The sequence below is a fragment of the Caldimonas thermodepolymerans genome (genome assembly GCF_015476235.1).
In the GTDB taxonomy this organism is placed as follows: domain Bacteria; phylum Pseudomonadota; class Gammaproteobacteria; order Burkholderiales; family Burkholderiaceae_C; genus Caldimonas; species Caldimonas thermodepolymerans.
In genome coordinates, this window is record NZ_CP064338.1 from 386,250 (window position 1) to 441,917 (window position 55,668).

At 71.3% G+C, this 55,668-nt stretch carries 53 protein-coding genes and 1 tRNA gene (2 of these 54 running past the window's edge); 33 read left to right on the top strand and 21 right to left on the bottom strand.

What is annotated here, in order from left to right; genetic code table 11:
* On the top strand, nt 1-86 hold the end of the coding sequence (locus tag IS481_RS01890; RefSeq protein WP_104357664.1) for a carbon-nitrogen hydrolase family protein. Its footprint begins 763 nt before the window's first position; only the last 86 of its 849 coding nucleotides appear in the window; the start codon falls outside the window, past its left edge; the stop codon is at nt 84-86.
* Nucleotides 87-102: 16 nt separating this feature from the next.
* Here the strand turns inward: IS481_RS01890 and IS481_RS01895 are convergent, their stop codons facing one another.
* The 5 genes from IS481_RS01895 to IS481_RS01915 form a co-directional block, all read right to left on the bottom strand.
* A complete protein-coding gene (locus IS481_RS01895; RefSeq protein ID WP_165908735.1) occupies nt 103-492 on the bottom strand; it encodes an ElaB/YgaM/YqjD family protein in 390 nt (129 codons plus the stop codon).
* Nucleotides 493-576: 84 nt separating this feature from the next.
* Entirely contained in the window at nt 577-1,032 is a 456-nt protein-coding gene (locus tag IS481_RS01900) for a response regulator (RefSeq protein WP_194963330.1), read from the bottom strand.
* A gap of 154 nt (nt 1,033-1,186) precedes the next feature.
* Entirely contained in the window at nt 1,187-1,825 is a 639-nt protein-coding gene (locus tag IS481_RS01905; protein WP_104357662.1) for a response regulator, read from the bottom strand.
* 161 nt (nt 1,826-1,986) lie between these two features.
* A complete protein-coding gene (locus IS481_RS01910; protein ID WP_104357661.1) occupies nt 1,987-2,139 on the bottom strand; it encodes an entericidin A/B family lipoprotein in 153 nt (50 codons plus the stop codon).
* 97 nt (nt 2,140-2,236) lie between these two features.
* Nucleotides 2,237-2,401: a DUF1328 domain-containing protein gene (locus tag IS481_RS01915; RefSeq protein WP_104357660.1), complete on the bottom strand. Its 165-nt coding sequence runs from the start codon at nt 2,399-2,401 to the stop codon at nt 2,237-2,239.
* A 161-nt stretch (nt 2,402-2,562) separates the two neighbouring features.
* Between IS481_RS01915 and IS481_RS01920 the strand changes: the two genes are divergently transcribed.
* Entirely contained in the window at nt 2,563-4,065 is a 1,503-nt protein-coding gene (locus tag IS481_RS01920) for a sensor histidine kinase (protein WP_170067466.1), read from the top strand.
* 7 nt (nt 4,066-4,072) lie between these two features.
* On the opposite strand, the gene IS481_RS01925 is transcribed toward IS481_RS01920, so the two are convergent.
* The 5 genes from IS481_RS01925 to murU form a co-directional block, all read right to left on the bottom strand.
* Nucleotides 4,073-5,272 (bottom strand): FAD-dependent monooxygenase, encoded by a 1,200-nt coding sequence (locus IS481_RS01925; RefSeq protein ID WP_104357658.1) that lies wholly within the window; start codon nt 5,270-5,272, stop codon nt 4,073-4,075.
* Nucleotides 5,273-5,292: 20 nt separating this feature from the next.
* Nucleotides 5,293-6,720: a GGDEF domain-containing protein gene (locus IS481_RS01930; protein ID WP_104357770.1), complete on the bottom strand. Its 1,428-nt coding sequence runs from the start codon at nt 6,718-6,720 to the stop codon at nt 5,293-5,295.
* A 49-nt stretch (nt 6,721-6,769) separates the two neighbouring features.
* Nucleotides 6,770-8,161, bottom strand: coding sequence for an aminopeptidase P N-terminal domain-containing protein (locus IS481_RS01935; protein ID WP_104357657.1), 1,392 nt, complete (start codon nt 8,159-8,161; stop codon nt 6,770-6,772).
* Nucleotides 8,162-8,328: 167 nt separating this feature from the next.
* Nucleotides 8,329-9,024: a PH domain-containing protein gene (locus IS481_RS01940; RefSeq protein ID WP_104357656.1), complete on the bottom strand. Its 696-nt coding sequence runs from the start codon at nt 9,022-9,024 to the stop codon at nt 8,329-8,331.
* The gene (murU, locus tag IS481_RS01945; RefSeq protein ID WP_104357655.1) at nt 9,021-9,770 is read right to left on the bottom strand and encodes an N-acetylmuramate alpha-1-phosphate uridylyltransferase MurU; all 750 of its coding nucleotides are present in this window, start codon (nt 9,768-9,770) and stop codon (nt 9,021-9,023) included. The genes IS481_RS01940 and murU overlap by 4 nt, the downstream gene beginning before the upstream one ends.
* 163 nt (nt 9,771-9,933) lie before the next feature.
* Between murU and tkt the strand changes: the two genes are divergently transcribed.
* The 3 genes from tkt to IS481_RS01960 all read left to right on the top strand — a co-directional run bounded on the left by tkt (nt 9,934) and on the right by IS481_RS01960 (nt 14,997).
* Nucleotides 9,934-11,946 (top strand): transketolase, encoded by a 2,013-nt coding sequence (gene tkt / locus IS481_RS01950; RefSeq protein WP_104357654.1) that lies wholly within the window; start codon nt 9,934-9,936, stop codon nt 11,944-11,946.
* A gap of 44 nt (nt 11,947-11,990) precedes the next feature.
* On the top strand, nt 11,991-12,992 hold the full coding sequence (gap, locus tag IS481_RS01955; protein WP_104357653.1) for a type I glyceraldehyde-3-phosphate dehydrogenase: 1,002 nt from the start codon (nt 11,991-11,993) through the stop codon (nt 12,990-12,992).
* Nucleotides 12,993-13,245: 253 nt separating this feature from the next.
* The gene (locus tag IS481_RS01960; protein WP_170067465.1) at nt 13,246-14,997 is read left to right on the top strand and encodes a S8 family peptidase; all 1,752 of its coding nucleotides are present in this window, start codon (nt 13,246-13,248) and stop codon (nt 14,995-14,997) included.
* 32 nt (nt 14,998-15,029) lie between these two features.
* On the opposite strand, the gene IS481_RS01965 is transcribed toward IS481_RS01960, so the two are convergent.
* From IS481_RS01965 to IS481_RS01975, 3 genes are read right to left on the bottom strand one after another with little or no spacing between them, the layout of a single operon-like run.
* A complete protein-coding gene (locus IS481_RS01965; RefSeq protein ID WP_104357651.1) occupies nt 15,030-15,227 on the bottom strand; it encodes a hypothetical protein in 198 nt (65 codons plus the stop codon).
* Nucleotides 15,221-16,003 carry a biotin--[acetyl-CoA-carboxylase] ligase gene (locus tag IS481_RS01970; RefSeq protein WP_104357650.1) on the bottom strand — a complete coding sequence of 261 codons (783 nt, stop codon included), beginning with the start codon at nt 16,001-16,003 and terminating at the stop codon, nt 15,221-15,223. Before IS481_RS01970 ends, IS481_RS01965 begins: the two co-directional genes overlap by 7 nt.
* A 19-nt stretch (nt 16,004-16,022) precedes the next feature.
* Complete coding sequence (locus IS481_RS01975) at nt 16,023-16,556, bottom strand: SET domain-containing protein (protein ID WP_104357649.1); 534 nt, start codon at nt 16,554-16,556, stop codon at nt 16,023-16,025.
* Nucleotides 16,557-16,847: 291 nt separating this feature from the next.
* Between IS481_RS01975 and IS481_RS01980 the strand changes: the two genes are divergently transcribed.
* The 4 genes from IS481_RS01980 to IS481_RS01995 all read left to right on the top strand — a co-directional run bounded on the left by IS481_RS01980 (nt 16,848) and on the right by IS481_RS01995 (nt 21,954).
* Nucleotides 16,848-19,433, top strand: coding sequence for a DNA topoisomerase III (locus IS481_RS01980; RefSeq protein ID WP_104357648.1), 2,586 nt, complete (start codon nt 16,848-16,850; stop codon nt 19,431-19,433).
* A 9-nt stretch (nt 19,434-19,442) separates the two neighbouring features.
* A complete protein-coding gene (locus IS481_RS01985) occupies nt 19,443-20,291 on the top strand; it encodes a helix-turn-helix transcriptional regulator (protein WP_232529421.1) in 849 nt (282 codons plus the stop codon).
* Between the two features lie 85 nt (nt 20,292-20,376).
* Nucleotides 20,377-20,913, top strand: coding sequence for a YbhB/YbcL family Raf kinase inhibitor-like protein (locus tag IS481_RS01990; protein WP_198425446.1), 537 nt, complete (start codon nt 20,377-20,379; stop codon nt 20,911-20,913).
* 57 nt (nt 20,914-20,970) lie between these two features.
* Nucleotides 20,971-21,954: an AEC family transporter gene (locus tag IS481_RS01995; protein WP_104357646.1), complete on the top strand. Its 984-nt coding sequence runs from the start codon at nt 20,971-20,973 to the stop codon at nt 21,952-21,954.
* Here IS481_RS01995 and IS481_RS02000 read toward each other — a convergent pair.
* The 4 genes from IS481_RS02000 to IS481_RS02015 form a co-directional block, all read right to left on the bottom strand.
* The gene (locus IS481_RS02000; RefSeq protein WP_104357645.1) at nt 21,943-22,410 is read right to left on the bottom strand and encodes a GNAT family N-acetyltransferase; all 468 of its coding nucleotides are present in this window, start codon (nt 22,408-22,410) and stop codon (nt 21,943-21,945) included. The two genes, IS481_RS01995 and IS481_RS02000, sit on opposite strands and share 12 nt — an antisense overlap.
* A gap of 93 nt (nt 22,411-22,503) precedes the next feature.
* Nucleotides 22,504-22,926 carry an ExbD/TolR family protein gene (locus IS481_RS02005; protein ID WP_104357644.1) on the bottom strand — a complete coding sequence of 141 codons (423 nt, stop codon included), beginning with the start codon at nt 22,924-22,926 and terminating at the stop codon, nt 22,504-22,506.
* A gap of 15 nt (nt 22,927-22,941) precedes the next feature.
* A complete protein-coding gene (locus tag IS481_RS02010) occupies nt 22,942-23,688 on the bottom strand; it encodes a MotA/TolQ/ExbB proton channel family protein (RefSeq protein ID WP_104357768.1) in 747 nt (248 codons plus the stop codon).
* Between the two features lie 20 nt (nt 23,689-23,708).
* Complete coding sequence (locus IS481_RS02015) at nt 23,709-24,338, bottom strand: energy transducer TonB (protein WP_104357643.1); 630 nt, start codon at nt 24,336-24,338, stop codon at nt 23,709-23,711.
* 393 nt (nt 24,339-24,731) lie between these two features.
* Here IS481_RS02015 and IS481_RS02020 point away from each other — a divergent pair, with 393 nt between their 5' ends.
* From IS481_RS02020 to IS481_RS02070, 11 genes are all read left to right on the top strand, one after another.
* A complete protein-coding gene (locus IS481_RS02020) occupies nt 24,732-26,012 on the top strand; it encodes a glutamate-5-semialdehyde dehydrogenase (RefSeq protein ID WP_232529423.1) in 1,281 nt (426 codons plus the stop codon).
* Between the two features lie 22 nt (nt 26,013-26,034).
* Complete coding sequence (gene queC, locus IS481_RS02025) at nt 26,035-26,745, top strand: 7-cyano-7-deazaguanine synthase QueC (protein WP_104357641.1); 711 nt, start codon at nt 26,035-26,037, stop codon at nt 26,743-26,745.
* A gap of 96 nt (nt 26,746-26,841) precedes the next feature.
* A complete protein-coding gene (locus IS481_RS02030) occupies nt 26,842-27,435 on the top strand; it encodes a LemA family protein (protein ID WP_104357640.1) in 594 nt (197 codons plus the stop codon).
* A 32-nt stretch (nt 27,436-27,467) separates the two neighbouring features.
* Nucleotides 27,468-29,396, top strand: coding sequence for a M48 family metalloprotease (locus IS481_RS18255; RefSeq protein WP_232529425.1), 1,929 nt, complete (start codon nt 27,468-27,470; stop codon nt 29,394-29,396).
* A gap of 56 nt (nt 29,397-29,452) precedes the next feature.
* On the top strand, nt 29,453-29,764 hold the full coding sequence (locus tag IS481_RS02040; protein ID WP_104358802.1) for a c-type cytochrome: 312 nt from the start codon (nt 29,453-29,455) through the stop codon (nt 29,762-29,764).
* Between the two features lie 11 nt (nt 29,765-29,775).
* Entirely contained in the window at nt 29,776-31,047 is a 1,272-nt protein-coding gene (locus IS481_RS02045; protein ID WP_104358801.1) for an NAD(P)/FAD-dependent oxidoreductase, read from the top strand.
* A 133-nt stretch (nt 31,048-31,180) separates the two neighbouring features.
* Entirely contained in the window at nt 31,181-32,524 is a 1,344-nt protein-coding gene (gene rsmB, locus IS481_RS02050) for a 16S rRNA (cytosine(967)-C(5))-methyltransferase RsmB (protein WP_232529427.1), read from the top strand.
* A 91-nt stretch (nt 32,525-32,615) separates the two neighbouring features.
* Nucleotides 32,616-33,146, top strand: coding sequence for a DUF4390 domain-containing protein (locus tag IS481_RS02055; protein ID WP_165908737.1), 531 nt, complete (start codon nt 32,616-32,618; stop codon nt 33,144-33,146).
* 106 nt (nt 33,147-33,252) lie between these two features.
* Nucleotides 33,253-35,544: a sensor histidine kinase gene (locus IS481_RS02060; protein ID WP_104358799.1), complete on the top strand. Its 2,292-nt coding sequence runs from the start codon at nt 33,253-33,255 to the stop codon at nt 35,542-35,544.
* 6 nt (nt 35,545-35,550) lie between these two features.
* Nucleotides 35,551-36,264, top strand: coding sequence for a response regulator (locus tag IS481_RS02065; RefSeq protein ID WP_104358798.1), 714 nt, complete (start codon nt 35,551-35,553; stop codon nt 36,262-36,264).
* A 21-nt stretch (nt 36,265-36,285) separates the two neighbouring features.
* Nucleotides 36,286-36,361 (top strand) — tRNA-Phe (locus IS481_RS02070).
* Nucleotides 36,362-36,455: 94 nt separating this feature from the next.
* Here IS481_RS02070 and IS481_RS02075 read toward each other — a convergent pair.
* The gene (locus IS481_RS02075; RefSeq protein ID WP_104358797.1) at nt 36,456-37,586 is read right to left on the bottom strand and encodes a helix-turn-helix domain-containing protein; all 1,131 of its coding nucleotides are present in this window, start codon (nt 37,584-37,586) and stop codon (nt 36,456-36,458) included.
* Between the two features lie 176 nt (nt 37,587-37,762).
* Between IS481_RS02075 and IS481_RS02080 the strand changes: the two genes are divergently transcribed.
* The 11 genes from IS481_RS02080 (at nt 37,763) to IS481_RS02130 (ending at nt 51,296) form a co-directional block, all read left to right on the top strand.
* Nucleotides 37,763-38,263, top strand: a complete 501-nt coding sequence (locus tag IS481_RS02080) for a (2Fe-2S)-binding protein (protein ID WP_104358796.1) — start codon at nt 37,763-37,765, stop codon at nt 38,261-38,263.
* 16 nt (nt 38,264-38,279) lie between these two features.
* Entirely contained in the window at nt 38,280-40,655 is a 2,376-nt protein-coding gene (locus tag IS481_RS02085) for a xanthine dehydrogenase family protein molybdopterin-binding subunit (RefSeq protein WP_104358795.1), read from the top strand.
* 12 nt (nt 40,656-40,667) lie between these two features.
* On the top strand, nt 40,668-41,459 hold the full coding sequence (locus IS481_RS02090) for an FAD binding domain-containing protein (protein ID WP_104358794.1): 792 nt from the start codon (nt 40,668-40,670) through the stop codon (nt 41,457-41,459).
* A gap of 176 nt (nt 41,460-41,635) precedes the next feature.
* A complete protein-coding gene (locus IS481_RS02095; protein WP_104358793.1) occupies nt 41,636-42,526 on the top strand; it encodes an AAA family ATPase in 891 nt (296 codons plus the stop codon).
* Complete coding sequence (locus IS481_RS02100; protein ID WP_104358792.1) at nt 42,523-43,719, top strand: vWA domain-containing protein; 1,197 nt, start codon at nt 42,523-42,525, stop codon at nt 43,717-43,719. The genes IS481_RS02095 and IS481_RS02100 overlap by 4 nt, the downstream gene beginning before the upstream one ends.
* 13 nt (nt 43,720-43,732) lie before the next feature.
* Nucleotides 43,733-44,329 carry an SRPBCC family protein gene (locus IS481_RS02105; protein ID WP_104358791.1) on the top strand — a complete coding sequence of 199 codons (597 nt, stop codon included), beginning with the start codon at nt 43,733-43,735 and terminating at the stop codon, nt 44,327-44,329.
* Nucleotides 44,330-44,436: 107 nt separating this feature from the next.
* Complete coding sequence (locus IS481_RS02110; RefSeq protein WP_104358790.1) at nt 44,437-45,498, top strand: XdhC family protein; 1,062 nt, start codon at nt 44,437-44,439, stop codon at nt 45,496-45,498.
* A 106-nt stretch (nt 45,499-45,604) separates the two neighbouring features.
* A complete protein-coding gene (gene yajC / locus IS481_RS02115) occupies nt 45,605-45,928 on the top strand; it encodes a preprotein translocase subunit YajC (RefSeq protein WP_104358789.1) in 324 nt (107 codons plus the stop codon).
* A gap of 82 nt (nt 45,929-46,010) precedes the next feature.
* Nucleotides 46,011-47,891, top strand: a complete 1,881-nt coding sequence (secD, locus tag IS481_RS02120; protein WP_104358788.1) for a protein translocase subunit SecD — start codon at nt 46,011-46,013, stop codon at nt 47,889-47,891.
* Between the two features lie 42 nt (nt 47,892-47,933).
* Entirely contained in the window at nt 47,934-48,965 is a 1,032-nt protein-coding gene (gene secF / locus IS481_RS02125) for a protein translocase subunit SecF (RefSeq protein WP_104358787.1), read from the top strand.
* Nucleotides 48,966-49,007: 42 nt separating this feature from the next.
* Nucleotides 49,008-51,296, top strand: coding sequence for a DUF1631 family protein (locus IS481_RS02130; RefSeq protein ID WP_104358786.1), 2,289 nt, complete (start codon nt 49,008-49,010; stop codon nt 51,294-51,296).
* A gap of 67 nt (nt 51,297-51,363) precedes the next feature.
* Here IS481_RS02130 and IS481_RS02135 read toward each other — a convergent pair whose 3' ends face one another.
* The 3 genes from IS481_RS02135 to IS481_RS02145 form a co-directional block, all read right to left on the bottom strand.
* Complete coding sequence (locus tag IS481_RS02135) at nt 51,364-51,819, bottom strand: Smg family protein (protein ID WP_104358785.1); 456 nt, start codon at nt 51,817-51,819, stop codon at nt 51,364-51,366.
* Nucleotides 51,820-51,886: 67 nt separating this feature from the next.
* Nucleotides 51,887-53,002, bottom strand: coding sequence for a DNA-processing protein DprA (dprA, locus tag IS481_RS02140; RefSeq protein ID WP_104358784.1), 1,116 nt, complete (start codon nt 53,000-53,002; stop codon nt 51,887-51,889).
* A 14-nt stretch (nt 53,003-53,016) separates the two neighbouring features.
* Complete coding sequence (locus IS481_RS02145; RefSeq protein WP_104358783.1) at nt 53,017-54,171, bottom strand: LysM peptidoglycan-binding domain-containing protein; 1,155 nt, start codon at nt 54,169-54,171, stop codon at nt 53,017-53,019.
* Between the two features lie 273 nt (nt 54,172-54,444).
* Between IS481_RS02145 and def the strand changes: the two genes are divergently transcribed.
* The gene (gene def / locus IS481_RS02150) at nt 54,445-54,957 is read left to right on the top strand and encodes a peptide deformylase (protein WP_104358805.1); all 513 of its coding nucleotides are present in this window, start codon (nt 54,445-54,447) and stop codon (nt 54,955-54,957) included.
* 10 nt (nt 54,958-54,967) lie between these two features.
* Nucleotides 54,968-55,668: the 5' portion of a methionyl-tRNA formyltransferase gene (gene fmt / locus IS481_RS02155; RefSeq protein ID WP_104358782.1), read on the top strand. 259 nt of this gene lie beyond the right edge of the window; 701 of the gene's 960 nt are visible here — the first part of the coding sequence; its start codon is at nt 54,968-54,970; its stop codon lies off the right edge, out of view.

A 55,668-nucleotide genomic window follows, 5' to 3' on the forward strand; every position in this document is an offset into this window, starting at 1 on the left:
TGGTCTGCGCAGAGCTGGACGCGCAGCGCCTGGCGACGGTGCGCCGCACGCTGCCGGCGCTGGCGCACCGGCGCCTCGGGGCGTGATCGCGCCCGTGCGCCGTCAGCGGCGGCCCAGCAGGTAGCCGATCGCGAAGCCGGCCAGCGCGGCCAGGCCCGCCACCTTCCACGGCTCCTCGTGCACGTAGTCGTTGGTGGCGCTGGCGGTGTAGCGCACGCGCCGGGTGATGCCATGGCTGGCTTCCGCGACCGCTTCGCCGGCGCGGTGCAGCGAGGCCTGCAGGCGGTCCTTCAGGACGCGCAGCTCCGGCACCTGGGCCACCGCAGGACTGGACACCAGCTCGCTGACGTCGGCTTCCAGGTCGGCCCATTCGCGCTGCAGCAGCGCCGCGGTGTCGTCGGCCGGCGGGCGGGGATAGCGGCGCGGGGGGCGGCGCACCGTGCCTTCGGTCTGCAGCGGCTGGGAGGCTTCTTTCTGGGTGTCGGTGGGCATGGCAGGCTCCTCGTGTCGCAGGGATGGAATGGGACGCAGCAGGGTCAGGATACCGCCGCACCCGGGCATGCACCATGCCCGCCGTCAAGGATGACGGCCGCGGTGCAGCGTGGCACGCAGGGCATCGAGCGCCTGGGCGACCTGGTCGAACTCATTGGACTTGTCGAAGAAATGATGGGCCCCCAGGGCCAGGCAACGCTCGCGCACCGGCCGCGTGCTGGTGTTGGTCAGCACCATGGTCAGCGGCCGCTGCGGCGCGTGCAGCAACGCGCGCAGCACGCCGAAGCCGGTGCCTTCGCGCAGTTGCAGGTCCACCACCACGGCATCGAAACGCTGCTGCGCGAGCGCGGCGAGCGCCTGCGGCTCGCTCTCGACCTCGGCCGTGACCGCGAAGCCCTCGCAGGAGGCGACCAGGTCCAGCAGGCGCTCGCGGATCAGGGCCGAATCCTCGACCAGCAGCACGCGCAGCGGCGCCGCGGGCTGCCCTGGGGCGTCCTGCAGCGGCAGCGGTGCATCGGAGGTGAGGAGGGGCGCAGGCATCGCGGGGCTGACTCGTGAAGCAAGGCAGCCGCCGTCGTGCGGTGTCCCACGCGGGACGGGCGTTCCGGCAAGGCCTTCGCCCGGCTGCTGTGCCCAGACTATGACCGCGACAGGGTCTTGTCTGTCAGCCGAACCCCGACGAGGGCCGGGGGATTCACTGGATCAGGCCGTTCTTCACGGCGTAGTAGGTCAGTTCGGCGTTGCTGCCGAGCTTGAGCTTGTCCAGCAGGCGGCTGCGGTAGGTGCTCACGGTCTTGACGCTGATGAACAGCTCGTCGGCGATCTGCGTCACCGACATGCCGCTGGCCAGCTTGCACAGCACCTGGAACTCGCGCTCGGACAGGTCCTGGTGCGCGGGGCCGGCGCCGGGCTGGTCGAGCCGGCTGGCGACCAGGTCGGCCGCGGTGGCGCTCAGGTAGCGGCGCCCCTGCAGCACCACGCGGATCGCGCGCAGGATCTCGTCGACGTCCGAGTCCTTCTTGAGGTAACCGTTGGCGCCCGCGCGCAGCAGGTTGATCGCGTACTGCTCCTCGGGGAAGGCGCTGACGATCAGCACCGGGATGTCGCCCAGGTGGTTGCGGATCAGGCGCAGCGTGTCCACCCCGGTGCGGTCGGGCAGCGAGATGTCCAGCAGCACCAGGTCCCAGCGGCCTTCGCGCAGCAGCGCGAGGGCTTCGGCGCTGGTGGCGGCCTCGCCGGCCACGCACAGGTCGGGTTCCGCGTCGATCAGTTGCTTGAGTCCGGCGCGCACGATCTGGTGATCGTCGGCCAGCAGGATGCGTTTGCGGTCCATCACGAGGCACTCAGGAAGACACCGGGCCAGTCTGGCACGGCGACCGGCGTGGCGTCAAAGCCCGGCCACTGCCTCGTCGGGCAGGACGCGTGCCCGCAGCCCACGACGAAAAGGAAGGCCGCGCGATGCGGGGCCTTCCTCCGGGTGGCGCTCACGCGCGCTTACATCTTCTTCTTGGTGTCCTGCGAGGCGTCCTGCAGTTTTTCCCCGCCGCGCTCGACATCCTTGCCGACACCTTCGATGGTGTTGCAGGCGCCCAGCGCGAACATCGCGGCCAGGGCCGCCGACAACAGGGGGATCCAACGGTGCTTCATCACGGCGCTGCTCCTTTTATGGGTGGATTGAAAAATTGGCCGGGCCGACCCTCCCGGGGCAAACGTCGTGCCCGGCCGCGAGGGGAACCGGAAGCGGTCAGCGCCGGTTGATCAGTCCCAGCAGGAACGAGATCACCGTCAATGCGACGAAGACGAAGAACAGGATCTTCGCGATGCCGGCGGCGCCGGCGGCGATGCCCCCGAAGCCGAACAGGGCCGCCACCAGGGCGATGACGAAGAACACGGCAGCGTAGTAAAGCATGGTGGGTCTCCTCCGGGGCAGCTGCCGTGGCGGCCGCCCGATCAGTGATGGAACGAGGTGGGTGTGTCCGTATGAACCATGCTAGGCGGGCAAGACCCTGCGCGCTGTAGGCTTGCTCGGTGCCCTGGCGTCAGACGCCGCTTACACCTGAGGGCATGGCCATGGATTCCGCTTCGTCTTCCCCGACGTCCCGCTGGCAGGCCCTGGTCGCGCGCCTGAAGGCCGCGCGTCGCGAGGTCGAGGTCGCCGCTGCCCGCTCGGGCCAGGTGCCGGCGACGCTGCTGCGCCGCTTCGCGGTGCTGCGGCTGGCCGTGCCGATCACCCTGCTGCTGGGCGGTGCGCTGCTGTGGTTCAGCGAGCAGGGCTACCAGCGCCTGGAGCGCGTCTACGCCGACGTCCGGCAGGCGCGCACCTTCACGGAGGAGCTCAACAACCTGTCCTTCGTGGCCGCGCGCGTCGACGCCACCCGGGCCGAATACCTGCTTGGCCACACGCCCGAGAGCCTGCACCGCCATCGCGCCACCTTGCGCGAGGTGGTGGCGGCGCGCAGCCGGCTGGCCGCCGCGATGGCCGACGGCGCCGGCGCGCCCGGCGAGATGGCGGTGGTGTGGCGCTACATCGATGCCGAGGACGCCACGCTGCGGCGGCTCGACGCCCTGCCGGGCGGTGTCCCGACCGAGGAGGTCGATCGCCTGATGCAGCCGAACCCGGTCTCCGACGGGGCGCTGCGCGAGGCGCTGGGCCGGCTGGTCGGACGCGAGCGCGAACGCCTCGAGCGCGCCGAGCTGGCGGCCGCGGTCGAGGTGCAGCGGCAGCGCTGGTGGTCGCTGATCGCGATCGCGGCGGCGGTGCTGCTGCTGATCCTGCTGTTCCAGACCTACCGCACCGAGTTGGACGCGGAGCAGCGCATGGCGCAGCGCCTGCAGCAGGAGCGTGACCGGCTGGAACGCGCGGTGCGGCGGCGCACGCGCGAGCTGTCCGAGCTGGCCACGCACCTGCAGCACCTGGCCGAGGCGGAGAAGAGCCGCCTGGCGCGCGAGCTGCACGACGAGCTGGGCGCGATCCTGACGGCCAGCAAGATGGACGTCGGGATGCTGCTGCGCCGCGGGCTGGAGCCGCGCGAGACGGCGCTCGCGACGCTGCAACGGCTGCAGGAGATGCTCGAGCGCGGCGTGCAGGTCAAGCGCCGCGTGATCGAGGGGCTGGTGCCGACGACGCTGCGCAACCTGGGGCTGGCCGCGGCGCTCGAGGCGCTGGCCGAGGAGGTCGAGGCCAGCAGCGGCCTGGTGATCGAACGCCGCATCCCCGAAGAGCTGCCGCTCGACGACGAGCGCGGCATCGCGGCCTACCGCATCGTGCAGGAGGCGCTGACCAACGTGCAGAAGCATGCGCAGGCCACGCGGGTCGAGCTGGACGTGGCGCTCGGCGGCGAGGTGCTGCGCTTGCGCGTGCGCGACGACGGCGTGGGCATCGGCAGCAGCACGCGCTCCGAGCGCAGCCGGCTCAAAAGCCACGGCCTGCGCGGCATGAAGCACCGCGTCGATGCCTTCCACGGCCGCTTCGACCTGCGCACCGCGCCGCAGGGCGGCACCGAACTGCTCGTGGAGCTGCCACTGCACGACGTGGGCGACGACGAGGGCGAGGCGGTCGACGATCCCGCCTGAGCGCGCCTCAGCGCCGGCCGAACATCATCTGCCGCGCCAGCATCGACTTGGCCGGCCCGAGCGCCTGCAGCGCCGCCAGCCCCAGCCCGCGCGCCGCGGCCAGCCCGGGCAGCTGCCAGGTGAAGCTGCGCGCGAGGAAATCGGTGGTCGCGATGGTGGCCCAGCGGTCCGGCGCGCGCCGGCGTTCCATGCGGCGCAGCGCCGCGTCGATGCCGCTGCCTTGCGCCAGCAGCCGCACCAGCTCGAAGGCATCGCGCAGGCCGAGGTTCAGGCCCTGGCCGGCCACCGGGTGCAGCGTCTGCGCCGCGTTGCCGATGCGCACCGTGCGGCCGCGCACCAGCGTGGCCTCGGCGTTGAGCCCGAGCGCGAAGGCCTTCAGCGGCGAGATGCCGGTGATGCGGCCGATGCTCGGGTGGAACACGTGGTTGAGCACCGCGATGCGCTGGCGGTCGTCGAGCTCGCGCACCGGGTCGTCGTCGCTCGGCACGCACCACACCAGCGCCGCGCGCGGCCCCTGCGGGCCGTCGGGCAGCGGCAGCAGCGCGGCCGGCCCGTGCGAGGTGAAGCGCTCGAAGGCCGTGTCGGCGGGCAGGCCCTCGACATCCACCTGCCCGACCCAGGCGGTCTGGCGGTAGTCATGCGCGAGCGACTTGCGTGCCTGCTCGGCGAACACGCCGCCTTCGGCGACCACCGCCAGGTCGTAGCGCTCGACGATGCCGGCGTCGATCTCCACCCCCTGCTCGAGCGGCTTGAGCGCCGCAACGCGTTGCCCGAAGTGCGTGGCCAGCCGCTGCGGCTCCCGTGCCGCGGTCTCCAGCCAGGCCTGCTGCAGCGGCGCGACCAGGCTGCCGTAGCTGAGCACCGCGCCGAGCAGCGGCACGCCCTCGTCGGCGGCGTCGATCAGCACCTCGGGCTCGCGCGGCAGCAGCAGGGTGGGCTGCTGCTGCGAGACGTGCACGCGGCGGATCGGGCGGGCGCTGGCGGCCGGCCAGCAGCCCAGGCGCTGCAGCAGCTGCACGCTGCCCAGGGACAGCGCGAGCGTGCGCGGGTCCCGGCCGATGTCGGCATCGACCGGGCGGGCGTCGAACACGGCGACATGGGCGTCGGGCAGCTGCCGGCTGGCCAGCAGGGCCAGCGCGAGGCCGGCCGGACCGGCACCGACGACGGCCAGGCGCAGCGCGGAAGGGGTCGGATCGGTTCGGGTCATGACGGAAGCAAGGATAGCGGTCAGCGCTGCTTGCGGCGGTCCCGGCGGGCGGTGGTGTAGTACGCCCGCTTGGCGTCGTACATGCGCGAGTCGGCCTCGATCACGGTGGCCTCCAGCAGGTCGCCGCTGCGGCACACCGCCATGCCGATCGAGAAGCTCAGCGGCGCCCCGGGATAGAACTGGTTGTTGATCTCCACCAGGCGCAGCACGTCCTCGATCACGGCCTGGCCGCCGGCCTCGTCGGTGCCGGGCAGCAGCAGCGCGAACTCGTCGCCGCCGATGCGTGCCGCGCAGGCGTGGCGGTCCACCGCCTTGTTCAGCACCTCGCCGGCACGCCGCAGCAGCGCGTCGCCGGCGGCATGGCCGAGCTGGTCGTTGACCGGCTTGAGCCCGTTGAGGTCCAGCACCACCACGGCCACCGGGAACGGCCCCTTGCGCTGCAGGCGCGTCAGCTCGTCGGTGTAGTACGAGCGGTTGCGCAGCTTGGTCAGCGCGTCGTGCTTGCCGAGGAACTCCAGGTAGGCCTCGGCCTGCTTGCGCGCGGTGATGTCGGTCAGCGAGATCAGCACCAGGTCCCAGGTCGCCTCGTGCCCGGGCAGCACCGAGAACTGCAGCAGCACGTGCACCGGCTGGCCGTCGAGGCGGTAATTGACGGTCTCGCGCTGCTGGAACAGCTTGTGGTTCCACAGCTCGACCAGCTGCTCGGCGAAATGGGCCTGCATCTCCTCGCGCAGCACGTCGTCCAGGCGCCTGAGCAGCGTGTGCTTGTCGGGCGCGCCGAACAGCGTCAGGGTCTGCTGGTTGACGTCGATGACGCGGATCTCCTGCATGCAGCGCAGCACGAACTCCGGATGCACGTCGATGAAGGTGCGGAAGTCCATGATGCCCTGCTGCCGCACTTCCTCGAGCAGCTCGCGCACCGCGCTGAAGTCCTCGACCCACAGCGACACCGGCGAATGCTCGAACAGGCCGCGCGCGTACTGCTCGGCGTGCATGGCCTCGCGCTCGGCCTGCCGGCGCGCGGTGATGTCCTCGATGGACAGCAGCAGCCGGCTCCAGTCCTCTTCATGGCCGGGCAGGATGGTCGCGTTGATCAGCAGGTCGAGCCGGCGGCCGTCCAGCGTGTAGTTGACCGTCTCGCTGCGAAAGCCGGCCCGGCCCTCCCACAGCGCGACCAGCTCCTCGACGTGGCGGTCGAACATGTCGTCGCGGAACACCCGGTCCAGGTTCGCGACCAAGTGCTCCAGGCTGTGGGCGCGGTACAGCTCCAGCGTGCGGCGGTTGACTTTCAGCACGCGCAGGCAGCGCGAGCATTCGGCGACCCGCTCCGGGTGCTCGCGCAGCCATGCGCGCAGGTTGGTGATGCCGTCGGCACGCCAGCGCGCGAACAGGCGCTTGAGCTCGCTGTAGTCCTCGAGCCAGAGCGACACCGGCGCGAGGTCGAACATGTCGGCGTACTCCTGCGCCGTGCCGACGAGGGCGGTGGAATCCGTCAATTCACGCCTCCCGCATCAGCGCTTCGATTTCTTCGGCGCGCACCGGCACGCCGCGCGTGATCAGCTCGCAGCCGCCGGGCGTGACCACCGCATCGTCCTCGATGCGGATGCCGATGTTCCAGTAGCGCTCGGGCACGTCCTCGGCCGCTCGCACGTAGATGCCCGGCTCGATGGTCACCACCATGCCCGGCTGCAGGATGCGCGAGGGCTTCTTCACGACGCGCCCGCCCAGGCCGTCGGGCTGCTCGACGGGAGGCTCGTCGTCCTGCTGGTAGCTGCCGACGTCGTGCACGTCCATGCCCAGCCAGTGGCCGGTACCGTGCATGTAGAAGCGCCGGTAGGCGGCCGTCTCGATCACGTCGTCGACGCTGCCGTGGCGGTCGCGGTCGAGCAGGCCGGTGTCCAGCATGCCCTGCGCCAGCACGCGCACCGCCGCGTGGTGGGCGTCGCGCTGGCGCGCCCCGGGCCGGGTGGCGGCGACCGCGGCATCCTGCGCGGCCAGCACCAGGTCGTACAGCTCGCGCTGCGGGCCGGTGTAGCGCCCGTCGAGCGGGAAGGTGCGCGTGATGTCGCTCGCGTAGCCGTCCAGCTCGCAGCCGGCATCGATCAGGCACAGCTGGCCGGGGCGCAGTTCGGCGTTGCCGGCCGGGTAATGCAGGATGCAGGCGTTGGCGCCCGCGGCGACGATGCTCGGGTAGGCCGGCGCCTGTGCGCCGTGGCGGCGGAACTCGTGCAGCAGTTCGGCCTCGAGGTGGTACTCGTACCAGGGACCCGCGTCCATGCCGCGCAGCCATCGCGCGCTGGCACGCATCGCGCGCACGTGGGCGGCGGCCGAGATCTCGGCGGCGCGCCGCATCGTCGCCAGCTCGTGTTCGTCCTTGACCACGCGCATCTCGTCGAGCACGGCGCACAGGTCGCGCATCGCGCGCGGCGCCTCCTGCCCCTGGCGCTCGCGTGCCCGCACCGCGGCCAGCCAGCCTTCGACGCGCTGCTCCAGTCCCTCGTGCACGCCGAAGGGGAACCACACCGCGCGCCGGTTGGCCATGAGCTGCGGCAGGTACTCGTCGAGCAGCTCCACCGGAAAGGCTTCGTCGACGCCCAGCGCGCCGGGGGCGGCCTCGGGCCCGAGGCGCAGGCCGTCCCAGGTCTCGCGCTCCAGGTCCTTGGGCCGGCAGAACAGGGTGCTGCGCCCGCCCTCGTCGATCACCAGCCAGCTCTCGGGCTCGCCGAAACCGCTCAGGTAGAAGAAGTAGCTGTCGTGGCGGTACGGGTGGTGGGTGTCGCGGTTGCGCACGCGTTCCGGCGCGGTCGGTACCAGGGCGATGCCGCCACCTTGCTCGCGCATCGCCTCGGCCACGCGCAGGCGACGCGTCAGGTAGATCGTTCGGTCCATGAATGTCGGAGTCCCGTCTTGCCCGCAGTCTAGCGGCACGCCTGGAAGTCGGCCTTGCAGCGCCGCAAGGGCAGGCGAACCGTGGGCGCATCGCCCGTCCCGGGGCACCGTCCCGGCCGGGCATGAAAAAGCCCGGCGGCTCCGGGCGGTCGGTGGGTCGGGCGGCGTCAGTGGCCGTCGGCGGTCTGCGCGCGCTGCTGGCGCAGTTCCAGCAGGCGCTTGCGCAGCTCCTTCTCGGTCGGGTCCAGCGGCGGCGCGGCCTTGCGGGCGCGCTTGCGCTCGTTGGCCACGCGCTGGCGCAGGTCCTGGACCTGCTGCATCTGCAGCCGGATGAAGTTGGCCACGTTCTCGACCTTGCCCAGGCTGCCCGGCACCGCGGTGCGCGGCAGCCGCACGGCGCTGCCGTCGTCCAGCTGCAGGGTCAGGTAGCAGACGCCGCAGGGGCCGAAGAGCGGCTTTTCGGTCACGTGCACCTCGCTCAGCCGCGAGATCGGCACGCGCCGCGCCGAGCGGCGCCAGCCGCGCCGCCAGGTGACGAACTTCACGCTGGCGGCGACCCGCTCCCAGGTCCACAGGTCCCAGCCCAGCGCGGCTGCCCACGCCAGCACGGCCGGCAGCCACAGCCAGCCCGGCCCGAAGGCCGCGGCGGCGCAGGCGCAGGCACCGGCGGCCAGCAGGGCCAGCCACACCGGGATCAGCTGGCGCTCGCCGGGCGTCCACAGCGCACGCTCGTAGACGAAGGAGTCGATGTGTTCGCCGGACAGCGGCGCGGCCGCCAGCAGCACGGCCCGGACGATGCGCACCACCAGCTGCTCGAGCAGCACGGCGGCAGCGATGCAGGCAAGCAGGGCAAGCAGGCTCATCGGGTTTCCTCCGGGGGGAGAGGCTCGGGAGCACGCGCGGCCAGGGCCGCGTTCAGGGCGTCCAGCTGGGCCGGCGTGCCGACATTTTCCCAGCGTCCCTCATGGCGTTCGACGCGGATGCGGCGCGCGCGCATCGCGTCGCGCAGCAGCGGGCCGAGCGGGGCGCGGGTGCCGGGCGCGATGCCGGCGCACAGGTCGGCGCGCATCAGCGCGAGGTTGCTGTAGGTCCAGCGCCGGCCGTCCGGGCCGGGGCCGTCGGCCAGGCCGAAGCCGTCGGCGTCGATGCCGAAATCGCCCGCCGGGTGGAAGGGCGGGTTGGGCACCAGCCACAGCCGCGCCAGCTCGTCGCCGGCGGCAAAGCGCCGCGCGATCTGCGCATCGAAGCGGAACTCGGGCGCGTGGATGTCGCCCGAGACCACCCAGAAGCACTCGCCCAGCCAGGGCAGGGCCTTGGCGATGCCGCCGGCGGTCTCCAGGGCCTGGCCGTGGTCGCGGCCTTCCATCGAGTAGTGCAGCTTCAGCCCCCAGCGCGAGCCGTCGCCCAGCGCGGCCGGGATCTGCTCCTCCAGCCAGGCGGTGTTGACGACCACCTCGCGCACGCCGTCGCGCGCCAGCGCCTCCAGGTGCCAGACGATCAGCGGCTTGCCGCCTACCGGCAGCAGCGGCTTGGGCGTCCGGTCGGTCAGCGGGCGCATGCGTTCGCCGCGACCGGCGGCCAGGACGATGGCCTTGAGGTTGTTCGCCATGGAGCGTGGTGGTTGCGGGTTCCTGTCGGGGCCGGGCGGTTGCCCAACCCCCGCGGCCGATTATCGGCGCGCCTTTACAATCCGGGTTTCCTCTCAACCCCTATACACCCCTGTTCAACCGGCTCGAACGAGACATTTTTTGGGGGTGCCAGACAGGTTTCGCATGGCCGACACGACCCTGATGGCCAACGCAATCCGTGCGTTGGCGATGGATGCAGTTCAACAAGCCAAGTCCGGCCATCCGGGCGCGCCGATGGGCATGGCCGAGATGGCAGTGGCGCTGTGGAGCCGCCACCTGCGCCACAACCCCGCCAACCCGCACTGGATGGACCGCGACCGCTTCGTGCTGTCCAACGGGCACGGCTCCATGCTGATCTACGCCCTGCTGCACCTGACCGGCTACGACCTGCCGATCGAGGAGCTCAAGGCCTTCCGCCAGCTGCACAGCAAGACCCCGGGCCATCCCGAGGTCGGCATCACCCCGGGCGTGGAGACCACCACCGGGCCGCTGGGCCAGGGCATCACCAACGCGGTGGGCATGGCGCTGGCCGAGAAGCTGCTGGCGCAGCAGTACAACCGCCCCGGCTACGAGATCGTCAACCACCACACCTACGTGTTCCTGGGCGACGGCTGCCTGATGGAAGGCATCAGCCACGAGGCCTGCGCGCTGGCCGGTGCCTGGAAGCTCAACAAGCTGATCGCGCTGTACGACGACAACGGCATCTCCATCGATGGCCAGGTCACGCCCTGGTTCGTCGACGACACGCCCAAGCGCTTCGAGGCCTACGGCTGGAACGTGATCGGCCCCGTCGACGGCCATGACGTGCAGGCGGTCGACGACGCGATCGCCAGGGCCAAGCTGAGCACCGACCGCCCGACGCTGATCGTCTGCAAGACCAGCATCGGCAAGGGCAGCCCGAACCGTGCCAACACCGCGAAGGCGCACGGCGAGCCGCTGGGCGAGGAAGAGATCCGGCTGACCCGCGAGGCGCTGGGCTGGCCGCACGAGCCCTTCGTCGTGCCGCAGGAGGTGTACGAGGCCTGGGACGCCAAGGCGCGCGGTGCCGCGCAGGAACAGGCTTGGGCGACGCTGTTCGAAGGCTACCGTGCCGAGCACCCCGAGCTGGCCGCCGAATTCGAGCGCCGCATGAAGGGCGAGCTGCCGGCCGGCTTCGCGCAGGTGGCGGCCGACGCCGTGGCCGCCGCGCACGCCAAGGCCGAGACGGTGGCCAGCCGCAAGGCCAGCCAGCTGGCGCTGGAGGCCTACACCGCGGCGCTGCCGGAACTGCTGGGCGGCTCGGCCGACCTGACCGGCTCCAACCTGACCAACACCTCGTCGACCCCGGCGCTGCGCTTCGACGAGGCCGGCCAGCCCAACGGCGGGCGCCACATCAACTACGGCGTGCGCGAGTTCGGCATGGCCGCGATCATGAACGGCATCGCGCTGCACGGCGGCTTCATCCCCTACGGCGGCACGTTCCTGACCTTCAGCGACTACTCGCGCAACGCCATTCGCATGGCCGCGCTGATGAAGCAGCGCGTGATCCACGTGTTCACGCACGACTCGATCGGCCTGGGCGAGGACGGCCCGACGCACCAGTCGATCGAGCACGCCGCCTCGCTGCGCCTGATCCCCAACCTGGACGTCTGGCGTCCGGCCGACACCGCCGAGACCGCGGTCGCCTGGGCCTGCGCGATCGAAAGCCGCGAGCGTCCGACCGCGCTGCTGCTGAGCCGCCAGAACCTGCCCTATGCGCCCAAGGCCGGGCTGGACGACATCGCCAAGGGCGCCTACGTGCTGGCCGAGCCGAGCGAGGTGGGCCTGAAGAAGAAGGCCCAGGCGGTGATCATCGCCACCGGCTCGGAAGTGCAGCTGGCGCTGCACGCCCAGGCGCAGCTGGCGCAGGACGGCATCGCGGTGCGCGTCGTCTCGATGCCCTCGACCACCGTGTTCGACCGCCAGAGCGTCGAGTACAAGCGCTCGGTGCTGCCCGAAGGCCTGCCGCGCATCGCGGTGGAGGCAGGCGTCACCGACTTCTGGTGGAAGTACCGCGTCGAGGCCGTGGTCGGCATCGACCGGTACGGCGAGTCGGCGCCGGCGGGCGTGCTGTTCAAGCATTTCGGGTTCACTGCGGAGAACGTGGCCGACACCGTGCGCGTCGTGCTCGGCAAGTGATCGCAAGCGGTTTCATCGTTTCTCATCTACAGGAGTGACTGGTCATGACCATCAAAGTCGGTATCAACGGGTTCGGCCGCATCGGCCGCAACGTGCTGCGCAGTGCCTTCAAGAACTTTCCCGACATCGAGATCGTCGGCATCAACGACCTGCTGGACCCCGACTACCTGGCCTACATGCTGACCTATGACAGCGTGCACGGCCGCTTCGACGGCACCGTCCAGGTCGACGGCAACACGCTGATCGTCAACGGCAAGAAGATCCGCCTGACCCAGGAGAAGGATCCCGCGGGCCTGAAGTGGGACGAGGTCGGCGCCGACGTCGTGATCGAATCGACCGGCCTGTTCCTGGACAAGGAAAGCGCGGGCAAGCACCTGGCCGCCGGCGCGAAGAAGGTGATCATGTCGGCCCCCTCGAAGGACGACACCCCGATGTTCGTGTTCGGCGTCAACCACGACACCTACGCCGGCCAGGCCATCATCTCCAACGCCTCGTGCACGACCAACTGCCTGGCGCCGATCGCCAAGGTGCTGCATGACAAGTGGGGCATCAAGCGCGGCCTGATGACCACCGTGCACGCCGCCACCGCGACGCAGAAGACCGTCGACGGCCCGAGCAAGAAGGACTGGCGCGGCGGCCGCGGCATCCTCGAGAACATCATCCCGTCCTCCACCGGCGCGGCCAAGGCCGTGGGCGTGGTGATCCCGGCGCTGAACAAGAAGCTGACCGGCATGAGCTTCCGCGTGCCGACCTCCGACGTGTCGGTCGTCGACCTGACCTGCGAGCTGGAGAAGCCCGCCACCTACGAGGAAATCAAGGCCGAGATGAAGGCCCAGAGCGAAGGCGCGCTCAAGGGCGTGCTGGGCTACACCGAGGACAAGGTGGTCGCCACCGACTTCCGCGGCGATGCGCGCACCTCGATCTTCGACGCCGACGCCGGCATCCAGCTCGACCCGACCTTCGTGAAGGTCGTCAGCTGGTACGACAACGAGTGGGGCTACTCCAACAAGTGCCTGGAGATGGCCCGCGTCGTGATGAGCAAGTAACTCCAGCGTGCTTCCGGCATGCAAGGCGCCGCTGCTGCCAGCGGCGCTTTTTTTTGTTCGAGGCCCGTGCGGCCCAGGCGGCCTGCAAACCAGGCCACGCCCGGGCGGTTTTTGTGCGGCCCGGCGCGCACGGGGCCTGCCGTTTGCTGCACCATGCGCAGCGGGGCCGGCCGAGGCTCCCGCAGGCGTCGCGTTGGTATCCGTGCGCAACGAGGCGACGGGTCGGACGCGCACGGTCCCGATAATGCGATCCATGCTGGTCCTCTCACGTCGCCTGGCGGCTGCCGCCGCGTTCGCCTTCGCCTCCCTGCTGTCTTTGCCGCTGCATGCGGCCCCGCCCCAGGGGCCTGCCTACGGGCTCATCGTCAAGCTGCGCACGCCGCAAGGCCGTGAACAGGCCAAGGCCGTCGGGATCGCCGCGCCTGCGGCAGATGAGGCCGGCGCGCAACGCGAGCGCCTGAACCGCGTGCTGCAGACGCAGGCGGCGGCGCTGGCACGCATCGCGCCGGCCGGCGCGCGTATCGCCCGGCCGGTGGGGCGCGCCCACCTGGTGCAGTGGGACCAGCCGCTTGCCCCCGAGCAGGCCGAGCAGGCGGCCCGCGCGCTGGCCGCGCACGAGGACGTCGAGTGGGTCGACTACAACGTGCGCGAGCGCCGGCTCGACGTGCCCAACGATCCCGAATACCCCGGCCAATGGTGGCTGCATCCGGTCGCCTCCGGGCGCCATGGCGTGCCGGGCGTGGAAACCGCCTGGGCACAGCCCGGCAGCGCCCGCCCGGTCGTCGTCGCCGTGCTCGACACCGGTGCGCTGTTCGACCATCCCGACCTGGTCGGGACATGGATCCTGCCGGGCTACGACTTCGTGACGCAACCCGTCTTCTCGGGCGACGGCGACGGTCGCGACGCCGATGCCTCCGACCCGGGCGATGCCGTCACGCGCACTGACCGCAACGCCAACCCCGGCGCGTTCGCCGACTGCCCGATCGAGGACAGCTCCTGGCACGGCACCAAGATCGCCGGCCAGATCGCGGCGCGCACTGGCAACGGTGTCGGCATCGCCGGCGTGAACGGGCGCGTACGCATCCTGCCGGTGCGCGTGGCCGGCAAGTGCGGGGCGCTCGTCCAGGACATCGTCGACGGCATCCTGTGGGCCGCCGGCATCGAGGTCGCAGGGGTGCCGCCCAACCCGAACCCGGCCAAGGTGATCAACCTGAGCTTCGGCGGTCCCGGCCCCTGTTCGGCGTCCTACCAGGATGCGATCGACGCGATCCGCGCCAAGGGCGCGGTGCTGGTGGCCGCTGCCGGCAACGAGGGTGGCCAGGTCAGCCGGCCGGCCAACTGCAAGGGCGTGGTCGGGGTCGGTGCGCTGAACCGCAACGGCTTCAAGGCCACCTATTCCAATTTCGGTCCGGAGATCACGATCTCGACCGTGGGCGGCGACCCGACCGGCCTGGGCGCCTGCGGCCGCCTGCTGGGCGACCCGGGGCTGCTGACCTCCGCCAACGCCGGCACCGGCGCGCCGGGCGCCCATGTCTACGACGAAGTCGCCGGCACCAGCTTCGCGGCGCCCGTGGTCGCCGGGGTGATCTCGCTGATGCAGTCCGCGGCGTCGGCCGACCTCAGCCCCGACCAGATCGTCGAAGGCCTGAAGCGCTCGGCACGTCCGCACGTGCGATCCGACGACCTCGGCACCTGCTCGTCCACCAACGTCGGCCGTTGCCAGTGCACCACCGGCACCTGTGGTGCCGGCATCCTGGATGCGGAGCAGGCGGTGCGCTACGCCCTCGATCCGGGCAGCTACACGCCGCCGTCGCGCCAGGTGGTGCGGGTGGACAACGCCGACACGGCGGCCTGCCGCGAGCTGACCCGCCACGACGGCGGCTCGGGCGACGAGGACGACGGTGGCGGGGGCGGTGGCGCGCTCGGCTGTGGCTGGCTGGCGGCCCTGGGCCTGGCGGTCATCGCGACCGCGGGGGCGCGTCCGCGGCGCCGGCAGCCGGCCTGAAGGCGCCTGGCGTGCAGGCCGGCCCGCGCCGGTCAGGGCGTGGCCGGGACGATGGCGGACGGGCTGGCCGGTGGCCCCAGGCGGATCGCGTCCGGGCGCACCTGCTGCTGCAGGCGCTCGGGCTCGCGTTCGTGCGGCGGCACCGAGACGATGCCGGCGAGGTGGCCTTGCGACCACGCGTAGTAGCCGATGTTGGCCAACAGCAGCACCAGAACCAGCAGCCTCAGCATGGCCTCACGCTCACTTCCCCGCTCTCTATCCTGCGCGTCCCGGCCGGAGTATGCACGAGCAGCGCGCCTTCCTCGTCGACCCCGGCGGCCGTGCCTTCCGGCGCATCGGGCTGGGTGGTGTGCACCGCCCGGCCGCGCAGCAGGTCGCGTGCCGCGTAGCGCGCCGCGAACGGCCTGAACCCCTCGCGCTCGAAGGCCTGCAGCGCCTGCCACAGCGGCAGCGCGATGCGCCCCAGCGCCGCCGGGGCGCTCAGCTGGCCGTCCAGCTCGCGCAGTGCCGCCGCCGCGTTGCGTGCGTCGGCGGTCTCGGGGGCGCGGGCCACGTTCAGGCCGATGCCGATCACCGCGAAGCGCCCGCCGCCTGGCAGCGGCACGGTCTCGATCAGGATGCCGCCCAGCTTGCGGCCGTGGCCGTGGTCGTCGAGCAGCCACAGGTCGTTGGGCCACTTGAGCTTGACCTGCTCGTGCAGCGCCTCGGCCACCGCGACACCGACCGCCAGCGACAGGCCCGACCACGAGGCCGGCGCGTAGGGCAGGCCGAGCGAGAAGGTCAGCGAATCGCCCGGCAGCGACTGCCAGCTGCGTCCCTGCCGGCCGCGCCCGGCGCTCTGGTGTTCGGCCACCAGCAGGCAGGGGGCGGTGTCGCCGCGGCGCGCGCGCTCGAGCAGCTCGGTGTTGGTCGAGCCGGTTTGCGCGACCACCTCGACGCTGAGCGCGGGCGCGAGCGGGGACAGCTGCTCCCACAGCTGCTCGGCGGGCCAGTGCAGGCAGGTCATGGCGGGGCTCGCGGCGTGCTCAGCGCTTGGGCGCGAGCATGGTGCCGCGGCACTTCGGGCTGCCGCAGCGGCAGGCGTACTGCTTCTTCAGCTTGGGCGTGTAGCGCTCGTCGATGATCAGCCCGTAGTCGTAGAACAGCTCCTCGCCCGGCTGGATGTCGCGCAGCGCCTTGATGAACACCCGCCCGTCCACCTCGTCGGCCTCGCAGTTCGGGTCGCAGGCGTGGTTGATCCAGCGCGCCGCGTTGCCGCCGTACTTCGCGTCGATGACGTGCTGGTCGTCGATGTGGAAGTAGAAGGTGTGGTGCGGGTCGTCGGGGTCGTGCGGGTGGCGGCGCAGCGCCTCGTCCCAGGTGATGACCTCGCCCTTGTACTCGATGATGGTCTCGCCGGCGGCGATCGGCGCGACCGCGAACACGCCCTTGCCATGCACGCCGGAGCGCCGCACCTGGATGCGCCGCCCGGCACGGGCCGGGCGCGACGCCGGCCGGGCCGGGGCGGTGGCCGCACGGGTGCGGCGGTTGCGGGTGGAGGACGACCGTGCTTGCGTCATGGAGGACTTTGGGTACATTGAAACTGAGCGCGCACACGTGTGTGCGTGCGCGTACGCGCGCGTGGAGCCGGCATTGTAGGCGGCTGTCACGTGCGGGAATCAAGCCTTGACGCACGGAGTCCGGCCGGCCGAGCCGCTACCATCAGCCGCGTTGCACGCCCGGCCTGGCATCCGCCTTGCCGGGGCCGCGGAAGGTTGCTGCCCGCATCGCCCGGGCGGGCCGGGTGGCAGGATCGTGGTCGCCGAAGCCGGGACCGTCGTCGCGGGCTTCGAGCCAATTCATAGAGAAACATGGGCAAGACACTGGTGATCGCCGAGAAGCCTTCCGTCGCGCAGGACATCGTCCGGGCGCTGACGCCGGTGGTCGGCAAATTCGAGAAGCACGACGATTACTTCGAGAACGAGAAGTACATCGTGAGCTCCGCCGTCGGCCACCTGGTCGAGATCAAGGCGCCGGAGGAATACGACGTCAAGCGCGGCAAGTGGAGCTTCGCCAACCTGCCGGTGATCCCGCCCCGCTTCGAGCTCAGCCCGATCGACAAGAACAAGGGCCGGCTCAACACCCTGGTCAAGCTGATCAAGCGCAAGGACGTCACCGAACTGATCAACGCCTGCGACGCGGGGCGCGAGGGCGAGCTGATCTTCCGTCTCATCGTGCAGTACGCGACGCCGGCGCGCGGCGGCCTGAACAAGGACATCAAGCGGCTGTGGCTGCAGTCGATGACGCCGCAAGCCATCCGCGAGGGCTTCGAGCAGCTGCGCAGCGACGAGCAGATGCAGCCGCTGGCCGAGGCGGCGCGCTGCCGCAGCGAGGCTGACTGGCTGGTGGGCATCAACGGCACGCGCGCGATGACCGCGTTCAACTCGCGCGACGGCGGCTTCTTCCTCACCACCGTCGGCCGCGTGCAGACGCCGACGCTGTCCATCGTGGTCGAGCGCGAGGAGAAGATCCGCAAGTTCGTGCCGCGCGACTACTGGGAAGTGCGCGCCACCTTCGATGCCCAGGCCGGCAGCTACGAGGGCAAGTGGTTCGACCCCAGGTGGAAGAAGGCCGAGAACGACCCCGAGCTGCGCGCCGACCGCCTGTGGGACGCGAAGACCGCCGAGGCGATCGCCGAGGCGGTGCGCGGCCGCAGCGGCACGGTCACCGAGGAGTCCAAGCCCAGCTCGCAGCTCAGCCCGCTGTTGTACGACCTGACCTCGCTGCAGCGCGAGGCCAACTCGCGCTTCGGCTTCTCGGCCAAGACCACGCTGGCGCTGGCACAGGCCCTGTACGAAAAGCACAAGGTGCTGACCTACCCGCGGACGGACTCGCGCGCGCTGCCCGAGGACTACATCGGCGTCGTGAAGAAGACGATGGAGATGCTCTCCGGCGAGGACGCCACGCGCGCCTACGCGCCGCATGCCGAGAAGGCGCTGCGCGAGGGCTACGTGAAGCCCAACAAGCGCGTGTTCGACAACGCCAAGGTGTCGGACCACTTCGCCATCATCCCGACCCTGCAGGCGCCGAAGAACCTCACCGACGCCGAGCAGAAGCTCTACGACATGGTCGTCAAGCGCTTCCTCGCGGTGTTCTTCCCGGCGGCCGAGTACCAGGTCACCACGCGCATCACGACCGTGGAACACCAGGGGCAGTCCTACAGCTTCCAGACCAACGGCAAGGTGCTGGTCAAGCCGGGCTGGCTGGCGGTCTACGGCAAGGAGGTGCAGGAAGACGACGCGACGCTGGTGCCGGTGCAGCCCGGCGAGACGGTGCGCAACGCCGAAGTCGAGGTCAAGGCGCTCAAGACCCGGCCGCCGGCGCGCTACACCGAAGCGACGCTGCTGTCGGCGATGGAAGGCGCGGGCAAGCTGGTCGAGGACGACGAGCTGCGCGAGGCGATGCAGGAGAAGGGCCTGGGCACGCCGGCCACCCGCGCGGCCATCATCGAAGGCCTGATCGCCGAGAAGTACCTGGTGCGCGACGGCCGCGAGCTGATCCCCACCGCCAAGGCCTTCCAGCTGATGACGCTGCTGCGTGGCCTGGGTGTGGAGGACCTCACCAAGCCCGAGCTGACCGGCAACTGGGAGTACCAGCTCGCGCAGATGGAGCGCGGACGGCTCAGCCGCGAGGCCTTCATGCAGGAGATCGCGCGCATGACCGAGCGCATCGTGCAGAAGGCCAAGGAGTACGACCGCGACACCATCCCGGGCGACTATGCGACGTTGACCACGCCGTGCCCGAACTGCGGCGGCGTCGTCAAGGAAAACTACCGCCGCTTCACCTGCACCGGCCAGGGCGGCAACGACGAGGGCTGCGGCTTCTCGATCAGCAAGATCCCGGGCGGGCGCAGCTTCGAGCTGCACGAGGTCGAACAGTTCCTGCGCGACAAGCACATCGGCCCGCTCGACGGCTTCCGCTCCAAGGCCGGCTGGCCGTTCACCGCCGAGCTGAAGCTGGTGCGCGACGAGGAGATCGGCAACTACAAGCTCGAGTTCGACTTCGGCGAGGAGGCCCGCAAGGAGGCCGAGGAAGGCGAGGTCGACTTCAGCGCGCAGGAGCCGCTGGGCCATTGCCCGAAGTGCAAGGGCCGCGTCTACGAGCACGGCACCAGCTACGTCTGCGAGAAGACCGTGGGCCCGCACGCGACCTGCGACTTCAAGAGCGGCAAGATCATCCTGCAGCAGCCCGTCTCGCGCGAGCAGATGGGCAAGCTGCTCGCCACCGGCCGCACCGATCTGCTGGAGAACTTCGTCTCCAACAAGACGCGCCGCAAGTTCAAGGCCTTCCTGGTCTGGGACGAGAAGGAAGGCAAGGTCGGCTTCGAGTTCGAGCCGCGCGCGGCCAAGGCCCCCGCGAAGAAGGCGCCGGCAAAGAAGGTCGCGGCCAGGTCCTGAGGTGCCCCGGTGAACGACAGGACCGGCTTCACGCCCGGCGCGGCCGCGCGGGTGTCCACGTCGGTCCATCACCGGGTCGCGACGGTGACGATGCGCGACCACCTGATCGGTTGGGTCCAGGCCGGCACCAAGGTGCTGGGCGACCCGGACGCGGAGCACCGCTACGGTCCCGGCGACGTGTTCCTTGCGGCGCAGGGCACGCAGTGGGACGTGGTCAACGCGCCCGGCCCGCAAGGGCGCTACGTCGCGCAGCTGCTGTTCGTGCCCAACGACCTGCTCCGATGGTTCCTCGAGCGCCATCCTCTGCCACCGGGCGTGGCGCTGGTGCAGGGTCAACGCGGGTTGCGCATCGATGCCGAGCTGGCCGAGGCGATCGAGCGCGCGGCCCGTTCGCTGGGCGATGCGGGCACATCCCGCGCCTTGCAGCTGCACCGCTCGTGCGAGGTGCTGCTGTTGCTGTCTGAACGGGGCTGGTGCTTTGCGCTCGCCGACGAAGGCTGGGACGACCGCGTGCGCCGGCTGGTCGGCCACCGCCTGCACGCGCGCTGGACGCTCCACGAGGTGGCTGCCGCTTTCCACACCAGCCCCAGCACCTTGCGGCGCCGGCTCGCCGAGCGGGGCGTGACGCTGGGCGAACTGCTGCGCGAGGCACGGATGGAAGCCGCACTCGGGCTGCTGCAGACGACCGAACTCGGCGTCGGCGAGATCGCACTGCGCTGCGGCTACGAGTCGCACAGCCGCTTCACCGCCGCGTTCCGCCAGCGGTACGGCTTCCCGCCTTCGTACCTGCGGCCTGCCGCCGCGTCGACGGTGCGCGCGATGGGCAGCGGCGCACAGGATCTGGCGCCTGCGGGCTAACCGGCGCGGCATGTCCGCGTCGAAGATCGGGGTTCCTGATGACACGGGAGCGACCTCGATGCACGACCACACCCTTCACCGACGCATGGCCATCGGCGCACTGGCCCTGGCCCCTTGGCTCGCCCACGCAGGCGAGTTCACCCTGAGCAGCCCGGGCATCGCCGCGGGCGCACGCCTGCCCGAGGCACAGGTGTACGACGGCTTCGGCTGCCGCGGGCGCAACGAGTCGCCGGCACTGCGCTGGAGCGGTGCCCCGGAGGGCACGAAGAGCTATGCCGTCACGGTGTACGACCCGGACGCCCCGACCGGCTCCGGCTGGTGGCACTGGGTGGTCTACAACATCCCGGCTGACGTGACTGCGTTGCCCGCCGGCGCGGGCGCACCGGGCGGCGCGCGTCTGCCCGCCGGGGCGGTGCAGGGCCGCACCGACTTCGGCACCGCCGGCTTCGGCGGGGCCTGCCCGCCCGAGGGCGACACCCCGCACCGCTATGTCTTCACCGTGCACGCGCTGAAGGTCGACAGGCTCGATCTGCCGGCGGACGCCTCGGCGGCCATGGTGGGGTTCATGTTGCACGCAAACCGCCTGGGCAGCGCCAGCTTCACCGCGACCTACGGTCGCTGACGGCCGGCGACGGGCGGGGACCACGGACGGCGGGCGGCTCATGCATACTCCGTGCCCATGGTCGGCCCCATCTACCTCAAGCTCGTTGCCATCTTCATCGTCGTCGCGATCGGCTGGGGGGCCGGACGGACACGCTTCCTGGGCGGCGGCGAGGCGGCGCGCGCGCTGTCCAACGCGGCCTTCTACCTGTTCGCGCCGGCGCTGCTGTTCCGCACCACGGCGCGCATCGACTTCGAGCAGCTGCCCTGGTCCATCGTGCTGGCGTACTTCATCCCGGTGGTCGGGCTGATGCTGCTCGTCTACGCGCAGCAGCGCCGTCGGGCTGCGGCCGCGCCGGCCGCGCCCAGCGTGCGCGCGATCACGGCGACCTTCAGCAACACCGTGCAGCTGGGCATCCCGGTGGCCGCGGCGCTGTTCGGCGAGGCGGGGCTGTCGGTGCACCTGGCGGTGGTCAGCCTGCACGCGCTGACGCTGCTGTCGGTGGTCACCGTGCTGGCCGAACTGGACTTGAGCCGCGCCGCCGAGGGCCATGCGCGGCGCAGCCTGGGCGCGACGCTGGCCACCACCGCGCGCAACACGCTGATCCACCCCGTCGTGATGCCGGTGCTGCTGGGCCTGCTGTGGAACCTGCTGGACGGCCCGATCCCGCCGGCCGTCGACGAGATCCTCGTGACGCTCGGCCAGGCGGTCGTGCCGGTGTGCCTGATCGCCACCGGCATGTCGCTGGCCCACTACGGGCTGCGCGGCTCGCTCGGTGCGGCGTCGGTGCTGTCGCTGCTCAAGCTGGTCGTGCAGCCGGCGCTGGTGCTGGCGGTGGGGCTCGCCTTTGGCCTGCGCGGCCTGCCGCTGGCGGCGATCGTGATGTGCGCGGCGCTGCCGGCCGGCACCAACTCGATGATGTTCGCGCAGCGCTACGCGACGCGCGAGGCCGAGGTGACCAGCACGCTGGTGCTGTCGATGCTTGCCTTCGTCGTCACGGCGCCGCTGTGGCTGTTGCTGCTGCAGCTGCTGCCCGCGGGCTGGGTGGCCTCAGGCGGCTAGCAGCATGTCGACGTGCGGGATGCCGTCCTCGTCGTACTCGTCGCTGACGGTCGCGAAGCCCAGCGCGCCGTAGAAGCGCTGCAGGTGCGCCTGCGCCGAGAGGCGGATCGCGCGGCCGGGCCAGGTCGCGCGGGTGGCGGCGATCGCCTCGCGCATCAGCTCGTGGCCGAGCGCCCGTCCGCGCCAGGCGGGCGCGACGATCACGCGGCCGATGGCCGGTTCCTCGAACTTGAGCCCGGGCGGCACGAGGCGCGCGCAGGCGGCCAGCGTGCCGTCGGGGGCCAGCCCCAGGCCGTGGCGGCAGTGCGGGTCGATGCCGTCGATGTCGGCGTACAGGCAGGTCTGCTCCAGCACGAAGACGTCCTGCCGCAGCTTCAGCAGGGCATGCAGCTCGTGCACCGACAGCGCCTCGAACGGCAGCCAGCGCCAGTGCAGCACGGGAGATGCGGTGGTCATGGACAAGGCATCGGGCCCCGGACCACGGATGCGCGTCGAAAGGTGCACCCGCGGCCGGTGGCCCAGGTTGGGGGGAGCGCCTGGCGGCGCGGATCAGCGTTGCGGTTCGGGCTCGGTCAGGAAGCCGATCCTGGTCAGCCCGGCCTTGGAGGCGTCGGCCAGCGTCTCGGCGACGAAGCGGTAGGCCACGTCCTGGTCGGCCTTGAGGTGCACCTCGGGCTGCACCGGCTTGGCGCCCTCGGCCGCGAAGCGGCGCACGGCCTCCTCGCGGGTGACGGGTTCGCCGTTCCAGTAGCGGATGCCGGCCGCGTCGATCGCGAACTCCACCTTCTCGGGCTGCGGCGGGTTCACCTGCGTGGTGGCCTTGGGCAGCTCGAGCTTGACCGCATGGGTCAGCAGCGGCGCGGTGACGATGAAGATCACCAGCAGGACCAGCATCACGTCGATCAGCGGGACCATGTTGATCTCCGCCATCGGCGCGCCGGACGACTTGTTGTCGAAGCTTGCGAAAGCCATGGTGGCGGGTCCTCGTCAGGCGGCGGCCGGCTGGTCGTTGCCGCGCGGGGCGGCCTTGCCGGTCGTGTTCAGCGGACGCACGTTCTCGCCGCCTTGCAGCGACTGGCCGAGCGACAGGAAGGTGAACAGCTCGAACGCGAAGGCGTCGAGCTTGGCGGTCAGCACGCGGTTGCTGCGGGTCAGCCAGTTGTAGCCCATCACCGCGGGGATCGCCACCGCCAGGCCGATGCCGGTCATGATCAGCGCTTCACCCACGGGGCCGGCCACCTTGTCCAGCGTGCCGGCGCCGCTCATGCCGATCGCCACCAGCGCGTGGTAGACGCCCCAGACCGTGCCGAACAGGCCGACGAACGGCGCGGTGGCGCCGATCGTCGCCAGCACCGTCAGGCCGTTTTCCAGGCGGGTCGTTTCCTCGTCCAGCACCTTCTTGATGGTGCGGGTCAGGAAGTCCTGCATGCTGCCGGCTTCCTCCAGCTTGGCCGCGCCGTACTTGGCGTGGTGGTCGCGTGCGTGCATCGCGTGCGCGGTCAGGTGCGAGAAGGGGTCGCGCACGCCGTGCGTGGCGATCTCGTTGCGCACGGCGTCGAGCGAGCTGGCGTTCCAGAAGAACGACAGGAACTGCTCGCTGCGCTTCTTGCGCACGTATTGGGTGATGCCCTTCATCACGATCAGGTACCACGAGATGGCCGACATCAGCACCAGGATGACGAGCAGCGCCTTGCCGACGACGTCGGACTGCGCGATGAAGTGGGCGAAGCCCATCGTTTCGTTCGGGTTCACGTTCAGTTCTCCAGGGCAAATCGGATGGGGGTCTGCACCCACACGGCCAGCGGCTGGCCGTCTTCCATGTAGGGCTTGAAGCGGGCCGAGCGCATGGCCGACACCGCGGCGTCGTCCAGGCGCTGGAAGCCGGACGACTTGTGGATTTCGATCCGGGCGGGTCGGCCCTGCGGGTCGATCAGCACGCGCAGCGTCACCATCCCTTCCTCGCGCAGCCGGCGCGACGTCAGCGGATAGACGATGGCCGGCGCCTTCTGGTACTGCACCTCGCTGGCCAGCACGGTCTTGGGCGGCGCAGGCGGGGGCGGCGGGGCCGGCTCTGCCGCGGGGGCCGCGACCACCGGTTCGGTCGCCTCGGCCGGGGCGGGTGGCTCGGGTGGCGGCGCTTCCACTTCGAACGGGGCCGGAGCCGGCTCGGGCGGCGGCGGTGCGGCCACCACCGGCGCGGGCTTCTTCGGGGTCTCCTTCCGGGGCGCCGGGGCGGGCGGCGGCGGCACGGGAGCCGGCGGCGGCGGGACCGGCGCCGGCTCGATGAGGTCGACGAACAGGGGGATCGAGGCCCCGATGGCCTGGCGCACGGGTGCCAGCTGCAGCAGGGCCCATCCGGCGGCGATGTGGGCGGCGACGATCACGCCGGCCGCCGCGGCCCGCGCTGCCGGGGGCAGTTCGCTGCCGGTCGACGCGTCTCGCCGGCGCGAAGGGCCTCCGGCACCGGGCGGCGGCGGGGACGTCAGGCTTGCTGGCATATCAGGGTTGGCGGGATGGATAAATGAGAACGATTCTTATTATAGACGTTCCTGCCTCGCCCCGGACGCCGCGTGCCCTGGCGGAGCGCAGGAGCGTGGTGTGTCAGTGTGGCCACCACGGCGGGCCGTCGCCCCGGCACCCGTTCCAACACCTTGATGCCGACGCGACGACCGGCGCGTCGGCCCGTCATGGAGGGGGGTGGCAGGGCGCGTCGACATCCCGCCTCCGCGGTGACCCCGCGCCGGCGGTGGCGCGCGCACTTTGCGACAATCCGCCGCATGACTGCCACCGACATCCAGGCCTACATGGCCCAGGTGGGTGCTGCGGCGCGTGCCGCGGCGACCCGCATGGCCGCGGCCTCCACTGCTGCGAAGAACGACGCCCTGCTGCGCCTGGCGGCGCTGATCCGCGACCACGCGCAGGCGCTGCAGGACGAGAACGCCAAGGACATCGCCGCCGCCGAGCGCAACGGCCTGGCCGCGCCGATGGTCGACCGCCTGCGCATCACGCCCAAGGTGGTCGAGCAGATGGCGCAGAACTGCGAACAGGTCGCCGCGCTGCCGGACCCGGTCGGCGAGATGACCAACCTGCGCCGCCGCCCGACCGGCATCACGGTCGGCCAGATGCGCGTGCCGCTGGGCGTGTTCGGGATGATCTACGAGAGCCGCCCGAACGTGACCATCGAGGCCTCGGCGCTGGGCATCAAGAGCGGCAACGCCTGCGTGCTGCGCGGCGGCTCCGAGGCCATCCATTCCAACCTCGCGCTGGCGCGCCTGGTGCAGCAGGCCCTGGCGGCCGCCGGCCTGCCGGCCGAGGGCGTGCAGCTGGTCGAGACCACCGACCGCGAGGCGGTGGGCCGGCTGATCGCGATGCCCGAGTACGTGGACGTCATCATCCCGCGCGGCGGCAAGTCGCTGATCGAGCGCATCAGCCGCGAGGCCACGGTGCCGGTGATCAAGCACCTGGACGGCAACTGCCACGTCTATGTCGACGCCGAGGTCGACCTGGAGCTGGCGGTCACCGTCACCGACAATGCCAAGACGCAGAAGTACAGCCCCTGCAACGCGGCCGAGTCGCTGCTGGTGCACCGTGCGGTCGCGCCCGCCTTCCTGCCGCGCATCGGCGCGGTGTTCGCGGCCAAGGGCGTGGAGATGCGCTGCGATGCCGGCGCCAAGGCGCTGCTGCAGGGCGTGGCCGGTGCGAAGCTCGCCGATGCCACCGAGCAGGACTGGTACGAGGAATACCTCGCGCCCGTCATCAGCATCAAGCTGGTCGACAGCCTGGACGAAGCCATCGCCCACATCAACCGTTACGGCTCGCACCACACCGACGCGATCCTGACCACCAACCACCCGAACGCGATGCGCTTCCTGCGCGAGGTGGATTCGTCCAGCGTCATGGTGAACGCCTCGACGCGCTTTGCCGACGGCTTCGAGTACGGCCTGGGCGCCGAGATCGGCATCTCGACCGACAAGTTCCACGCACGCGGGCCGGTGGGCCTGGAAGGCCTGACCTCGCTGAAGTTCGTCGTGCTGGGCCAGGGCGAAGTGCGCCGCTGACCCCGCGCCAGGACGCATCGGGATGGTTGCTTCCGAAGACCCGCGCGCCGCGCTCGTCCTGTTCTCGGGCGGGCAGGACTCCACCGTGTGCCTGGCCTGGGCGCTGCAGCGATACGCGCGCGTCGAGACCATCGGCTTCGACTACGGCCAGCGCCACCGCGTCGAGCTGGAGTGCCGCCCGCGCGTGCTGCAGGCGATGCGCCGGCTTGACCCGGCGTGGGACCGCAAGCTCGGCGACGACCACCTGCTCGACGTCGGGCTGCTGGGGCAGATCTCCGACACGGCGCTGACCTCCGAGCGCGCGATCGAGATGGCCGACAGCGGCCTGCCCAACACCTTCGTGCCCGGGCGCAACCTGCTGTTCCTGACGCTGGCCGCCACCGTGGCGTACCGGCGCGGCGCGCAGGTGCTGGTCGGCGGCATGTGCGAGACCGACTATTCCGGCTACCCGGACTGCCGCGACAACACGCTCAAGGCGCTGCAGGTCGCGCTCAGCCTCGGCATGGACCAGCCGCTGGTGATCGAGACGCCGCTGATGTGGCTGGACAAGGCGCAGACCTGGACGCTCGCCGAGCAGCTGGGCGGCCAGGCACTGGTCGATCTGGTGGCCGAGCACACCCACACCTGCTACCTTGGCGAGCGCAGCCAGCGCCACGCGTGGGGCTACGGCTGCGGCCGGTGCCCGGCCTGCGAGCTGCGCCGGCGCGGCCACGAGGCCTATCTCTCCCGCTGATTTGCGGAATTTTTGCGCCCCCGCGGCGTGTGGACCGCGCGCCGCCTGTCGTAGAGTCGCGGTCACGACCCGTCGCGTGCACGAGAAGGAGGGCTCATGGACACCACGCAGATCGTCACCCTGGCCGTCATCGCGGTCCTGCTGTTCTGGGGCGTGGGGGCCTACAACCGGCTGGTGCGCCTGCGCAACGCGATTGCCAACGCCTTCGCGCAGATCGACGTGCAGCTCAAGCGCCGCTACGACCTGATCCCGAACCTGGTCGAGACGGCGAAGAAGTACGTCACGCACGAGCGCGAGACGCTGGAGGCCGTGATCGCCGCGCGCAACCAGGCGCGCAACGCGGCCGACCATGCCCGCGCGAAGCCCACCGATGCCGGCGCGATCGGTGCGCTGGTGGTGGCCGAGCAGACGCTGGGCGGCACGCTCGGGCGGTTGATGGCGGTGGTCGAGAACTACCCCGAGCTCAAGGCCGACCAGACGCTGCGCGAGCTCTCCGAGGAACTCACCAGCACCGAGAACCGCGTCGCCTTCGCGCGCCAGGCCTTCAACGACGCCGCGCTCGACTACAACAACGCGGCGCAGCAGTTCCCGACCACCCTGATCGCCGGGCTGTTCGGCTTCAAGGAAGCCGGCATGCTGCAGTCCACCACGCAGGACGTCGAGCGCCAGCCGGTGCGCGTGCAGTTCTGAGCCGCGTGCCGCGGCCGGCCGGGTGAACGCCGATGGCGATGCGCTTTCGCGAGCATCAGGAGGCCGCGCAGACCACGACGCGGCGCCTGCTGCTGCTGTTCGCGGGCGTGCTGGTGCTGCTGGTGCTGGCCGTCAACGGCGTGCTGGCGCTGATCTACCGCTTCACCTTCCCCTGGATCCCGGGGTACCCGCGCTTCTTCTTCGAGACCAACACCGCGCTGGTGCTGCTGTTCGTGCTCGGCGGCTGCTGGTTCGAGATGCTGCGCCTGCGTGCGGGCGGCGTGCACGTCGCGCAGCTGGCCGGCGGGCGCGGCCTGCGCGAGCCCCACGGCCAGCCGCAGGACCTGTACGAGAAGCGGCTGCTCAACGTGGTCGACGAGGTCGCGATCGCCTGCAATGTCAAGCCGCCGCAGGTATTCGTGCTGCCGCGCGAGGACGCGATCAACGCGTTCGCCGCCGGCTGGGACCTCGACGACGCGGTGATCGCGGTCACGCGCGGGGCGCTGGAGCGGCTCACGCGTGACGAGCTGCAGGGCGTGGTGGCGCACGAGTTCAGCCACCTCGTGCACGGCGACACGCGGCTCAACATGCGCCTGGTCGGCCTCGTCTGGGGCCTGCAGATGGTCTACAACTTCGGCCACTCGCTGGTCGAGCCCGACGAGGTGGGCCGGCGCAGCCCGGGCCTGCTGTTCGGCCTCGGGCTGATGGCCGTCGGCTCGCTCGGCTGGATCGCCGGGCGGCTGCTGAAGGCCGCGGTGTCGCGCCAGCGTGAATTCCTCGCCGACGCCTCGGCGGTCAAGTACACCCGCAGCAGCACCGGCATCGGCGGCGCGCTGCGCAAGATCGCCGACCAGGCCTGGCGGCGCCAGGACGGCTGGCACAACGCCCATGCCGAGAGCCTGTCGCACCTGTTCTTCGTCTCGCGGCTGCGCTGGGCCTGGTTCGCCACCCACCCGCCGCTGGCCGAGCGCATCCGGCGCATCTACGGCTATCCCGCCGGGCCGCTGCCCGCGCGCGTGCTGCCGGCCGAGGACGACGCCGCGCCCGACACCCAGCCCATGCTGCCCGCGCTGGCGTTTGCCGCGGTGCCGGCGGGCGACGCCCGGGCGGCGTCCGCGCCGCCGGCCGCCGCCGCTGCCGGCGCGGCGGCCCCCGTCCCGGCCGAGGACGGTCCGCTGGCGCGCGAGCGCGAGGCGCTGGCGCGCATCCGCCGCTGGCAGGGGCCCGGCGAGCGCAAGGCCGCGGTGCTGACGCTGCTGATGAGCCCCGGCAACGAGCGCGAGCAGAAGGCCTGGGAGGTGGAGACCGCCGACATCCCGGTGGCGGCCGCGGTGCGGGCCGACATCGCCGCGCTGACCCATGCCGCGCGCCTGCCGGTGCTGGAGCTGATGCTGCGCCGCACCGCGCAGCGCCCGGTGGCCGAGCGGCGCGCGCTGCTCGAGGCAGCGCGCCGCATGATGGGGGCCGACGGGCACGCCAGCCCGCTCGATCGCCTGCTGTGGCTGGCGATGCGGCACCTGCTCAGCGGCCGGCCGGTCGAGCAACCTATTGCTACAGGGAAGAACGATATAGCTCATTTGTCTCAAGAAGTTGCTGCGCTGACGGCGTTCCTCGCGAGAATCATCGATCCCGCGTCGACCGAAGGGCCTCGGGCGGACCAGGCGCCGCTGTGGTACCGGGCCGTGATGCGTGCGCTGTTTGCCGACCGGCCGGCGCCCGCATGGCGTGCCCCCGATGCCGATGCGCTGGTGGCTGCCCTGGACGGGGTGGCGGCACTGTCGGCCATGCAACGGCCGGTGCTGCTGCGCACCTGGGTCGAGGCGGCACAGCAGCTGGCGCCCGGCGGACGGCTCAGCGAGGCGGCGGCCGATGCCTTCCGGCTGGTCGCGCTCTTGCTGGACATCCCTAGCCCCAGGGCGGTGGCCGACCGCTACATTGAGGTCGAAGTGGGCGCATCGTGACCCGTCTCCCCGCGGGCCACGCTTGCAGGAGATCGAACAACAATGGAGAACGCACGATGAAAGCTCTACCCGCCATCGCCGTCGCGGCGATGCTCGTCGGCGGCGCCGCCCAGGCGTCCGACGCGCAGGCGCTGTACACGCGCAGCCTTGCGGCCACCTGCGCCAACTGCCATGGCACGGCCGGCCGCACGGTGGAGGGTTCTGCCGTCCCCTCGCTGGCCGGCATGCCGCAGCCCTACTTCCTCGAGCAGATGAAGGCCTTCAAGTCCGGGACCCGGCAGGCGACGATCATGCATCAGATCGCCAAGGGCTACAGCGACGAACAGATCGAACGCATGGCCGCCTACTTTGCGGCGCAGAAGAAGTGAGGAGGCCCCAGATGCAACGACGTTCCTTCCTGCAAGGCGCTGCGGTGCTGGGCGTGCTGGGCCTGGGGGCCTGCGCGACCACGTCCGCCCCGTCCAAGACCAAGGTGCTGGTGGTCGGCGGCGGCTACGGCGGCGCGACCGCGGCCAAGTACGTGCGCCTGCTGTCTGACTACCAGATCGACGTGGTGCTGGTCGAGCCGCAAAGCGCCTTCGTCTCCTGCCCGATCTCCAACCTGGTGCTGGGCGGCAGCAAGACCATCGCGGACATCACCGTCCCGTACGACAACCTGCGCAAGCGCCACGGCGTGACCGTGGTGCGCGACAGCGTCGCGCGCGTCGACCCGGCGAAGAAGGTCGCGGTGCTGGCTTCGGGCGCGACGATCGGCTACGACAAGCTGGTGCTGTCGCCCGGCATCGACCTGATGTTCGACAGCATCGAGGGCCTCCAGGAGGCCCACGACGCGGGCCGCATCCTGCAGGCCTGGAAGGCCGGTCCCGAGACCGTGGCGCTGCGCAAGCAGCTCGAGGCCATGCCCGACGGCGGCGTCTACGCGCTGACCGTGCCCGAGGCCCCGTACCGCTGCCCGCCCGGCCCGTACGAGCGCGTCTGCCAGGTCGCGGCCTATTTCAAGGCCGCCAAGCCGCGCTCCAAGGTGCTGCTGCTGGACGCCAACCCCGACGTCACCTCCAAGGGGCCGCTGTTCAAGAAGGTCTGGGCCGAGCAGTACAAGGGCATCATCGAGTACCGTCCGCAGCACAAGGCGGTGGCGGTCGACCACAAGACCAACACCGTCAAGTTCGAGGTGGGCGACGACGTGAAGGCCGACGTGCTGAACGTGCTGCCGACCATGCGCGCCGGCCGCATCGCGGTCGACACCGGACTGGCCAACGCCAACGGCCGCTGGTGCCATGTCAACTTCCTGAACTTCGAGTCGACCGCGGCCAAGGACATCCACGTGCTGGGCGACTCGATCCAGCTCGCCCCGGGCATGCCGAAGTCGGGCCACATGGCCAACTCGCATGCCAAGGTCGCGGCCGCGGCCATCGTCGCCGAGCTGAACGGCTGGGAGATCAACCCCGCACCGATGGTGAACAACACCTGCTACAGCTTCGTCGACGACAAGAAGGTCATCCACGTGGCCAGCGTGCACGAGTACGTGGCGGCCGAGAAGACCTTCAAGACCGTCGCGGGCTCCGGCGGCGTCTCGCCCGGCCCGACCGAGCTGGAAGGCATCTACGCCTGGAACTGGGCGCAGAACATCTGGTCCGACGCCCTCGGCTGATGCGACGCGCCTCGTTGCAGGCCACCCGGGCCGCTGTCTGCCGACAGCGGCCTTTTTCTTTGGGCGAACGCCCGCACCGCGCTTGCGCATCGCGAAAAGGGACGTCCGCGGAGTCGCCTAGACTAGCCGGCCTGTGAATCCGACTTCCCCGCCTCCTTCCTCCGCCTCCCTGCCGTTGTCGCGCCTGCTGGCCCACACCGCCGATGCGGTGCGTGCCGTGCGCGCCGGCCAGTCGCTGACCGATGCGCTGGCCGCCTGCCCGGCCGAGGCGCGCGCCGGCACCCAGGCGCTCAGTTTCCAGGTGATGCGCTCGCTCGGCCGGGCCCGCGCGCTGCGCCAGCAGCTGGCCCGGCGCGACCCGCCACCCTGGGTCGACGCGCTGCTGCTGTCCGCGCTGGCCCTGGTGTGGGACGCGCAGGCGGCGCCGTACGCCGAGCACACCCTGGTCGACCAGGCGGTGGAGGCGGCCAAGCAGCGCGAGCGCGCGCACGTCGCCTTCGTCAATGCGGTGCTGCGGCGCTTCCTGCGCGAGCGCGAGGCACTGGTGCAGCGTACCGACGCCGATCCGGTGGCGCGCTGGAACCACCCGTCCTGGTGGCTGCGCCGCCTGTGGCGCGACTGGCCGCAGCACTGGCAGGCGCTGTGCGAGGCGGCGGGCGAGCACCCGCCGATGACGCTGCGCGTGCACGCGCGCCGCGGCACGCCCGAGGCTTACCTCGAACGGCTGCGCGCGGCGGGCCTGGCCGGACGCGCCGTCGGCCCCTACGCGGTGCAGCTGGACGAGCCGGTGCCGGTGCAGCGCCTGCCCGGCTTCGAGGCGGGCGACGTCTCGGTGCAGGACCTGGCCGCGCAATGGGCCGCGCCGCTGCTGGTCGGCGCGGGCGACGACGCGCTGCCGGCCGGCGCACGGGTGCTGGACGCCTGCGCCGCGCCGGGCGGCAAGACCGCGCACCTGCTGGAGCTGGCCGACCTGGACGTGCTGGCGCTGGACAGCGACCCGGCGCGGTTGGCGCGGGTCGGCCAGACCCTCGGCCGCATCGGGCTGCACGCCGAGCTGAAGGCGGCCGATGCCCGCCAGCCGGACGCCTTCTGGGACGGCCGGCCGTTCGACGCGATCCTGTTGGATGCGCCCTGCAGTGCCTCGGGCGTGGTGCGTCGCCACCCGGACGTGCGCTGGCTGCGCCGCGACAGCGACATCGAGCAGCTGGCGGCCGTCCAGCGTGACATCCTGCACGCGCTGTGGCCCCTGCTCAGGCCCGGCGGGCGGCTGCTGTACTGCACCTGCTCGGTGTTCCGCGCCGAAGGCCAGCAACAGATCGACGCGTTTTTGCAACGCACGCCCGAGGCCCGGCTCCTGCCGTCGCCCGGTCATGCGCTGCCCTTGCCCGACAATGGGGCAGCGGCGACGGCGCCGGGGCAGGGGACGGCCGCCCACGACGGCTTCTATTACGCCCTGCTCCGGAAACGCCCGGACTAGAAAACAGCTACCCGACATCGTGCACAGCGCAGACCTGCCCCTTCGTCACACCTGCCGCCCCGGCCCCCGCGGGCGGTGGTGGCGCGCGGCCGTGCTGTTGCTGCTGGGCTGGTGGTGCGCGCTGTGTGCGCGGGCGGCCGGCATCGACCTGCGCGAGGTCGAGCTGGGCCGCACCGACGACGGGCTGGTGCTCAGCTTCACGGCCGAGTTCGAGCTGCCGCGCAGCGTCGAGGACGCGCTGCTCAAGGGCGTGCCGCTGCACTTCGAGGCCGAGGCGCGCGTGCTGCGCTCGCGCTGGTACTGGCGCGACCAGGTCATCGCCGAGGCGACCCGCACCTGGCGCCTGGCCTACCAGCCGCTGACGCGGCGCTACCGGGTCAGCTTCGGCAGCCTCAACCACCACTACGACACGCTGGGCGAGGCCCTGTTCGCGATCCAGCGCACCGCGCGCTGGCGCATCGCCGACCTGGCGAGCTTCGAACCCGGCCAGCGGCACTACATCGAACTCAGCTTCCGGCTCGACACCTCGCAGCTGCCCCGCCCGTTCCAGATCGGCATCGGCGGGCAGGCCGAGTGGGACCTCTCGGCCGAAAGCACCGTGGTGATGGACGATCCGACGTGACGACCGAGCGCACGCCCACCCTGCCGGCAGGGTCCGGCGTCGACCGCCGGGGCCCGCCCGGAGGGGCCGGTGGCAAGATGCCTGACTTTTCCCGCAACACGACGCCGTGACCAAAGCGACCCGCTGGGCCTGGATCATCTCGCTCGTCGCCATCTCGGGCGGCGGGCTGGTGCTCGTCTTCCTGCTGGCGCTGTCGACCAACAACCGGCGCCTGTACGAGCAGCACTTCGAGTGGCTGCTGTGGGTCAACGTCGCGGTCGCGACCGTGCTCGCACTGGTGATCGTGATCGCCGGCGCCCGCCTGCTGCTGCGGCTGCGGCGGCGCAAGTTCGGCAGCCGGCTGCTCGCCAAGCTGGCGGGCATCTTCGCGCTGGTCGGCGTCATCCCCGGGCTGGTGATCTACACCGTGTCCTACCAGTTCGTCACGCGCAGCATCGAGAGCTGGTTCGACGTGGAGGTCGAAGCCGCGCTGGATGCGGGCCTCAACCTCGGCCGCGTCACGCTGGACACGCTGGTCGCGGACCTGGCGAACAAGACGCGCGCCTCGGCCGAGCGCCTGGCCAGCGAGGGCCGCGATGCCGCGCTGGCGCTGGCCATCGAGCGCATCCGCGACCAGCTCTCGGCGCAGGACGCGGCGCTGCTCGGCCCCAACGGGCAGCCCATCGTCAGCGTCGGCATCCGGCGCGAGACGCTGGCACTGGCGCCCGACCGCTTCACCGCGGCCCAGCTGCGCCAGGCGCGCAGCGAGCGGGTGGTCGCGCAGATCGAGGGCCTGGACGAGGATGCCGGCCCGCCGCGCGTGCGCGCGCTGGCGCACGTGCCGTCGAGCAGCTTCAGCCTGGCCGAGGGCGACCGCTACCTGCTGGTCACGCAGCTGATCCCCGAGACGCTGGCGGCCAACGCCCAGGCGGTGCAGGCCGCCTACCGCGACTACCAGCAGCGCGCGCTGGCGCGCGAGGGCCTGCGCCGCATGTACGTCGGCACGCTGACGCTGTCGCTGTTCCTCGCCGTGTTCGGCGCCGTGCTGCTCGCGGTGACGCTGGGCAACCAGCTGGCGCGCCCGCTGCTGCTGCTGGCCGAAGGCATGCGCCAGGTGGCGCAGGGCGACCTCACGCCCAAGCAGGTGTTCGCCTCGCGCGACGAGCTGGGCGGGCTGACGCGCTCGTTCGCCGACATGACGCAGCAGCTGTCCGACGCGCGCTCGCTGGTGCAGCGCAGCCTGATGGAGCTGGAGTCCGCCAAGACCCACCTGCAGACCATCCTGGACAACATGACCGCCGGCGTGATCGTGCTCGACGCGAACGACACCATCGAGACCGTCAACCCCGGCGCGACGCGCATCCTGCGCCTGCCGGTGGCGGCCTACCGCGGCCGGCCGCTGGCCGACGTGCCCAACCTGCAGGACTTCGCCGCCGAGGTGGCGCGCCTGTTCGAGCTGCACATCGCCGGCAACGAGGCGGGCGAGCGCGACCACTGGCAGCAGTCCTTCGAGCTGCAGCCGGCGCCCGACGCGCTGCCCGAGCGCGGCCCCATCACGTTGCTGGTGCGCGGGGCGTGGCTGCCGCAGCAGGCCCGGCTGCTGGTGTTCGACGACATCACCGAGGTGGTCTCGGCGCAGCGCTCGATCGCCTGGGGCGAGGTGGCGCGCCGGCTGGCGCACGAGATCAAGAACCCGCTGACGCCGATCCAGCTGTCGGCCGAGCGCCTGCAGCACAAGCTCGAACCCAAGCTCGAAGGCCCGGACCGGCAGATGCTCGCCAAGGCGGTGGCCACCATCGTCAACCAGGTCGGCGCGATGCAGCAGCTGGTCAACGAGTTCCGCGACTATGCGCGCCTGCCTTCGGCCAACCTCAAGCCGCTGGACCTCAACGCACTGGTGGCCGAGGTGATCGGCCTGTACGGCTCGGCCATCGAGGCCGGCCACCTGCAGGCCGAGCTCGCGCCGGGGCTGCCGCCCATCCTGGGCGATGCCAGCCAGCTGCGCCAGGTGGTGCACAACCTGCTGCAGAACGGGCTGGACGCGATCGCCGAGCAGCCCGACGGGCGGGTCAAGGTCTACACCGAGGCGCAGCGCGCCGAGGACGGCGGCTGGCGCGCGGTGCACCTGGTCGTGGCCGACAACGGACCAGGTTTCCCGGAGAAGGTGCTCAACCGCGCGTTCGAGCCCTACGTCACCACCAAGTCCAAGGGCACCGGGCTGGGCCTGGCGGTGGTGAAGAAGATCGTCGACGAGCACGGCGCGCGCATCCGCATCCGCAACGTCGGCGTCCAGGCGGCGGCCGCCTCGGGCGCTGCCGTGAAGGGCGCGCAAGTTTCGATATCATTTTCGAAGATTGCCCCACCCAGCCCTGCCTCCGTTGACGGCGCCGCGCCCGTCGCCGCGGGCCCAGGGAGTTGAGACTGCATGGCCACCATTCTTGTTGTTGATGACGAACTCGGTATCCGCGCGTTGCTGTCGGAGATCCTGAGCGACGAGGGGCACCAGGTCGATCTTGCCGAGAACGCCGCGCAGGCCCGGGCCTACCGCGAGAAGCAGCGGCCCGACCTCGTCCTGCTCGACATCTGGATGCCCGACGTCGACGGGATCACGCTGCTCAAGGAATGGGGAGCCAACGGCCAGCTCACGATGCCGGTCATCATGATGTCCGGCCACGGCACCATCGACACCGCCGTCGAGGCCACCAAGTTCGGTGCCATGGCCTTCCTCGAAAAGCCCATCACGCTGCAGAAGCTGCTGCGCGCGGTGGAGCAGGGGCTGGCCCGCCAGGCCCCGCGCCCGGCGCCGGCGCCCGCGGCGCACCCGCACGCGCCGCTGCACGTGCCGGCGCGCGAGTACGGCGTCGAGTCCCACCACGCCGCGCCCGCCGGCGCCCCGCTGTCGGCCGCGCCGCTCGCGGCCCTGGCGCCCCAGCCCGAGCAGGTGTTCCTGCTCGACCGCCCGCTGCGCGAGGCGCGCGACGCGTTCGAGAAGGCCTACTTCGAATTCCACCTCGCCAAGGAGAACGGCAGCATGACCCGCGTGGCCGAGAAGACGGGGCTGGAGCGCACCCACCTGTACCGCAAGCTCAAGCAGCTCGGCGTCGATCTCACGCGAAACAAGCGCAACGGCGGAAACTGATATATAATTTCGGTCTTCGTTGGCCTGGTAGCTCAGTTGGTAGAGCAGCGGATTGAAAATCCGCGTGTCGGTGGTTCGATTCCGCCCTAGGCCACCAGATCCGGACGCCCAGCCTGTACAGGCTGGGCGTTTTCTTTTGTGCGATCGCCGGGGCCTGCCGCGGCGGGCTGGGCCTCGGACAGGAAGGCGCGCTAGCGCGCCTTCCTTCCCAGCTTCCGGTACACCGTCGCCCGGCTCACCCCCAGCGCCCGTGCGGCGGCGGCCACGTTGCCGCGGGCCTCGCGCACGGCGCGGCGGATCAGTTCGACTTCCAGGTCCTTCAGCGGCAGGCGCACGTCGCGCACGGCGGCCGGGCGCGGCAGCAGCACGGGGCCGCTCGCGCGCGCGGCGGCCTGCGCCATCGCCAGCACCTGCAGGCGCAGGCCGGACCACAGCGGCACCTCCAGCGGCGCCTCGTGGCGCGCGACGTCGTAGAGGAGGGTCCAGGTGAGCGCGAACAGCTCGCTGCAGTGCGGCAGGGCACCGGGCGGCAGCGCCAGCATCTCGCGCGCGGCGCGGTTGGCGCTGACGACCCCGCCCTCCGCGTCCAGGCACAGCAGCCCGTCGGTGTCCTCGCTGAAGTCGCAGCCCGGCCAGGCCAGGCGCAGCAGCAGCGCGTGCGGCACGGCCAGCGCCAGCGCGTTCTCGATCGCGCGCGCCGACTGCGCAGCCAGGTGCTTGAGCTCGGGGCGCTCGGGCGCCTCGATGCCGGTCAGGTCCAGCATGCCGGCGCAGTGGCCGTCGGGGCCGAACACCGGCGCGCCGGCGCAACTGTAGACGCTGGTGTCGAGGAAGAAGTGCTCGCCGCGGTGCAGCCACACCGGGTGCAGCTCGGTCAGCGCCGCGCCGATCGCCGTGGTGCCCACGGCGCGTTCGGACAGGTCCACGCCGATGCGGGTGATCAGGTGCGCACGCCGGTCGCTGCGGTCGATCGGGCCGTCCACGCCGATCACCACGCCCTGCGCGTCGGTGAGGATCGCGAAGTAGCGGCTGTGCGCGATCGCGCGCGCCAGCCGCTGCAGCGTGGGGCGCGCGGCCTGCAGCAGGCCGTGGCTGGCGTCCAGCGCCCGGCGCGCGGCCTGGGCCGGGACCAGGTCGAAGGCGACCGGCTGCTCGGGCCGCATGCCCCAGGCCAGGCAGCGCCGCCAGGAGCGCTCGATCCAGTCGCGCTCGCCCAGCCCGGCCAGGGCGTCGGGGGCTCCTCGTCCTTCGAACAGCACGGCGCGGCGGGCCAGCTCGATCTGCTGGAGGCGACGGTCGGCGACGGCGGACGATGCACTCATCGGTGGATCCCCCAAGGGAACGCGGGCCGGTGGCGAAGGCCCGCCTGCATTGTTGTTCCATTTTGAGAATTTCCATCCCTGCTGCGCCGCCACCTAGGGTTTCGCCTAGTCAAGGGGGAGCGGGGGCAGTTTGAACAATGGACGCGCCCCACAACAACGCATGGAAGGAGACAGGCATGCAGGTCCAGTTCAGGGTCAACGGGCGTGAGGAGACGCTCGACATTCCTCCCCACACGCTGCTGGTCACCGCGTTGCGCGAGCACCTGCGTCTGACGGGCACGCACGTCGGCTGCGACACCGCGCAGTGCGGCGCCTGCACCGTGCTGGTCAACGGCCGCGCGGTCAAGTCGTGCAACACGCTGGCGGCGCAGCACCAGGGCGCCGAGATCACCACCATCGAGGGCCTGGCCCAGCCGGACGGCACGCTGCACCCGATGCAGGCGGCGTTCAAGGACTGCCACGGGCTGCAATGCGGCTTCTGCACGCCGGGCATGGTGATGAGCGCGCTGGATCTGGCGCGCCAGCACCCGCAGGCCACCGAGGCGCAGATCCGCGAGCACATGGACGGCAACCTGTGCCGTTGCACCGGCTACCACAACATCGTCAAGGCGGTCCGCCAGGGCATGACCGCGATGGCCTCGGCGCCTGCCGCGGCCGGCACCACCACGACGGCCTGAAGGAGGAGGCGACACCATGGGTGCATCCGATTTCGCCAAGCTCCCCTACATCGGCGAAGCGCTGCGGCGCAAGGAAGACGCGCGCTTCCTGACCGGCGCGGGCCAGTACACCGACGACATCGTGCTGGCCAACCAGCGCTACGCGGTGTTCGTGCGTTCGCCCCACGCGCACGCCAGGATCAACTCGATCGACACCTCGCAGGCCAAGTCCATGCCCGGGGTGCGCGCGGTGTTCACCGGCGCCGACCTGGCCGGCAAGGTCAACGGCCTGCCCTGCGGCTGGCTGATCACCAGCACCGACGGCACGCCGATGAAGGAGCCGCCGCACCCGGTGCTGGCCATCGGCAAGGTGCGCTACGTCGGCGACCCGGTCGCGATGGTGGTGGCCGATTCGGTGGAACAGGCCAAGAACGCGGCCGAGGCGGTGATGGTCGACTACGAGGTGCTGGGCGCCTGCGTGGACGTGCGCGACGCCCGCAACGCGCCGGCGCTGCACGACGAGGCGCCGGACAACCATTGCTACAAGTGGGCCATCGGCGACAAGGCGCAGGTCGACGCGGCGTTCGCGAAGGCCGCGCATGTCACCAGGATCGACCTGGTCAATAACCGGCTGGTACCCAACGCGATCGAGCCGCGCTCGGCGATCGGCGTCTACAACCGCGGCAGCGACGAGTACACGCTGTACGTCGCCAACCAGAACCCGCACGTCGAGCGCCTGCTGATGACGGCCTTCGTGCTGGGCCTGCCCGAGCACAAGGTGCGCGTGATCGCGCCGGACGTGGGCGGCGGCTTCGGCTCGAAGATCTTCCTGTACGCCGAGGACGTGGCCGTCACCTGGGCCGCCAGGCAGCTCAACTGCGCGGTCAAGTGGACCGCCGAGCGCAGCGAGTCGTTCCTGACCGACGCGCACGGCCGCGACCACGTCACGCACGCCGAGATGGCGATGGACAAGGACGGCAGGTTCCTCGCGATGCGCGTGCACACCGATGCGAACCTGGGCGCCTACCTGTCCACCTTCTCGACCGCGGTGCCGACCATCCTCTATGCGACGCTGCTGGCCGGGCAGTACACCACGCCGCAGATCTACGTCGAGGTCGATGCCTGGTTCACCAACACCGCGCCGGTGGACGCCTACCGCGGTGCCGGCCGGCCCGAGGCGACCTATCTGCTCGAGCGCCTGGTCACGCGCTGCGGCTGGGAGATGGGGCTGTCGCAGGACGAGATCCGGCGCCGCAACCTGATCACCCAGTTCCCGTACCAGACGCCGGTGGCGCTGCAGTACGACACCGGCGACTATGTCGCCTGCCTCGACAAGGCGATGCAGCTGGCCGACGTGGCGGGCTTCGAGGCGCGCCGCCAGGCGAGCGAGGCCAAGGGCCTCAAGCGCGGCATCGGCTTCAGCAGCTACATCGAGGCCTGCGGCCTGGCGCCGTCCAACATCGCCGGCGCGCTCGGCGCGCGCGCGGGCCTGTTCGAGTGCGGCGAGGTGCGCGTGCACCCGACCGGCAGCGTGACGGTGTTCACCGGCGCGCACAGCCACGGGCAGGGACACGAGACCACCTTCGCGCAGGTGGTGGCGGCGCGCCTGGGCATCCCCGTCGAGAACGTCGACGTGGTGCACGGCGACACCGGCCGCATCCCGTTCGGCATGGGCACCTACGGCTCGCGCTCGATCAGCGTCGGCGGCGCGGCCATCATGAAGGCGCTGGACAAGATCGAGGCCAAGGCCAGGAAGATCGCCGCGCACCTGATGGAAGCGAGCGAGGCCGACATCGAGTTCACCAACGGCGAGTTCCGTGTCAAGGGCACCGACAAGAAGGTGCCGTTCGCCCAGGTGGCGCTTACCGCCTACGTGCCGCACAACTATCCGCTGGACCAGCTGGAGCCCGGGCTGAACGAGACCGCGTTCTACGACCCGACCAACTTCACCTTCCCGGCAGGCACCTACATCTGCGAGGTCGAGGTCGACCCGGCCACCGGCCAGGTGCGCGTGGACCGCTTCACCGCGGTCGACGACTTCGGCGTGATCATCAACCCGATGATCGTCGAGGGCCAGGTGCACGGCGGCATCGCGCAGGGCATCGGCCAGGCGCTGCTGGAGAACTGCGTCTACGACAAGGAGACCGGCCAGCTGCTGACCGGCTCGTTCATGGACTACGCGATGCCGCGCGCCGACGACTTGCCGGACTTCCAGCTCGGCACGGTCTGCACGCCCTGCACGCACAACGCGCTGGGCACCAAGGGCTGCGGCGAGGCCGGCGCGATCGGTGCGCCGCCGGCGGTGATCAACGCGGTGCTCGACGCGCTGCGCGACCTGGGCGTGAAGGACTTCGACATGCCCGCCACGCCCGCGCGCGTGTGGGAAGCCATCCAGCAGGCCCGCGCTCAATGACAGGAGGACGCCATGTACGCATTCCAGCTTGAACGTCCCACCTCCACCGCCGAAGCCGCGCGCCTTGCGGCAGCCGGCGCGCGGCCGCTGGCCGGTGGCCAGACGCTGCTGGCGTCGATGAAGCTGCGCCTGGTCAGTGCCGAGCAGGTGGTCGACCTCAGCGCCATCGGCGAGCTGGCCGGCATCCGCCGCGACGGCAATGCCGTCGTGATCGGCGCGATGACGCGCCATGCCGAGGTGGCCGGCAGCGCCGAGGTCAAGGCCGCGATCCCGGCGCTGGCCGACCTGGCCGGCGGCATCGGCGACCGGCAGGTGCGCAACCTCGGCACGCTCGGCGGCTCGCTGGCCAACAACGATCCCTCGGCCTGCTACCCGGCCGCGGTGCTGGGCCTGGGCGCGACGGTGAACACCACCAAGCGCTCGATCCCGGCGGACCAGTTCTTCACCGGGCTGTTCTCCACTGCACTGGAAGAGGGCGAGCTGATCACCTCGGTGTCGTTCCCGATCCCGCGTCGCGCGGCGTACTGCAAGTTCCGCCAGCCGGCCTCGCGCTTCGCGCTGATCGGCGTGTTCGTCGCGCAGACCGACGCGGGCGTGCGGGTGGCGGTGACCGGTGGCGGCAACGGGGTGTTCCGGCACCAGGGGCTGGAGCAGGCGCTGTCGGCGAACTTCACGCCGCAGGCCGCGGCCGGGGTGAGCATCTCGGCCGACGACCTCAGCAGCGACATCCATGCCAGCGCCGCCTACCGCGCCAACCTCATCAGCGTGATGACGCAGCGCGCCGTCGCCAAGGCGCTCGGCTGAGGCGCCCCGCGGCCGGCTGCACCCGGGGCCGGCTGGCCGGTCCCGGGGCCCGGCCCGTCTCCTGCGGCGGGCCGGGCGGCCGCGGTCCTGCTGCGGTAGTAGCATGCTTCGGGCCGGCACCGCGCCGGCGGGCCTCCGCCAACTTCCTCACTCATTCCAGACAGGACGGACCGCACGTGATCGATTCCATCGACGACCTGCTGCAGCGGCTGCAGGGCGTCGGCTACTTCGCCGACCGGCGCCTGGCCACCGCGGCGTTCCTCGCGCTGAAGCTGCAGCGGCCGCTGCTGCTGGAAGGCGAGCCGGGCGTGGGCAAGACCGAGCTGGCCAAGGCGCTGGCGCAGGTGCTGGGTCGCGAGCTGCTGCGCCTGCAGTGCTACGACGGCCTCGAGCACCGCGACGCGCTCTACGAGTGGAACTACCCCGCGCAGCTGCTGCGCATGCGGGCGGTCGAAGGCACCGAGACGGCCGAGGAGATCGAGCGCGAGGTCTACCAGCCGCGCTACCTGATCAAGCGGCCCCTGCTGCAGGCGCTGCAGTCGCCGCCGCCCGGCGCGCTGCTGCTGGTCGACGAGGTGGACCGCGCCGACGAGCCCTTCGAGGCCTTCCTGCTGGAATACCTCGGCGAGTACCAGGTCAGCATCCCCGAGCTGGGCGTGGTGCGCGCGCTGGTGCCGCCGGTGACCATCCTCACCAGCAACCGCACGCGCGAGCTGCACGACGCGGTCAAGCGCCGCTGCCTGTACCACTGGCTCGACTACCCCGACCGGGAGCGCGAGCTCGCGATCGTGCGCGCCCGCGTGCCGCAGCTGCGCGAGCAGCTCGCGAAGCAGGTGGCCGACTTCATCGCGCGCCTGCGCAGCCAGCCCTGCGCGGATGCCTTCCAGCGCCTGCCGGGCATCGCCGAGACCGTCGAATGGGCGCGCGCGCTCGCGGCGCTGGACACGCTGACGCTGGACCCCGAGGTGGTGAGCGACACCGCCGGCATCCTGTTCAAGCAGCGCGAGGACGTGGCCGCGCTCACGCCCGACCTGGCCGCCGAGCTGCTGGCCCCGCAGGACGCATGATCACGCGCGCCGCCCCGCTCGGCGACGCCCGCAGTGGCAAGCTCGCCGACAACCTGGTCGCCTTCGGCCGCGCCCTGCGGCGCGCCGGCGTGCCGGTGGACAGCGCGCGCCTGGCGCTGGCGGGCGAGGCGGCCGCGCTGGTGGGGGTCGAGTCGCGCGCCGACCTGGCCGCGGCGCTGGAAGCCACGCTGGTCAGCCGCGAGCAGGACCGCACCGTGTTCGCCGAGCTGTTCGACGCCTACTTCCGCGATCCCAAGGTCGCCGCGCACCTGCTGGCGCAGATGCTGCCGCGCACGCCGGGGCATGCCGAGCCGGCGCGCCGCCCGCGCGTGCGCGAGGCGCTGTCGCCGCAGGCCCCCGAGCGCGGCGGCGAGTCCTCGTCCGAGCGCCAGGTCGAGCTGGACGCGGCGATGACCGCGAGCGAGCAGCAGCGCCTGCGCCATGCCGACTTCAACGCCCTGTCGGCCGACGAGTACCGCCTGGTCGAGCGGCTGGCGCGCGAGGTCGCGCTGCCGCTGCCCGAGGTCGCGAGCCGCCGCACCCAGGCCGGCACCCGCGGGCCCGCGCTGCACTGGTCGCGCACGCTGCGCGAGGCCGGCCGCAACGGCGGCGAGCTGCTGCGCCTGCTGCGCCGCCGGCGCCGTGCGCAACCGCTGCCGCTGCTGGTGCTGGTGGACGTGTCCGGCTCGATGGAGCGCTACGCGCGCCTGCTGCTGGCCTTCCTGCATGCGGCCACCCGCGGGCGCCGGCGCGACGTGTTCGCCTTCGGCACGCACCTGACCGACCTGACGCCGGCGTTTCGCCTCGCGGACACCGACGCGATGCTGGCCGCGGCCAACCAGGCGATCGACGACTTCGCCGGCGGCACGCGCCTGGGCGCCTCGCTGGCCGCGCTGCGCCGCGACCATGCCCGGCGCCTGGTGGGCGGGCGCACGCTGGTGCTGCTGGTCACCGACGGGCTGGACACCGGCGAGCCCGAAGCGCTGGAGCACGAGCTGGACTGGCTGCGCCGGCACTGCCGCCGGCTGCTCTGGCTCAACCCGCTGCTGCGCTTCGAGGGCTACCAGCCGCTCGCGCGCGGCGCGGCGGCGCTGTACCGCAAGGCCGACGGCATGCTCGCGGTGCACAACCTGAGCAAGCTGCAGGACCTGGCCGCGGCGCTGGCGGCCGTCCTGCGTACCTGTAGAACCTAGAGGGAGTCCGACGATGGAAATGCAAGGCAGCCGCACCCTGCCGGTGACGCAGCAGCAGGCCTGGGACGCGCTCAACGACCCCGAGGTGCTGCGCGCGTGCATCCCGGGCTGCGAGAAGGTGGAACGCAACGGCGAGGATCGTTACGACGTCGTGATGGCGGTCAAGGTCGGCCCGGTGGGAGCGAAGTTCAATGGGAAGATCGCGCTGTCGGACCTGCAGCCGCCCGAGCGCTACACCCTGGCCTTCGAGGGGCAGGGCGGTGCGGCCGGCTTCGGCAAGGGCACGGCGCACGTCTCGCTCGCGCCGGCGGGCGAGGACTGCGAGCTGAGCTACCAGGTGCAGGCCCACGTGGGCGGGCGCATTGCCCAGGTCGGCCAGCGCCTGATCGACGGTGTGGCGCGCTCGATGGCCGAGGACTTCTTCAAGCGCTTCGACGAGGAGATGCGCCGCCGCCACCCGCGCGAGGCCGCCCCCGAGGCCGGGGCCGCGCCGGCATCCGCGCCTGCACCTGCGGCACAGCCGGCCGCGGCCGGCGGCGGCGACCGGACCTGGCTGTGGATCGCGATCGCGGTGGCCGTGGTCGCGGCCGGCTGGTGGCTGCTCGGCTGAGCCGCCGGCGCGGCCGGCCATCACCCCCGCTGGCGACGCGGGATCGGCGGCTGCGGCACCCTGTGCAGCCGGCGACCGCGTGAACGAAGGACCCAAGGAGGACCGTGATGGAGAACCTGGACGTGTTGGTGCTGCGCACGCTGCGCGACTGGCGGCAGGCCGGCCGCCGTGCGCTGCTGGCCACCGTGGTGCGCACCTGGGGGTCGTCGCCGCGGCCGGTCGGCTCGATCATGGCGCTGGCCGAGGACGGGGCGGTGGTCGGCTCGGTCTCGGGCGGCTGTATCGAGGACGACCTGATCTACCGCTACACCCGGGCCTACGCCGGCCAGGGCGAGGCGAAGGCCATCCCGTCCGGTCCGCCCGAGTTCGTCAAGTACGGCGTCACCGCCGACGAGGCGCACCGCTTCGGGCTGCCCTGCGGCGGCACGCTGGAGCTGCTGCTCGAATACGACCCGGACCCGGCCGCGCTGGCCGAGCTGGTGCGCCGCCTGGAGGCCGGCGAGCTGGTGCGGCGCACCGTGCGGCTGGCCGACGGGCAGGTGACGCTGGAGACCGCGCTGACCCCCTCGGAGCTGGCGCTGGACGAGGCCCGCATGGCCAACACCTTCGGCCCCGAGTACCGCATGCTGCTGATCGGGGCCGGCCAGCTGGCCGAGTACCTGGCGACGATGGCGCTGTTCAGCGGCTTCGCGGTCACCGTGTGCGACCCGCGCGAGGAATACCGCGGCGGCTTCCACGTGCCCGGCGCGACCCTGGTCAGCGACATGCCCGACGACGTGGTGCGTGCCTTCCGCCCCGACCGGCGCAGCTGCGTGGTCGCGCTCACCCACGACCCCAAGCTGGACGACCTGGCGCTGCTGGAGGCGCTCGGCACCGAGGCCTTCTACGTCGGCGCGATCGGCAGCCGGCGCAACAACGACGCGCGGCGCCGGCGCATGATCGAGCACTTCGGCCAGACCGAGGCGTCGCTGGCCCGCCTGCGCGGGCCCATCGGCATCTACATCGGCAGCAAGACCCCGCCGGAGATCGCGGTCAGCGTGATGGCCGAGATCCTGGCGGTCAAGAACGGCGTGCCGCTGCCGCGCGACATGGACGTGGCCGAGGCCAAGAACCAGCGCCAGATCGCCGCCAGCGACGACCCGGTGGCCTGCGCGCTGCCGCAGCCCTGAGCGGGGCGCGGGACAACCCCCTTCCTGACGGCGGCGGCCGCCCGGCGGCGGGGCCGCCGGCGCATACAATCAACCGTTTATCCGTCGAACGTCAGGAGAGAGTTCCGTGTTTATTTCCGAAGCCTATGCACAAGCCGCGGCCGCACCGGGCGGCGCCGAGTCGACCCTCGTGAGCCTGTTGCCCCTGGTGCTGATGTTCGTGGTGCTGTACTTCATCATGATCCGGCCCCAGATGAAGCGCCAGAAGGAGCACAAGGCGATGATCGAGGCGCTCGCCAAGGGGGACGAGGTCGTGACCGCCGGCGGCCTGCTGGGCAAGGTCTCCAAGCTGGGCGACACCTACCTGCACATCGAGGTGTCCAACGGCGTGGAGCTGCAGATCCAGCGCAACGCCGTGGTGCAGGTGCTGCCCAAGGGCACGATCAAGTAATCCTTGTCCGTCTGATCCACTGCCGTCTTCGTCCGGGCGCGCCACCGTCGCGCCCGTCGTCGTCCGTGGCACGAGAGCGTTCATGAACCGATATCCGTGGTGGAAATACGCGATCATGCTGATCGCGCTGGTGGTAGGGGTCCTCTACACCCTGCCCAACTTCTTCGGCGAGGCGCCGGCCGTGCAGGTGTCCAGCGGCAAGGCCACGGTACGGGTGGACGCATCGGTCGTCGTGCGGGTCGAGCAGCTGCTGCAACAGGCCTCGATCCAGGCCGACTTCGTGCAGCTGGACGGCAATTCGGTGCGCGCACGCTTCGCCGACACCGACACCCAGATCCGTGCGCGCGACGTGCTGGAGCGCGGGCTGAACCCCGACCGCAACGATCCCGGCTACATCGTCGCGCTCAACCTGCTGTCGCGCTCGCCGCAGTGGCTCGCCTCGATCAACGCGCTGCCCATGTACCTGGGCCTGGACCTGCGCGGCGGCGTGCACTTCCTGATGCAGGTCGACATGCAGGCCGTGCTGACCAAGCGCGCCGAGGGCCTGACCAACGACGTGCGCAGCCTGCTGCGCGAGCGTGACCTGCGCCACGCGGGCGTCAACCGCGTCGGCGACGACGTCGAGGTGCGCTTCCGCGACCCGGCGGTGGCCGCCAGGGCGCTGGACCTGCTCGCGAACCAGCAGCCCGACTTCCAGTGGACCCAGGTCGCCGACGGCGATGCGGTCAAGCTGGTCGCCTCGCTCAGGCCCGAGGCGGCGCGCCGCGTGCAGGAGCAGGCACTCAAGCAGAACATCACGACGCTGCACAACCGCGTCAACGAACTCGGCACCAGCGAACCGGTGATCCAGCAGCAGGGCCTGGACCGGGTGGTGGTGCAGCTGCCCGGCGTGCAGGACACCGCCCGGGCCAAGGACATCATCGGCCGCACCGCCACGCTGGAGGTGCGCCTGGTCGACGACAGCGCCGAGGCGCTGGCCGCGGCGGCCGGCACCGGCCCGGTGCCGTTCGGCACCGAGCGCTACGTCGAGCGCGGCGGCGGCCCGCTGATCGTCAAGCGCCAGGTCATCCTGACCGGCGAGAACCTCACCGACGCCCAGGCCGGCTTCGACGAGCAGCAGCAGCCGGCGGTGCACCTGACGCTGGACGCCAAGGGCGCGCGCATCTTCCGCGACGTCACGCGCGAGAACGTCGGCAAGCGCATGGCCATCCTGCTGTTCGAGAAGGGCAAGGGCGAAGTCGTCACCGCCCCGGTCATCCGCACCGAGATCGGTGGCGGCCGGGTGCAGATCTCCGGCCGCATGACCACGCAGGAGGCCAACGACGTCGCGCTGCTGCTGCGCGCCGGCTCGCTGGCCGCGCCGATGGAGATCATCGAGGAACGCACCATCGGCCCGACGCTGGGCGCCGACAACATCGCCAAGGGCTTCGACAGCGTGATGTGGGGTTTCGTCGCGATCGTGGTGTTCATGATCGCCTACTACCTGATGTTCGGCGTGTTCTCCGCGATCGCGCTGTCGGTCAACCTGCTGCTGCTGGTGGCCGTGCTGTCGATGCTGCAGGCCACGCTGACGCTGCCGGGCATCGCGGCCATCGCGCTGACGCTGGGCATGGCGATCGACGCCAACGTGCTGATCAACGAGCGGGTGCGCGAGGAGCTGCGCAACGGCGCGGCGCCGCAGACGGCCATCCACCTCGGCTTCGAGCGCGCCTGGGCGACCATCCTGGACTCCAACGTCACGACGCTGGTGGCCGGCGTCGCGCTGCTGGCCTTCGGGTCCGGCCCGGTGCGCGGCTTCGCGGTGGTGCACTGCCTGGGCATCCTGACCTCGATGTTCTCGGCCGTGTTCTTCGCCCGCGGCCTGGTGAACCTCTGGTACGGCCGGCAGAAGAAGCTCAAGTCGGTGTCGATCGGGCAGGTCTGGCGCCCCGACGGCGGGAACGCCGCCAAGGCCGAAGGCTGATCGCGCTTCGGATCGTCCAAGACTCACGCAGAGACCCAAGCGATGGAATTCTTCCGAATCAAGCGCGACATCCCCTTCATGCGGCACGCGCTGGTGCTGAACGCGGTGTCGTTCATCACCTTCCTGGCGGCCGTGTTCTTCCTCGCCACGCGCGGCCTGCACCTGTCGATCGAGTTCACCGGCGGCACGGTGCTGGAGGTGCAGTACGCCGAAGCGGCCGACCTGCCCAAGGTGCGCCAGACCGTGGAGTCGCTGCAGCTGGGCGACGTGCAGGTGCAGAACTTCGGCACCTCGCGCGACGTGCTGATCCGCATCCCGCTGCGCGGCGAGGCCAAGCAGAGCGAGCTGGTCGGCCAGGTGTTCGGCCGCCTGTGCGCGGCCGAGGGCGGCACGGTCGGGCGGCAGGAATCCGTCACCGCGCAGGGCGAGGCGGTCAGCCGCGAGGTCTGCACGGCCGGCAGCGAGGAGCCGCTGAAGCTGCAGCGCAGCGAGTTCGTCGGCCCGCAGGTCGGCTCCGAGCTGGCCCGCGACGGCGCGCTGGCGCTGGCCGCGACCATCGCCGGCATCATGATCTACCTGGCGTTCCGCTTCGAGTGGAAGTTCGCCGTGGCCGGCATCATCGCCAACCTGCACGACGTGGTGATCATCCTCGGCTTCTTCGCGTTCTTCCAGTGGGAGTTCTCGCTGTCGGTGCTGGCCGCGGTGCTCGCGGTGCTGGGCTATTCGGTCAACGAGTCGGTGGTGATCTTCGACCGCATCCGCGAGGCGTTCCGCAAGTACCGCAAGATGACCACCCCGCAGGTCATCGACCACGCCATCACCAGCACGATCAGCCGCACGGTCATCACCCACGGCTCGACCCAGGTCATGGTGCTGTCGATGCTGCTGTTCGGCGGCCCGACGCTGCACTACTTCTCGCTGGCCCTGACCATCGGCATCTGCTTCGGCATCTACTCGTCGGTGTTCGTCGCCGCGGCAGTGGCGATGTGGCTGGGCGTCAAGCGTGAAGACCTGGTCAAGCCCTCGCGCAAGGAAACCGACCCGAACGACCCGAATGCGGGGGCAGTGGTGTAGAGTGCCGGAAATTCCGCACTGCACGCAGGCCATTTCCCGACCATGGCGATCTCCGCCGATCCGAAGGCGCTCGCTGCACAGGCGCGCAAGACCTTTCTGAACGTGCTCCTTTACGGGGCACCCAATGCGCTGGCGGCCGTCGAGGAGGGCGCGCGGACCCTGGCCACCCAGGCCGCGCCGCCGGACCTGCTGCTGCGGCGCCGCGACGCCTGGTCGGACGTGCAGCGGCTGCGCGGCAAGTGGCAGCAGGAGCTGTCCGAGCGCCTGCAGCGCCGCATGGCCGGCGAGCTCGCCGACAGCGGCGGCTCCAGCAAGCCGGCCGGGCTCGCCCGGCGCGGGGCCGAGCTGTCCCTGGTGGACGACGCCACCATCGAGCACGAGATCCTCAGCTCCCGCCTGGCCCTGGCCGTGATGGACCAGGCGGCCACCGAGTTCACCGACCTGCGCTCGCGCATGACCGCGATGGAGCGCCGCGACGAGCTGTCCTCCACCGACGTGCTGCGCCCGCACACCGTCGCGCGCGAGGTGCTCGACGCCTGGCTGGCCTGCGGCCTGAGCATCGAGGCCTGGCGGGCACTGCAGCCGGTGCTGCACGACGAATTCGGCCACCTGGTGGTGCTGGGCTACCACGAGACCAACAAGTGGCTGATCGCGCACGGCGTGCTGCCGGAGATCGACCTGCGGCCGCTGATCCGGCGCACCCGCGACACCGGCAACCCGGCCCCCGGCGTCAGCTCGGCGGCGCAGTCGCTCGCCGGCGGGGCGGCCTCCGTCCACGTGCATTCCGGTCCGGGCAGCCTGCGCCATGTCAACGACGAGACCCGGCTGATGACGCGCGCCTCGGCGCTGCTGCGCGCCTCCGAGCAGGCGCAGGCGGTGCTCGGGCGGCTCAACCGCCTGGTCGGGCGCCAGGTGCCGGATTTCGAGGCGACCACCACGCACCATGCCTCGCCGCAGCTGATGGCGGCCATCGCCGACGTCGAGCGCGAGGTGCGCCAGCGCACCGGCAGCACGCGGCCCGACCTGGTCATTCCCAGCACCCCGGTGCTGCTGGACGAGCTCAACGAGAAGAAGCAGGCGCTCAAGCGCACCACCTCGTCGCCGATCGAGCGCGCCACGATCGAGATCGTCGCGCTGCTGTTCCAGAGCATCCTGACCGAGGAGCGCCTGCCCGCTTCGGTGCGCGTCTGGTTCGCCCGGCTGCAGATGCCGGTGCTGCGCGTGGCGATCGCCGAGCCCGACTTCTTTGCCACCATCGACCACCCGGCGCGCAAGCTGATCGACCGCATGGGCGCCTGCGTGATGGGCTTCGACGCCTCCACCGCCGGGGCGATGGGCGATGCGCTGGAGAAGGAGATCAAGCGCGTCGTGCAGGTGGTCGAGGCCTACCCCGACACCGGCCGCCGCGTGTTCCAGACCGTGCTGGTCGAGTTCGAGAAGTTCCTCGAGCACTACTTCACCAAGGAAAACGAGTCCTCGCGCAAGGGCGTCTCGCTGGCCCAGCAGGTCGAGCAGCGCGAGATCCTCACGATCCAGTACACGATCGAGCTGCGCAAGATGCTCAACGAGGTGCCGGTGCAGGACGGGGTGCGCGAGTTCCTGTTCCAGATCTGGGCCGACGTGCTGGCGATGACCGCGGTCAAGACCGGCCAGCAGAGCGAGCAGACCAAGGCGATGAAGCGCGCCGCGGCCGACCTGATCTGGTCGGCCAGCGCCAAGGTCTCGCGCGAGGAGCGCGCCGAGGTGATCCGGCGCCTGCCACCGCTGCTCAAGACGCTGCGCGACGGCATGGCCAGCGCCGGGGTGCCGCCGGACAAGCAGGAGGAACACATCCAGGCGCTGAACAACTCGCTGGCCGCGGCCTTCACCGCCAAGGCGGCGGCGATCCCGTCCGAACGCCTGGACGAGCTGATGATGCGGCTGGAGACGCTGGAAGAGCTGCTGCCCGACACCGAGGTCGAGATCGACGAGTCGATGGTGGTGGACCTGTCCGGCCACGAGACCACCGGGCTGGAAGTCGTCACCGAGGGCGGCTCGATGCCCAGCCCCGCGATGGTCGCCTGGGCGCGCGGCATCCAGGTCGGCAGCTGGTTCAAGCTGGACTACCGTGGCCGCAGCGAGGCGGTGCAGCTGGCCTGGCAGGGCCTGCGCAAGCAGCTCAGCCTGTTCGTCTCGCCGACCGGCCGCTGCATCCTGTTCCAGCAGCACCGCCTGGCCGCCTTCCTGCAGGCCGGGCTGATGGTGCCGGCCGAGGAAGAGGCGCTGACCGTGCGCGCCACGCGCAGCGCGCTGGCCAAGCTCGACGCCGACCCTAGCCGGCTGCTGAACTGAAAGCGAAGGCAGGGGAGAGGGGAGGGCAGCACGCGCTCCCGCGTGCTGCCACGGGCACGTGTCCCGGTCAGTGGATCAGGCGGTCGGCCGCGTCGACGAACAGCTCGTCGAGGATCAGCGCATCGGGCTCCTCGCCCAGGCTCCAGAACACCATCAGCACGATGATCTTCAGGTCCTCGAGGCGCACGGGCCCGCCGGCGCTGCTGGCCATCGCCCGGTCGATGACGATTTCGCGCATCGGGGCCGGCAGCACGCCGGCGCTTTCCAGGAAGCTGATGAAGCCGATGCATTCCTCGCCGAGCTGGTCCTGCTCGGCCTGGGTGTAGACCCGCATGCTGCCGGGCGACTGCGTCCCGGCATGGGACTTGACCGCATGGCTGAGGCCTTCCAGCCAGGTGAGGGCTTCTTCGATCTCGTCATTCTCGAAGCCGACGGCCGAAAGCTTGCGCGTCAGCTGGGCGTGGTCCGGGCAGGCGTCCGGCCGCCAGTAGTTTTCGTACAGGTAGACGAGCACATCGAACATGATCCGACTATACCCGAGCGGGGAAACCCCACGGTGATGAAAAACGCGCACGGGGTGCGCCTGCCGGTCAGCCCCGGTCGACGCGCTGGAACAGCTGTCCGGGCAGCCGCGCGACCCGGCCTTCGAGCTCCAGTTCCAGCAGGCGGGCGTTCAGCTGCGCGGCCGGCCAGCCGGTGCGCGCCACCAGCGCGTCCAGCGTGGCCGGATCGTGGCCCAGGGCCGCGAGCACCGGGTCGTCGGCCTCGGCCGCAGGCGGCTCGGGTGCGGCGTCCGGGGGCGGGCTGGCGGACGCGGCCGGCAGGTGCAGCTCCTCCAGGATGTCCTGGGCGCTTTCGACCAGCTTGGCGCCCTGCTTGATCAGGGCGTGGCAGCCGCGCGACTGCGGGGCGTGGATCGACCCGGGGATCGCGAACACCTCGCGGCCCTGTTCCAGCGCCAGCCGGGCGGTGATCAGCGAGCCCGACTGCAGGGCCGCCTCGACCACCAGCGTGCCCAGCGCGAGCCCCGAGATGATGCGGTTGCGGCGCGGAAAGTTCCCCGCCAGCGGTGGCATGCCGAGCGGGTATTCGCTCAGCAGCAGGCCCTCGGCGGCGATGCGGGCCGCCAGCGGCGCGTGGCGTGTCGGGTAGACCCGGTCCAGGCCCGTGCCGACCACCGCGATCGTGCTGCCCGCGCCTTCCAGGGCGCCCTCGTGGGCCGCGCCGTCGATGCCGGCGGCCAGCCCCGAGACGACGGTCAGGCCGCCGCGGCTCAGGTGCGCGGCGAAGGCGCGTGCGTTTTCCAGTCCCTGCGCGGTGGCATGGCGGCTGCCGACCACCGCGATCGACGGGGCCTGCAGCAGCTCCAGCCGGCCGGCGGCGTACAGCAGCAGCGGCGGGTCGGCGGTTTCCAGCAGCAGGCGCGGGTAGGCGGGGTCCCCCAGCGTGAGGACGTGGCGGTGCGCGTCGGCCGCCAGCCACTGCCGGGTGGACTCGACCAGGGCAGCCAAGTCCTCGCGCGGGCGCGCCAGGGCTGTGGCCTGGGCCGGCGGCACGACCTCGCGCCAGGCGTCGGGGGGATGTTCGAAGACGGCCTGCGGCGGCCCGAAGGCTGCCAGCAGCTTGCGGGCGCTGTCCCGCCCGATGCCCGGGGTCTCGACCAGCCGCAGCCAGGCGGCCAGCTCGTCGCGATCCGGCACGGACATGCCGGCCTCGCCGTTCAGGGCTGGGTGAAGCGGTCGCCGATCTGGACCGGCTCCTGCACGTTGAGGATCAGCGCGTAGGACATGCGGTCGAACACGCGGAACACGAACAGCAGGCCGTGGCGCTCATCGGGCAGCAGGATCTTCTCGCGCCCGCCGTAGGTGGTGTCGACCGCCTCGCGGCCCTTGCGCCACAGCGCCAGCACGTGGCCGCGCTCGATGCCGTCCTGGGCGCCCTTGTTCAGCGCGACGATCTGGTTCTGGCCGGCGGTCAGGCCCTCGCCGTAGATCGAGGCGATCTGGCCTTCGATCGGGTTCTGCGGCGCGTGCGGCACGTAGTTGATGAACTCGCGCGGCGGCACCGGCGCCAGGCGATCGCCCACGCCGACCTCCAGCCGGTTGGAGACGATGCGAAAGCTCGCCGGGACGATCTCGCCCTTCGGGCCCGTGCCGCCCGGGCGCACGTACTCGGCCGTGCCCAGGTAGGTGGCCTCGTAGCCCAGCACCTCGTTGGTGGCCGGATCCTTCAGCGGCTTGGGATTGCGGAACAGGCGCCAGTCGCGCAGGTCGCCCAGCTCGCCGCGCACGTAGGCGGTCTCGCCGCGCGACAGCAGCACCCGGCCCTCCTGGGTGGCGACGATGCGCGGCGCCGGCTCGAGCTCGTTGGTGTTGAAGATCACCGCCTCGTTGAGGAACGGCTCGATCAGGTGCACCGGGATCGAGGTGATCGCGCCGTCGTCCAGCGCCTCGCTGCGCACGCGCGGCGACAGCTTGATCGTGCCGTTGCCGACCGGCTGGCCGACGCGCAGCCGCGCCCGGTCGCCGAGCCGCTCCAGGTAGAGGATCTGGCCCGGGTAGATCAGGTGCGGGTTGCGGATCTGGTCATAGTTCATGCCCCACAGCTCGGGCCAGCGCCAGGGGCGCAGCAGGAACATGCCGGAGATGGCCCACAGCGTGTCGCCGCGCTTGACGACGTAGGAGTCCGGGGCGTTCGGGGCCAGCTCGGACAGCGGCACGCCGGCCTGCGCCACCTGTTCCGCGGTGGCCCGCCATTCGGGGGTGATCGGATAATTGACGGCAGAGGCCGTGGTGCCGAACGCGAGAAGGGCCGCCCCGAGCAGGGCTTGCGAGCCGAGAACGGCCAGGGTTGCCTTGGGACGGGCTCGCCACATCGCGCTTCTTGTCATGCAGGGTCTCCGCTCGCTCGCCGGACATGGCCTGGAAACGGCCGGCCATGACGCTATATGGTTAATGAGTTGTTGGCTCGCCGGGCAGCATCAGTTCGGCGAGAATTCCTCACATAGTTTCACAGATTCTGCCCATAAACCCTTGATGCCGCAACGAAATTTGCCCGTGGTTACCGCGCTCGCGGCGCCGGCAGCGGCATTGCGTCACAGTTCGTGCGTTGCCGGGCCCAGACAGCCCGGCCGGCACCCCGCTTGATCATGGCCAAACTGAACATCCTGCGCTATCCCGACCCTCGCCTGCACACCGTGGCCAAGCCGGTGGCGCAGGTCGACGACCGCATCCGCCAGCTGGTCGACGACATGCTCGAGACCATGTACGACGCCAACGGCGTCGGTCTGGCGGCGACGCAGGTCGACGTGCACGAGCGGGTCATCGTCATCGACACCTCCGAGGAGCGCAACGACCCGCGGGTGCTGATCAACCCCGAGCTGGTGGCCACCAGCGACGAGATGATCGTCTGGGAAGAGGGCTGCCTGTCGGTGCCGGCTATCTACGACAAGGTGCAGCGTCACGCCCGCGTGACCGTGCGCGCGCTCGACCGCGACGGCAAGGAATACAGCTTCGACGCCGACGGCCTGCTGGCCGTGTGCGTGCAGCACGAGATGGACCACCTGATGGGCAAGGTGTTCGTCGAGTACCTCTCGCCGCTCAAGCGCAACCGGATCAAGACCAAGATGCTCAAGCGCGCCCGCGAGGAAGAGCGTGCCTGAGGCGCGACCGATGAAGGTGGCGTTCGCCGGCACGCCGGAGTTCGCGCAGGTCGCCCTCGAGCAGCTGCATGCGGCCGGCTTCGCGATCCCGCTGGTGCTGACCCAGCCCGACCGCCCGGCCGGCCGCGGGATGAAGCTGCAGGCCAGCCCGGTCAAGCAGTTCGCCGTCGCGCACGGCATCCCGGTGGCCCAGCCGCGCAGCCTGCGGCTGGACGGCAAGTACCCGGACGACGCCCGCGCCGCGCAGGCGGCGCTGCAGGCGGCCGCGCCGGACGTGATGGTGGTGGCGGCCTACGGGCTGATCCTGCCGGGGTGGGTGCTCACGCTGCCGCGCCTGGGCTGCCTGAACATCCACGCCTCGCTGCTGCCGCGCTGGCGCGGCGCGGCGCCGATCCACCGCGCGATCGAGGCGGGCGATGCCGAGACCGGCATCACCATCATGCAGATGGACGCGGGCCTGGACACCGGCGACATGCTGCTGGTCGAGCGCGTGCCCATCGCCCCGGGTGACACCACCGCCAGCCTGCACGACCGCCTGGCGGCGCTGGGCGGCCGGCTGGTCGTCGAGGCGCTGGAGCTGGCCGCCTGCGGCGGACTGCGGCCCGTCCCGCAGCCGGCCGAAGGCGTGACCTACGCCCACAAGATCGACAAGGCCGAGGCCGAGGCCGACTGGACGTTGCCCGCGGCGGTGATCGAGCGCCGCATCCGTGC

Excerpts from the sequence above, each read along its gene's own strand:
- IS481_RS01895 (WP_165908735.1), bottom strand. The coding sequence starts at position 492 with ATGCCCACCGACACCCAGAAAGAAGCCTCCCAGCCGCTGCAGACCGAA.
- IS481_RS01900 (WP_194963330.1), bottom strand. The coding sequence starts at position 1,032 with ATGCCTGCGCCCCTCCTCACCTCCGATGCACCGCTGCCGCTGCAGGAC.
- IS481_RS01905 (WP_104357662.1), bottom strand. The coding sequence starts at position 1,825 with ATGGACCGCAAACGCATCCTGCTGGCCGACGATCACCAGATCGTGCGC.
- IS481_RS01910 (WP_104357661.1), bottom strand. The coding sequence starts at position 2,139 with ATGAAGCACCGTTGGATCCCCCTGTTGTCGGCGGCCCTGGCCGCGATG.
- IS481_RS01915 (WP_104357660.1), bottom strand. The coding sequence starts at position 2,401 with ATGCTTTACTACGCTGCCGTGTTCTTCGTCATCGCCCTGGTGGCGGCC.
- IS481_RS01920 (WP_170067466.1), top strand. The coding sequence starts at position 2,563 with ATGGATTCCGCTTCGTCTTCCCCGACGTCCCGCTGGCAGGCCCTGGTC.
- IS481_RS01925 (WP_104357658.1), bottom strand. The coding sequence starts at position 5,272 with ATGACCCGAACCGATCCGACCCCTTCCGCGCTGCGCCTGGCCGTCGTC.
- IS481_RS01930 (WP_104357770.1), bottom strand. The coding sequence starts at position 6,720 with ATGTTCGACCTCGCGCCGGTGTCGCTCTGGCTCGAGGACTACAGCGAG.
- IS481_RS01935 (WP_104357657.1), bottom strand. The coding sequence starts at position 8,161 with ATGGACCGAACGATCTACCTGACGCGTCGCCTGCGCGTGGCCGAGGCG.
- IS481_RS01940 (WP_104357656.1), bottom strand. The coding sequence starts at position 9,024 with ATGAGCCTGCTTGCCCTGCTTGCCTGCATCGCTGCCGCCGTGCTGCTC.
- murU (WP_104357655.1), bottom strand. The coding sequence starts at position 9,770 with ATGGCGAACAACCTCAAGGCCATCGTCCTGGCCGCCGGTCGCGGCGAA.
- tkt (WP_104357654.1), top strand. The coding sequence starts at position 9,934 with ATGGCCGACACGACCCTGATGGCCAACGCAATCCGTGCGTTGGCGATG.
- gap (WP_104357653.1), top strand. The coding sequence starts at position 11,991 with ATGACCATCAAAGTCGGTATCAACGGGTTCGGCCGCATCGGCCGCAAC.
- IS481_RS01960 (WP_170067465.1), top strand. The coding sequence starts at position 13,246 with ATGCTGGTCCTCTCACGTCGCCTGGCGGCTGCCGCCGCGTTCGCCTTC.
- IS481_RS01965 (WP_104357651.1), bottom strand. The coding sequence starts at position 15,227 with ATGCTGAGGCTGCTGGTTCTGGTGCTGCTGTTGGCCAACATCGGCTAC.
- IS481_RS01970 (WP_104357650.1), bottom strand. The coding sequence starts at position 16,003 with ATGACCTGCCTGCACTGGCCCGCCGAGCAGCTGTGGGAGCAGCTGTCC.
- IS481_RS01975 (WP_104357649.1), bottom strand. The coding sequence starts at position 16,556 with ATGACGCAAGCACGGTCGTCCTCCACCCGCAACCGCCGCACCCGTGCG.
- IS481_RS01980 (WP_104357648.1), top strand. The coding sequence starts at position 16,848 with ATGGGCAAGACACTGGTGATCGCCGAGAAGCCTTCCGTCGCGCAGGAC.
- IS481_RS01990 (WP_198425446.1), top strand. The coding sequence starts at position 20,377 with ATGGCCATCGGCGCACTGGCCCTGGCCCCTTGGCTCGCCCACGCAGGC.
- IS481_RS01995 (WP_104357646.1), top strand. The coding sequence starts at position 20,971 with ATGGTCGGCCCCATCTACCTCAAGCTCGTTGCCATCTTCATCGTCGTC.
- IS481_RS02000 (WP_104357645.1), bottom strand. The coding sequence starts at position 22,410 with ATGACCACCGCATCTCCCGTGCTGCACTGGCGCTGGCTGCCGTTCGAG.
- IS481_RS02005 (WP_104357644.1), bottom strand. The coding sequence starts at position 22,926 with ATGGCTTTCGCAAGCTTCGACAACAAGTCGTCCGGCGCGCCGATGGCG.
- IS481_RS02010 (WP_104357768.1), bottom strand. The coding sequence starts at position 23,688 with ATGGGCTTCGCCCACTTCATCGCGCAGTCCGACGTCGTCGGCAAGGCG.
- IS481_RS02020 (WP_232529423.1), top strand. The coding sequence starts at position 24,732 with ATGACTGCCACCGACATCCAGGCCTACATGGCCCAGGTGGGTGCTGCG.
- queC (WP_104357641.1), top strand. The coding sequence starts at position 26,035 with ATGGTTGCTTCCGAAGACCCGCGCGCCGCGCTCGTCCTGTTCTCGGGC.
- IS481_RS02030 (WP_104357640.1), top strand. The coding sequence starts at position 26,842 with ATGGACACCACGCAGATCGTCACCCTGGCCGTCATCGCGGTCCTGCTG.
- IS481_RS18255 (WP_232529425.1), top strand. The coding sequence starts at position 27,468 with ATGGCGATGCGCTTTCGCGAGCATCAGGAGGCCGCGCAGACCACGACG.
- IS481_RS02040 (WP_104358802.1), top strand. The coding sequence starts at position 29,453 with ATGAAAGCTCTACCCGCCATCGCCGTCGCGGCGATGCTCGTCGGCGGC.
- IS481_RS02045 (WP_104358801.1), top strand. The coding sequence starts at position 29,776 with ATGCAACGACGTTCCTTCCTGCAAGGCGCTGCGGTGCTGGGCGTGCTG.
- IS481_RS02065 (WP_104358798.1), top strand. The coding sequence starts at position 35,551 with ATGGCCACCATTCTTGTTGTTGATGACGAACTCGGTATCCGCGCGTTG.
- IS481_RS02075 (WP_104358797.1), bottom strand. The coding sequence starts at position 37,586 with ATGAGTGCATCGTCCGCCGTCGCCGACCGTCGCCTCCAGCAGATCGAG.
- IS481_RS02080 (WP_104358796.1), top strand. The coding sequence starts at position 37,763 with ATGCAGGTCCAGTTCAGGGTCAACGGGCGTGAGGAGACGCTCGACATT.
- IS481_RS02085 (WP_104358795.1), top strand. The coding sequence starts at position 38,280 with ATGGGTGCATCCGATTTCGCCAAGCTCCCCTACATCGGCGAAGCGCTG.
- IS481_RS02090 (WP_104358794.1), top strand. The coding sequence starts at position 40,668 with ATGTACGCATTCCAGCTTGAACGTCCCACCTCCACCGCCGAAGCCGCG.
- IS481_RS02100 (WP_104358792.1), top strand. The coding sequence starts at position 42,523 with ATGATCACGCGCGCCGCCCCGCTCGGCGACGCCCGCAGTGGCAAGCTC.
- IS481_RS02105 (WP_104358791.1), top strand. The coding sequence starts at position 43,733 with ATGGAAATGCAAGGCAGCCGCACCCTGCCGGTGACGCAGCAGCAGGCC.
- IS481_RS02110 (WP_104358790.1), top strand. The coding sequence starts at position 44,437 with ATGGAGAACCTGGACGTGTTGGTGCTGCGCACGCTGCGCGACTGGCGG.
- secD (WP_104358788.1), top strand. The coding sequence starts at position 46,011 with ATGAACCGATATCCGTGGTGGAAATACGCGATCATGCTGATCGCGCTG.
- secF (WP_104358787.1), top strand. The coding sequence starts at position 47,934 with ATGGAATTCTTCCGAATCAAGCGCGACATCCCCTTCATGCGGCACGCG.
- IS481_RS02130 (WP_104358786.1), top strand. The coding sequence starts at position 49,008 with ATGGCGATCTCCGCCGATCCGAAGGCGCTCGCTGCACAGGCGCGCAAG.
- IS481_RS02135 (WP_104358785.1), bottom strand. The coding sequence starts at position 51,819 with ATGTTCGATGTGCTCGTCTACCTGTACGAAAACTACTGGCGGCCGGAC.
- dprA (WP_104358784.1), bottom strand. The coding sequence starts at position 53,002 with ATGTCCGTGCCGGATCGCGACGAGCTGGCCGCCTGGCTGCGGCTGGTC.
- IS481_RS02145 (WP_104358783.1), bottom strand. The coding sequence starts at position 54,171 with ATGTGGCGAGCCCGTCCCAAGGCAACCCTGGCCGTTCTCGGCTCGCAA.
- def (WP_104358805.1), top strand. The coding sequence starts at position 54,445 with ATGGCCAAACTGAACATCCTGCGCTATCCCGACCCTCGCCTGCACACC.